At 62.6% G+C, this 45,955-nt stretch carries 42 protein-coding genes; 32 read left to right on the top strand and 10 right to left on the bottom strand.

What is annotated here, in order from left to right:
* Window positions 1–94 precede the first annotated feature (94 nt).
* The 4 genes from AC3WJW_RS28555 to AC3WJW_RS28540 all read right to left on the bottom strand — a co-directional run bounded on the left by AC3WJW_RS28555 (window position 95) and on the right by AC3WJW_RS28540 (window position 3,174).
* Entirely contained in the window at window positions 95–856 is a 762-nt protein-coding gene (locus AC3WJW_RS28555) for a bestrophin-like domain (RefSeq protein ID WP_493728335.1), read from the bottom strand.
* A 317-nt stretch (window positions 857–1,173) separates the two neighbouring features.
* Window positions 1,174–1,587: a VOC family protein gene (locus AC3WJW_RS28550; RefSeq protein ID WP_493728334.1), complete on the bottom strand. Its 414-nt coding sequence runs from the start codon at window positions 1,585–1,587 to the stop codon at window positions 1,174–1,176.
* 89 nt (window positions 1,588–1,676) lie between these two features.
* Complete coding sequence (locus AC3WJW_RS28545; RefSeq protein WP_493728333.1) at window positions 1,677–2,336, bottom strand: TetR/AcrR family transcriptional regulator; 660 nt, start codon at window positions 2,334–2,336, stop codon at window positions 1,677–1,679.
* Window positions 2,323–3,174, bottom strand: a complete 852-nt coding sequence (locus AC3WJW_RS28540; RefSeq protein ID WP_493728332.1) for a 3-hydroxybutyryl-CoA dehydrogenase — start codon at window positions 3,172–3,174, stop codon at window positions 2,323–2,325. Before AC3WJW_RS28540 ends, AC3WJW_RS28545 begins: the two co-directional genes overlap by 14 nt.
* Window positions 3,175–3,336: 162 nt before the next feature.
* Between AC3WJW_RS28540 and AC3WJW_RS28535 the strand changes: the two genes are divergently transcribed.
* Window positions 3,337–4,401 carry an AraC family transcriptional regulator gene (locus AC3WJW_RS28535; RefSeq protein WP_429390046.1) on the top strand — a complete coding sequence of 355 codons (1,065 nt, stop codon included), beginning with the start codon at window positions 3,337–3,339 and terminating at the stop codon, window positions 4,399–4,401.
* Between the two features lie 41 nt (window positions 4,402–4,442).
* Here AC3WJW_RS28535 and AC3WJW_RS28530 read toward each other — a convergent pair whose 3' ends face one another.
* Window positions 4,443–5,165, bottom strand: a complete 723-nt coding sequence (locus AC3WJW_RS28530) for a pirin family protein (RefSeq protein ID WP_493728331.1) — start codon at window positions 5,163–5,165, stop codon at window positions 4,443–4,445.
* Between the two features lie 345 nt (window positions 5,166–5,510).
* On the opposite strand from AC3WJW_RS28530, the gene AC3WJW_RS28525 reads away from it, so the two are divergent.
* Together AC3WJW_RS28525 and AC3WJW_RS28520 are read left to right on the top strand one after the other, a co-directional pair.
* Window positions 5,511–6,461 carry a GlxA family transcriptional regulator gene (locus AC3WJW_RS28525; RefSeq protein WP_493728330.1) on the top strand — a complete coding sequence of 317 codons (951 nt, stop codon included), beginning with the start codon at window positions 5,511–5,513 and terminating at the stop codon, window positions 6,459–6,461.
* 161 nt (window positions 6,462–6,622) lie between these two features.
* A complete protein-coding gene (locus AC3WJW_RS28520) occupies window positions 6,623–8,107 on the top strand; it encodes an ATP-binding protein (RefSeq protein ID WP_493728329.1) in 1,485 nt (494 codons plus the stop codon).
* Here AC3WJW_RS28520 and AC3WJW_RS28515 read toward each other — a convergent pair.
* The gene (locus tag AC3WJW_RS28515; RefSeq protein WP_493728328.1) at window positions 8,072–10,876 is read right to left on the bottom strand and encodes an ATP-binding protein; all 2,805 of its coding nucleotides are present in this window, start codon (window positions 10,874–10,876) and stop codon (window positions 8,072–8,074) included. The genes AC3WJW_RS28520 and AC3WJW_RS28515 overlap by 36 nt on opposite strands.
* A gap of 408 nt (window positions 10,877–11,284) precedes the next feature.
* Here AC3WJW_RS28515 and AC3WJW_RS28510 point away from each other — a divergent pair, with 408 nt between their 5' ends.
* A complete protein-coding gene (locus AC3WJW_RS28510) occupies window positions 11,285–11,860 on the top strand; it encodes a flavodoxin family protein (RefSeq protein WP_493728327.1) in 576 nt (191 codons plus the stop codon).
* A 36-nt stretch (window positions 11,861–11,896) separates the two neighbouring features.
* Window positions 11,897–12,721: an alpha/beta fold hydrolase gene (locus AC3WJW_RS28505; RefSeq protein WP_493728326.1), complete on the top strand. Its 825-nt coding sequence runs from the start codon at window positions 11,897–11,899 to the stop codon at window positions 12,719–12,721.
* A 36-nt stretch (window positions 12,722–12,757) separates the two neighbouring features.
* On the opposite strand, the gene AC3WJW_RS28500 is transcribed toward AC3WJW_RS28505, so the two are convergent.
* The gene (locus tag AC3WJW_RS28500; protein WP_493728325.1) at window positions 12,758–13,201 is read right to left on the bottom strand and encodes a helix-turn-helix domain-containing protein; all 444 of its coding nucleotides are present in this window, start codon (window positions 13,199–13,201) and stop codon (window positions 12,758–12,760) included.
* A 158-nt stretch (window positions 13,202–13,359) separates the two neighbouring features.
* On the opposite strand from AC3WJW_RS28500, the gene AC3WJW_RS28495 reads away from it, so the two are divergent.
* From AC3WJW_RS28495 to AC3WJW_RS28465, 7 genes are all read left to right on the top strand, one after another.
* Window positions 13,360–14,277 (top strand): LysR family transcriptional regulator, encoded by a 918-nt coding sequence (locus tag AC3WJW_RS28495; protein ID WP_493728324.1) that lies wholly within the window; start codon window positions 13,360–13,362, stop codon window positions 14,275–14,277.
* A 919-nt stretch (window positions 14,278–15,196) separates the two neighbouring features.
* The gene (locus AC3WJW_RS28490) at window positions 15,197–15,463 is read left to right on the top strand and encodes a DUF6124 family protein (protein WP_493728323.1); all 267 of its coding nucleotides are present in this window, start codon (window positions 15,197–15,199) and stop codon (window positions 15,461–15,463) included.
* A gap of 258 nt (window positions 15,464–15,721) precedes the next feature.
* On the top strand, window positions 15,722–16,138 hold the full coding sequence (locus tag AC3WJW_RS28485) for a DoxX family protein (RefSeq protein WP_493728322.1): 417 nt from the start codon (window positions 15,722–15,724) through the stop codon (window positions 16,136–16,138).
* Entirely contained in the window at window positions 16,131–16,739 is a 609-nt protein-coding gene (locus AC3WJW_RS28480) for an antibiotic biosynthesis monooxygenase (protein WP_102674535.1), read from the top strand. Before AC3WJW_RS28485 ends, AC3WJW_RS28480 begins: the two co-directional genes overlap by 8 nt.
* Entirely contained in the window at window positions 16,739–18,577 is a 1,839-nt protein-coding gene (locus AC3WJW_RS28475) for an amidohydrolase (RefSeq protein ID WP_493728321.1), read from the top strand. The genes AC3WJW_RS28480 and AC3WJW_RS28475 overlap by 1 nt, the downstream gene beginning before the upstream one ends.
* Before the next feature lie 69 nt (window positions 18,578–18,646).
* Complete coding sequence (gene ycaC, locus AC3WJW_RS28470; RefSeq protein WP_493728320.1) at window positions 18,647–19,273, top strand: isochorismate family cysteine hydrolase YcaC; 627 nt, start codon at window positions 18,647–18,649, stop codon at window positions 19,271–19,273.
* A gap of 182 nt (window positions 19,274–19,455) precedes the next feature.
* The gene (locus tag AC3WJW_RS28465) at window positions 19,456–20,352 is read left to right on the top strand and encodes a LysR family transcriptional regulator (protein ID WP_493728319.1); all 897 of its coding nucleotides are present in this window, start codon (window positions 19,456–19,458) and stop codon (window positions 20,350–20,352) included.
* 151 nt (window positions 20,353–20,503) lie between these two features.
* Here AC3WJW_RS28465 and AC3WJW_RS28460 read toward each other — a convergent pair whose 3' ends face one another.
* The 3 genes from AC3WJW_RS28460 to gspG form a co-directional block, all read right to left on the bottom strand.
* Window positions 20,504–21,148 (bottom strand): hypothetical protein, encoded by a 645-nt coding sequence (locus AC3WJW_RS28460; RefSeq protein ID WP_493728318.1) that lies wholly within the window; start codon window positions 21,146–21,148, stop codon window positions 20,504–20,506.
* Between the two features lie 156 nt (window positions 21,149–21,304).
* On the bottom strand, window positions 21,305–22,492 hold the full coding sequence (locus tag AC3WJW_RS28455) for a type II secretion system F family protein (RefSeq protein ID WP_493728338.1): 1,188 nt from the start codon (window positions 22,490–22,492) through the stop codon (window positions 21,305–21,307).
* 14 nt (window positions 22,493–22,506) lie between these two features.
* Complete coding sequence (gene gspG, locus AC3WJW_RS28450; RefSeq protein ID WP_493728317.1) at window positions 22,507–22,941, bottom strand: type II secretion system major pseudopilin GspG; 435 nt, start codon at window positions 22,939–22,941, stop codon at window positions 22,507–22,509.
* 195 nt (window positions 22,942–23,136) lie between these two features.
* On the opposite strand from gspG, the gene AC3WJW_RS28445 reads away from it, so the two are divergent.
* The 20 genes from AC3WJW_RS28445 (at window position 23,137) to AC3WJW_RS28350 (ending at window position 45,692) form a co-directional block, all read left to right on the top strand.
* Window positions 23,137–23,745 carry a lytic transglycosylase domain-containing protein gene (locus tag AC3WJW_RS28445; RefSeq protein ID WP_493728316.1) on the top strand — a complete coding sequence of 203 codons (609 nt, stop codon included), beginning with the start codon at window positions 23,137–23,139 and terminating at the stop codon, window positions 23,743–23,745.
* A gap of 206 nt (window positions 23,746–23,951) precedes the next feature.
* Window positions 23,952–29,765 (top strand): manganese-oxidizing multicopper oxidase MnxG, encoded by a 5,814-nt coding sequence (gene mnxG, locus AC3WJW_RS28440; RefSeq protein ID WP_493728315.1) that lies wholly within the window; start codon window positions 23,952–23,954, stop codon window positions 29,763–29,765.
* 342 nt (window positions 29,766–30,107) lie between these two features.
* On the top strand, window positions 30,108–32,060 hold the full coding sequence (locus AC3WJW_RS28435) for a YncE family protein (protein WP_493728314.1): 1,953 nt from the start codon (window positions 30,108–30,110) through the stop codon (window positions 32,058–32,060).
* A 12-nt stretch (window positions 32,061–32,072) separates the two neighbouring features.
* The gene (locus AC3WJW_RS28430; protein WP_493728313.1) at window positions 32,073–32,729 is read left to right on the top strand and encodes an SCO family protein; all 657 of its coding nucleotides are present in this window, start codon (window positions 32,073–32,075) and stop codon (window positions 32,727–32,729) included.
* The gene (locus AC3WJW_RS28425) at window positions 32,726–33,346 is read left to right on the top strand and encodes an SCO family protein (RefSeq protein ID WP_493728312.1); all 621 of its coding nucleotides are present in this window, start codon (window positions 32,726–32,728) and stop codon (window positions 33,344–33,346) included. Before AC3WJW_RS28430 ends, AC3WJW_RS28425 begins: the two co-directional genes overlap by 4 nt.
* 8 nt (window positions 33,347–33,354) lie before the next feature.
* Entirely contained in the window at window positions 33,355–34,905 is a 1,551-nt protein-coding gene (locus AC3WJW_RS28420; protein ID WP_493728337.1) for a cytochrome c/ABC transporter substrate-binding protein, read from the top strand.
* 13 nt (window positions 34,906–34,918) lie between these two features.
* Complete coding sequence (locus tag AC3WJW_RS28415; RefSeq protein ID WP_493728311.1) at window positions 34,919–35,872, top strand: peptidylprolyl isomerase; 954 nt, start codon at window positions 34,919–34,921, stop codon at window positions 35,870–35,872.
* Between the two features lie 222 nt (window positions 35,873–36,094).
* Complete coding sequence (locus AC3WJW_RS28410) at window positions 36,095–36,628, top strand: response regulator (protein WP_493728310.1); 534 nt, start codon at window positions 36,095–36,097, stop codon at window positions 36,626–36,628.
* 84 nt (window positions 36,629–36,712) lie between these two features.
* Window positions 36,713–38,419, top strand: coding sequence for a GspE/PulE family protein (locus AC3WJW_RS28405; protein WP_493728309.1), 1,707 nt, complete (start codon window positions 36,713–36,715; stop codon window positions 38,417–38,419).
* Entirely contained in the window at window positions 38,400–39,203 is an 804-nt protein-coding gene (locus tag AC3WJW_RS28400) for a hypothetical protein (RefSeq protein ID WP_493728308.1), read from the top strand. Before AC3WJW_RS28405 ends, AC3WJW_RS28400 begins: the two co-directional genes overlap by 20 nt.
* Window position 39,204: 1 nt before the next feature.
* Window positions 39,205–39,750 (top strand): PilN domain-containing protein, encoded by a 546-nt coding sequence (locus AC3WJW_RS28395; RefSeq protein WP_493728307.1) that lies wholly within the window; start codon window positions 39,205–39,207, stop codon window positions 39,748–39,750.
* Window positions 39,737–40,285 carry a pilus assembly protein PilO gene (locus AC3WJW_RS28390; RefSeq protein WP_493728306.1) on the top strand — a complete coding sequence of 183 codons (549 nt, stop codon included), beginning with the start codon at window positions 39,737–39,739 and terminating at the stop codon, window positions 40,283–40,285. The genes AC3WJW_RS28395 and AC3WJW_RS28390 overlap by 14 nt, the downstream gene beginning before the upstream one ends.
* Entirely contained in the window at window positions 40,285–40,803 is a 519-nt protein-coding gene (locus tag AC3WJW_RS28385; protein WP_493728305.1) for a hypothetical protein, read from the top strand. The genes AC3WJW_RS28390 and AC3WJW_RS28385 overlap by 1 nt, the downstream gene beginning before the upstream one ends.
* Window positions 40,800–42,626 (top strand): secretin GspD/PilQ domain-containing protein, encoded by a 1,827-nt coding sequence (locus AC3WJW_RS28380; RefSeq protein WP_493728304.1) that lies wholly within the window; start codon window positions 40,800–40,802, stop codon window positions 42,624–42,626. The genes AC3WJW_RS28385 and AC3WJW_RS28380 overlap by 4 nt, the downstream gene beginning before the upstream one ends.
* 2 nt (window positions 42,627–42,628) lie before the next feature.
* A complete protein-coding gene (locus AC3WJW_RS28375; protein ID WP_493728303.1) occupies window positions 42,629–43,102 on the top strand; it encodes a type II secretion system protein in 474 nt (157 codons plus the stop codon).
* Between the two features lie 4 nt (window positions 43,103–43,106).
* Window positions 43,107–43,481 (top strand): type II secretion system protein, encoded by a 375-nt coding sequence (locus AC3WJW_RS28370; RefSeq protein WP_103397868.1) that lies wholly within the window; start codon window positions 43,107–43,109, stop codon window positions 43,479–43,481.
* On the top strand, window positions 43,456–43,995 hold the full coding sequence (locus AC3WJW_RS28365; RefSeq protein WP_493728302.1) for a type II secretion system protein: 540 nt from the start codon (window positions 43,456–43,458) through the stop codon (window positions 43,993–43,995). The genes AC3WJW_RS28370 and AC3WJW_RS28365 overlap by 26 nt, the downstream gene beginning before the upstream one ends.
* Entirely contained in the window at window positions 43,995–44,381 is a 387-nt protein-coding gene (gene csgE, locus AC3WJW_RS28360; RefSeq protein WP_493728336.1) for a curli production assembly/transport protein CsgE, read from the top strand. Before AC3WJW_RS28365 ends, csgE begins: the two co-directional genes overlap by 1 nt.
* Complete coding sequence (locus tag AC3WJW_RS28355) at window positions 44,378–44,818, top strand: curli assembly protein CsgF (protein WP_493728301.1); 441 nt, start codon at window positions 44,378–44,380, stop codon at window positions 44,816–44,818. The genes csgE and AC3WJW_RS28355 overlap by 4 nt, the downstream gene beginning before the upstream one ends.
* A 31-nt stretch (window positions 44,819–44,849) precedes the next feature.
* Entirely contained in the window at window positions 44,850–45,692 is an 843-nt protein-coding gene (locus AC3WJW_RS28350; protein ID WP_102702436.1) for a CsgG/HfaB family protein, read from the top strand.
* Window positions 45,693–45,955 lie beyond the last annotated feature (263 nt).

The raw sequence follows: 45,955 nt of genomic DNA, 5'->3' as shown, positions 1-45,955 counted from the left end.
CCCCATGTGAGAGTAGGTCATCGTCAAGATTAAATTCCGAAACCCCAATTGCGAAAGCAGTTGGGGTTTTGTTTTTGTCCGCAGGAAATTCAAACTACTGCCCCAACCGCTCCAATGTGTGCTCCAGCGGGTCCAGCGACACACAGATAAAACCATCAAGCGGTCGATTGAGTTCCTCCACCAGCAAGATGGTTGCCCCCGTCGACAGGGCACACATCAGCAATACGACGACAATGGTCCCGTTGCGTGGTGCAAACAGGCCGAACGAGCCAAAGATAATCCCCAGCCACGTCACCAGGATCACCAGCATCACCGGTGGAATCGATTGATTGGACTGCAGCAGGGTCAGCCAGCGGGCGGCAAACACGGCGTCCATGTCTTGCAATGCCTTGGCTTTGAACGAGCGCTGATCATCGTTGCCAGGCGTCAGTGACTCGACCTGGCGTTGCAGGCCTTCGGAGCGATGGATCACTTCGGGGCTGTCGAGTTTTGCAATCTGACGGCGATCGCGGGTCGCGAGCACTTGGGTGACTTCGGCGTAGTTGTGCTTGAGCTCGGTACGGATGCCTTGGGTATCGGGGCCATAGCGGGCCAGCAAGCGGTCGAATTGAATCACTTTCGCCGCCGCGCCCTCCAGCTCGGCATTGGCCGTATCGAAGGTGTTTTTGGCTGAGGAAACGAGCAGGCCGAGGACCAGCGCCGACATCGTTGCGATGAGGCCGGTGCCCAGCTTCAGCACCGCCACGGAGTCATCGCTCAGATGTTGGCTCGGTAACCGCTCCCTCACGTACGAACCCAGCAGCGCGCTGGCGGACAGGCAGGCGAAAACGATGAGGGCGATCACCAGGTCATTCAAATTCAACCTCCGTTGATGCTGCCATCCGGGGGGAGATATCTACCGGTACTTGATCACGATGCCTTTGAGCTTGCGTCCCTCGAGGGTCGTCACGTCGCGAGCCCACAGCGGTCCGTTGGCATAGGCTCCAGGAGCAAGCGTTTGAAACGGGTGGGCCAGGACAGGTCATGGGCTGGCATGGCGGGTTTGCTCCTCTGGTTCGCTGCTACCGATGTGGCAAGTTGACGGTAGCAGACAGGCCGGGAGTTGCCAGAAAGCCCAACCTTTTCAGGTTGGGCTTACTTGTGCCTTCGTTTCTGTCATTCGACAACGGCCCTTCACTGATCCTTTTCGCAATTGACCATCCACGACACACCAAAACGGTCGACGAGCATGCCGAAGCGCGCCGCCCAGAACGTGGTCTCCAGGGGCATCTGCACACTGCCACCGTCTGCCAGTGCATTGAACACCCGTTCGGCCTCGGCAATGCTGTCGACGTTGAGTGAAATCGAGCAGGCACTCATTTTATCGACGGGGCGATCCGGTGTGGTGTCCGACCCCATGATCGCCTGATCGCCCACGATCAGGCGGGTATGGATGATCAGGTTGTGCAGCCCCTTGGGGAAATGCTCACCCGCAGGGGTTTCACCAAAGGTCAGCATGGCTTCGATCTGGCCTTGCAGGCACTTCGCGTAGAACGTGAAGGCGGCTTTGCAGTCGCCGTTGAAGATAAGGTAGGGATTGATTTTCATGGTCGGCTCCAGGTGCTCATGTACATACATCGGTTTGGACGCCGGTTTTTTCGGCGAATTCCGATTGTGTCGAGCCGACAAGCAAAGCGCTAAATCTTTGTCGGAGCTTGTGTTTCTTTAGATGTTTTTTCCATAGGACGGGCGAGGCTTATCGCCTCGGGCACACGCCGCGGCGCCAGCACACGTTCGATGGCGCCGCTGACCATGCTTTCCAGCAGCTCCTCACGTTCCTGCTCGTCCAGCACATGGGGCGTCAGCCAGCTGGGGGCACTGTTGAGCAGTGCGCCAATGGCATGCCCGGCGGCCAGCAGGCCTTGCTCGCTGAAACGGGACTTCGCGCCCAGCATCTTCAGCAACGTGCGTTCGTATTGCTCGCGCAGTTGCCGGACCCGAGCCTGTTGCTCTTCGTTCAGGCAACCGCTATCGCGCTCCACCAGGCGGAAATGCCAAGGCATCTCCCGGTGCAGATTCAGATGGGCGCGGATCAGGCTGTTGAGTTTGTCGCGTTTGCCGGGCGCTTTTTGCTGGATGCGCCCCAGAGTGGCCAGCAGCTCCTCGTAGAACTCCTCGATCAGGTCCAGCAGCAGATGCTGTTTGCTGGGGTAATGGTGATACAGCGAGCCTGGGGAGAGCCCCAGGCTCGTCGCGAGCTCACGCATGCCGACCTGGCCGAACCCCTTGCAGGCAAACAGCTCCAGGACCTTGTCCCGGTACTCGGCAAAGCGCGAGCAACGCTCAGGCATAGGCATGGAAGCCGCGCCCCGTCTTGCGCCCCAGGTAACCGGCCGCGACCATCTCCTTGAGCAATGGCGCCGGGCGATATTTGCTGTCGTTGAATCCGTCATAGAAGGCTTCGAGGATCGACAGCAGGGTATCCAGGCCAATCAGGTCCGCCAGGGCCAATGGACCGATAGGCTGGTTGCAACCCAGGCGCATGCCGGCGTCGATGTCTTCGGCGCTGGCCAGGCCTTCCTGGAACACCAGGATCGCCTCGTTGATCATCGGCACCAGGATCCGGTTGACCACGAAGCCCGGACGGTTGCCGGCGGTGATCGCTGTTTTGCCGAGGGTGGTCGCCATGTCCAGCGCCAGTTGGTGGGTCGCGTCACTGGTTTGCAGGCCGCGGATGACTTCGATCAGGCCCATTACCGGCACCGGGTTGAAGAAATGCAGGCCGATGAAGCGCTCTGGCTGGCTGACACTGGCGGCCAGTTGGGTGATCGACAGCGACGAGGTATTGGAAGCAATGACGCATTCGCTGCTGACTTGCGCGGCGATCTGTTGCAGCACACGCAGTTTCAGGTCGAGATTCTCAGTGGCCGCTTCGATGACCAGTTGCGCGTCACGCAGGACGCTGTAATCGGTGCTGGTGCGGATTTTGTCGAGGGTGGCCTGTTTCTGCTCTGGCGTCAGGGTTTGCTTGGCGATCTGCCGGTCAAGATTTTTCCCGACCGTCGCGACGGCTTTTTGCAACGCGCTTTCAGAGATGTCGAGCAGGGTCACGTTGAAACCGGCCATGGCACAGACTTGTGCGATACCGTTGCCCATGGTGCCTGCGCCGATTACACCGATGTTTTGCAGATTCATTTTCCGTCCTTCGATCAAACCCTGCGATACCTTGGCCGCGAATGCGGCCGAAGGCGTACTATTGCCGCGAGTCTAGAGCCGGCAGGGCGGTTGTCCTATGCCAAAACTGTTCAACGGCACTGATGTTTTTTGCCATTCGGGTGATGAGAGAGAAGCGAACCAATGCGGGAAAAGGACTCGGTTGCCGCCTATTTCGTGCAGGCAATGATCCATGGGCTGAGGGACGATCCGCAGCGCGTGACGGCCGTGCTCGAACAGGCGGGCATTGATCCGGCGGTCATGCAACAACCCACGGCGCGGGTGCCGGCCAACGCGTTTGCGGCGTTGTGGCTGATTCAGATCCGCGAGCTCGACGACGAGTTTTTCGGGCTCGATTCCCATGGCATGCCGCCGGGCAGTTTCGCCCTGATTTGCCGCGCCCTGATTCAGGAACCCGATCTGCACAAGGCCATGCGACAGTGCCTGGCCAACTTCGGGCTGTTCCTGCGCGACTTTCGTGGCTCGCTGGCCGTGCGGGGCAAGCGTGCGGTCATCAGCCTGCAGACCCGTTCAAAGGACAACGATGCCAGCCGGTTTGGCGAAGAAACCTTCCTGGTGTTGATGATCAGTCTGCTGTGCTGGCTGGGCGGGCGGCGCATTCCCATTGACCGTGCGGACTTCCGCCATTCGCGCCTGTCGCTGAGTGACGACCGCCTGCTTTGGGGCCCCAACCTGACCTTCGGTGCCGAGCGCACTGAAATCGAATTTGCCAGCCATTACCTGCGCCTGCCGGTGGTTCAGGACCTGGCGTCGCTGAAAGTGTTTCTGCGCACCGCGCCGCAATGGCTGGTGATCCGCTTCCGTAACCAGCATGGCCTGGCCTCGCAGGTTCATCAGCGCTTGCGCGGCAGTCACTACAGTGAATGGCCGACGTTGCAGGCCTTTGCCCTGGAACAGCACCTGAGCCCCAGCACCTTCCGCCGCAAACTGGAGCGTGAAGGCTGTTCCTATCAGGAGATCAAGGACGAAGTACGCCGCGGCGTGGCCTTTGAGCAATTGCGTCAAAGCGCTGCGAGCATCAGCGATATCGCCGAGCAACTGGGCTTCCAGGAGCCCAGCGCCTTCCATCGGGCGTTCAAGAAGTGGACCGGCGAGAGTCCGGGGCGCTATCGGGCCCGTTATCAGGGGGACTGTGGGAGCGAGCCTGCTCGCGAAAGCGATAGGTCATTCAACAGTGATGTCGTCTGACACTCCGCCTTCGCGAGCAGGCTCGCTCCCACAGGGATCGGTCATGGCATTTCCGGCAGTTCCTGCGGGCGCAGGTCGAAGACCAATACTTCAGCGTCCACGCCGTTGCTCAAGGTCAGTGCCTGTTCATCACGGACCCGCACACCGTCGCCTTCCTGCAACAACACGCCGTTGAGTTCGACGCTGCCCCGGGCCACGTGCACGTAGGCATAACGGTTGGCGGCCAGTTCCAGGGTGGCGCTTTCCTGGCTGTCGATCAGGCCGGCATACACCCGTGCATCCTGACGCACCTTCAGCGAACCCTTGGCGCCGTCCGGCGAGATGATCAGTTGCAGGCGCCCGCGTTTTTTCCGGGTGCTGAAGTGCTCCTGCTGATAACGCGGTTTGGCGCCGCTGACGTCGGGCACGATCCAGATCTGCAGAAAGTGCACCGGCCGTGTGCTGGAGTGGTTGAACTCACTGTGGGCCACGCCGCTGCCAGCGCTCATCAGTTGCACATCGCCGGGGCGGATCACCGACCCCGTGCCCAGGGTGTCCTTGTGTTCCAGGGCACCCTCAAGCACATAGGAGAAGATCTCCATGTCGCGATGCGGGTGCTGGCCGAAGCCTTTGCCGGCGGCGACGCGGTCGTCGTTGATCACCAACAGGTCGGAAAAACCCTGCTCTTTCGGGTTGCGGTAGTTGGCGAAGGAAAAGGTGTGGAATGACTTCAACCAGCCGTGATTGGCCAGGCCACGATCCGAGGCTTTGCGAAGAGTCAGCATGATGAAATCTCCTGTGGGGACGTGAATTCGTCCGAGTGAGGAGAAGGTTAATGTTTACCTAACGGTTCAATAAGTAGATGAAAATTGAAATACTGTCTCCGAAGGGTTGACAGTTTCGGGGCGCGAATCAGTTATTCTTTTCCGACGTCTGGCTTGTGTTTGGCCATAATGCACAGCACTCCCTGATGCCGGGCGCAGGCCCTGTGGGAGCGAGCCTGCTCGCGAAGGCGTGGTGTCAGTCGCTAACAACGTTGGCTGATACACCGCTTTCGCGAGCAGGCTCGCTCCCACAAGGTCCCGGTGTTTGGCGGACCGACTCAATTTGATCCCAGTGAATTCCAATCCATGAAAACCGTGGCAATGGTGCTGTTTCCCGACTTTCTCCTGCTCGATATGGCCGGGCCCATGGAAGTGTTTTCCATCGCCAACCGTTATCTGAAACCCGACGATCACTATGTGCTGTCGACCATCGGCACCGAACCCGGCGCATTGCGGGCGTCCAATGGCGTGAGCGTGCAGGCCGACCGGCACATCGACCAGGCCTGCGAAGGTTTTGATTTGCTGCTGGTGCCCGGCGGTCCCGGTGCCTACAACGAAAAACATCCGCCGTTGCTCGACTGGCTCAGGCACAACGTGAGCCGGTCCGCCGCTTATGGCTCAATCTGCACCGGGGCGTTCGTGTTGGGGCATGCGGGCTTGCTCGACGGCTATCGCGTCACCACCCACTGGCACTACACCGAGCGGCTGATCAAGGGCTTTCCGAAGGCGACCGTCGAGACCGACCAGATCTTTGTCCAGGACCGCAACCTGATCACCTCCGGCGGCGTCACCGCCGGGATCGACCTGGCGTTGTCGGTGGTGGCGCAGGACCACGGCAAAAAAGTCGCCCAGGACGTGGCCAAGGTGTTGCTGGTCGTGATGAAGCGTCAGGGCGGGCAGGCACAGTTCAGCCCGTTGATGGCGGCGGTGGCGCCTCACGAAACGCCGATTACCCGCGTGCAGAACCACGTGCTCGAGCACCTCGACGAGTCCTTCAGCATCGAGCGCATGGCGAGCCTGGCCAACATGAGCCCGCGGCATTTCTCCAGGGTGTTCGCCCGGGAGGTGGACATGACGCCGATGGAGTTTCTGCAAAGCGCGCGCATCGATTGCGCCAGGAACCTGCTGGAAACCAGCGAGTTGCCGCTCAAGACCGTGGCCTTCAAAAGCGGTTTCGGCAGCGTGCGGCACATGCGTTTTCTGTTCAGTGAAAAGCTTGGCCTGACCCCGACCCAATACCGCGAGCAGTTCAGCTAGCGCGCGTGTCCGTTGCGCGCACCGCAATGGCCGTGACGCTCCCCCCATGGCGGTTGTACCGTCACAGAGGGCTGCCAAGATACGAGGTAACTCATTGCAAGGAAGGTGCGGAGCCTGGATGGACTCACGTGCCAGATCAGGTGTCCCGCGAGTGACTGCCCATGAACAGCCTCAGAGATGTCAGCAACGAAGCGGTGCTGCAATTCGGCCCCTACGCTTTCCACCTCAGTCAGCGCCTGGTGCTGGAGGGCGATCGACCGCTGCGCCTGGGTGGCCGCGCCCTTGACGTGTTGCAGGTGCTGGTCGAGCACGGGGGCTCGGTGGTTAGCAAGGACGAGTTGATTGCGCAGGTCTGGCCACGCTCCGTGGTCGAAGAGATCAACCTGCGGGTGCATATTGCCGCCCTGCGTCGGGCCTTGGGCGACGGGCAGAACGGTCAGTGCTACATCGTCAACATTCCCCAGCGCGGCTACAGTTTTGTCGCCCCGGTACAGCATTCGCCACAGCCCGTAGCGTTCCCCAGCGAGACCGTAAAAAAGCCCCTGCACAACTTGCCGGCGCGGCTCACATCGATCACCGGGCGTGATGCGGTTGTCGGCAGCCTGGTGCGGCAGTTGCCGGTGCGCCGATTCATGACCCTGGTCGGGCCTTGCGGGATCGGCAAGACCACCGTGGCCTTGCGCGTGGCCGAACTGTTGTTGCAGCACTATCGGCACGGCGTGTGGCTGGTGGACCTGGCGGCGATCGATGATCCGGCGCAAGTGACCGATCATCTCTCACGAACCCTTGGGCTGGAAGCCGGCACCACGCTGGAGGCGCTGGCGCAGCGACATGCCTTGTTGGTCCTGGACAACTGCGAGCATCTGCTCGAACGCTGCCAGACATTGATCGAGACACTGCTGCAATCGATGCCGCGACTGTCGATCCTTGCCACCAGCCGCGAGCCACTCAAGGCCGTGGGCGAAACCGTGTTGCGTCTGCCACCGCTAGCGGTGCCGCCGGCGTCAGCGCTGCGCAGCGTTGCCGAGGTCATGGGCTATTCGGCGGTGCAGTTGTTCGTCAGCCGTGCCCGGGCTCGTCAGCAAGGCTTCACCTTGCGCGAACAGGACCTCAGGGTCGTGCGCGAAATCTGCCGGCGCCTCGACGGCCTGCCGCTGGCGATTGAGTTGGCGGCAGCGCAAATCGATGCGCTGGCACTGGTGGGGTTGCAGGCGCAACTCGATAACTGTTTTCAGTTGCTGTCCCAAGGGCGCCGCACGGCCCTTCCCCGACACCAGACCCTCAAGGCTGCACTGGACTGGAGCTACGAACGGTTGACTGCGCTGGAACAATCCGTGTTGCAGCGTTTGGCGGTATTCAAGATGGCCTTCACCCAGGACGCCGCGATAGGCGCCCTCAGCGGCGACGCGTTACCGGTCGCCGAGCTGATCAAGGTGCTGGACAACCTCGCACTCAAATCATTGCTGTCCCTGGAGCAGGGCGGCGGGGTGATCCGTTACCGCTTCCTCAACACCACCCGCACCTACGCACTGGAAAAGCTCGAACTCAGTGGGCAGTTGCGCACCCTCGAAATGCGTTATGCCGGGTACGACAGTCAAACGCCCCGGCTTTCAGGCCTGCAAGTGACAATGCAACTCTCCGAGTAAATGACGGACTGCCTTCAGGTCCGGCGTGGCAAAACCTTCGGTGAAGCGCTGATAGACTGGCGCCAGCAATGCATGCGCCCGTTGGTGGCGGCCCTGGCGCTGCCACAATTGCGCCAGCGAGGTGGCGCTGCGCAGCTCCCAGGTCAGGGCACCCTGGGTTTTTGCCACGTCGAGAGCCTTGAGCAGCACGGTTTCAGCCATCGCGGCGTTGGCCGGAAAATCCGTTGCCAGCAGCGTCTCGGCCCTGGCCCGCAGAATCTCTGCCGTACTCCAGCCTGACGCGCCGTTTTGCGCACGTTCGAGCAAGTCGTCATCGACGCAGGTGGAGTCCAGCGTGACCATGATGTCCTTGATCAATCCGACACTTCGTAGCCTGGCGGGCGCGACATCGACGCCGCCGATCACCTGAGCGTAGTGTTGCGCCCAGGTATGGAACAGCAGGACCGAGTGTTTCTGCGCCTGTTGCAGCAGCAGGCGCAGGAGTTCGCGGGCGCTGCGGGTGTCACCGTTGTAGTGGGCGATCAGGCAGCCGGCGAGCGCGAGGGTGTAGCAGATCGAGGTGCCATGGTTGATCTGCAACGCGATGTCCAGCGCCTGCCGGGCTGCACGCCAGGCCTGTTCCGGTTGGCCCCGCAGCCAGAGGATGCGCGCCTGGATGGTCAGCGCCGCGACGCTCTGGTCGTATTGCACGCCGAAGCCATGGGTGAACCGGTTGAGATGGCCACTGTGGGCCATGCGTTGCAGTACCTGTTCGGCATGCTCCCCAGCCTGTTGCTGGTCGCCGGAAAAATGCAGGGCAAGCACCCGCAATCGATGGGTGCTCAGGGATAACAGGGCGTCGTCATGCAGCCCCAGTTGATCGAATTGCCGGCTCTGTTGCAGGGCCATCTGGTATTGGCCGCAACTGAGATTGACCGCCAGGTGACCGGAAATCGCCCGCAATTGACCGGCCACATCGTTCAGGCGACTGGCCAGGGTTCTGGCGCTGACAAAGGCGCCAACGGTTTCGGCGCTCGCGCCTTGAGCGTGGTAACAGGCACTGCCCAAAGCCAGCTTGAGGGCCATCTGCAAGCGCGGACAAGGCTCGGCAGACTGCTCGAGCAAGGCCAGGGCCTTGCGCACATAACCGCCGTGTTCCTTGAGCAGTGACAGCTCCTGCCACAGGGGCGTGGACGTCGCGGCCAGGCGTATCGCCAGGGCTTGCGGCCCCTGAGCGTGCAGACCCCAGTCGAGGGCCGCGCGGATGTCCTCCAGGGTCCGGCCATAGCGCTCGAGCCACAGGCCGGTCGAGGTGTTCTCCCATTCGTCCTGCGCCTGTTGCATCAGCGCCAGGCAACGCTCGGCATGGCGCTCCCGAGTGCCGGGCAGGTCGGGGCTTTGCGCGAGCTTTTCCAGAGCGTAGCTGCGGGTGGTATCGAGCAGACGGTAGTAAACATCCTCATCGCCCACCTCCACGTTCAACAGGGACTTGGCGACCAGTTGGGTGATCGAACCGAACACTTCGCGAGGTTCGATGTGTTCGCCGGCAATCACCGCCGCTGCGGACTCCAGGGTGAAGCCGCCGCGAAACACACTCAGTCGGCGCAGGCAGGTCTTCTCGCAGGCGTTGAGCAGCTCGAAGCTCCAGTCCAGTGTCGCGCGCAGGGTCCGATGGCGTGCCGGGGGCGTCTGGCAGGGCTGGGTCAACACCCGGAAATTGCTTTGCAACTGCGCCAGCAAGCCGGCTAATCCGAAGTTGCGCACTTGCGCCGCCGCCAGTTCGATGGCCAGTGGAATGCCGTCCAGTCGGTGGCAGATGTCGATCAATAGCGGCAGTTCATCGTCCGTCAGTTCAAAGCTGTCATGGCTGGCCATGGCCCGCTCGACAAACAGTTGCAAGGCGGAAAAGGTCAAGGCCTGGGCGCGGTCGAGGACGGCAATGGGCGGCGGGCAGTCGAGTGATTCCAGGCGCTGGACGAATTCGCCTTCGGCCCGCAGGCTCTCGCGGCTGGTGGCGAGAATGTGCACGTGCGGCGCACTGCGCAGAATGTTTTCGCAGAGCTGGGCAATGGCGTCGACCAGGTGTTCGCAGTTGTCGATGACCAACAGCATTTGCCTGTCACGCAGACAGTCGGCAAGGCCGCTCAGGGGGGCGTCATCGTGCAGGGCCAGTTCGAGCAACGTCGCCAGGTGGCCGTCGATCATCAGCGGGCAGTTGATCGGGGCCAGGTCCAGCAGGCGAATGCCGTCCCGGTAGCGACCGATCATTTGTTCGGCGACTCGCAAGGCCACGGTGGTCTTGCCGATGCCGCCGGGACCGACGAGTGTGATGAAGCGCTGGCGTGGCAGTTGCACCACCAGATTGTCGACCAGCGTCCGCCGGCCGATCATGCGGGTGCGGCGCACCGGCAGGTTATGCCGGCTTGGTGTGCAGGCCTCGGGTGCTGGTGGTTGTTCGACCTGCTCCCGTGAGTGCGGTGCGACGAAGCTGTACCCGCGCTGGGCCACGGTGACGATGTAGCGCTGGCCGGCCTGGCCGTCGCCGAGCGCCTTGCGCAACGCGGCCATGTGCACCCGCAGGTTGATGTCTTCGACCACGCTGTCGGGCCAGACCCGGGCGATCAATTGCTGTTTGCTGACCACGTTGCCGGCGTGTTCCAGCAGGATCAGCAGGATGTCCATGGCGCGCCGGCCCAGGCGCAAGGGCTGGTCGGCCTCCATCACCAGGCGTTGTCCGGGGTAGACCCGGTAGGGGCCGAAATGCACAGCCTGTTCGAGGGGAAGGGTCAACGAGTCGCTCCTGCTGCAGCCGTCTGGTTCGCGGTTTACGAGCATATTCTTCAGGTTTTTTACGCAGCGCAATGTGCCGCCCGGGTGACTGAAGGGGCAGGCAGTGACTCTAGCGTATCGGCCAGCGGCTGTCGGTCCCGCAAACATTGGGGGCGACAGATGGGCAGGACATGCCGGGGCTTTTTGCGTGCCAAGGAAAATTAACAACGATTAACTCGTCCTGCGTCCGGTCTGCACCCAAAACTCTCCTTCTTCAACTTCCACTGAAGGCAGGGATGAAATGTCAGTCAGCCGCGAGCAGCTCGATGTGGGAGCGAGCCTGCTCGCGAAGGCGGTGTCACATTCAGCATCTGTGGTGACTGACACAGCGCTTTCGCGAGCAGGCTCGCTCCCACAAAGGACAGAGCAATGAGCAACGTGGTGGTGGTCTATCACAGTGGCTTCGGGCACACCCGGGTCATGGCCGAAGCCGTGGCCGAGGGCGTGGAGCGGCACCTGGGCAGCACCTGCCAGTTGATCCCGGTCGAGGAAGTGGACGAGCACTGGGCGCGCCTGCACAACGCCGACGCCATCATCTTCGGCGCGCCGACCTACATGGGCAGCGCCTCGGCGGCCTTCAAGGCGTTCATGGAGGCCACGGCGGCGTTCTACCTGGCCCAGCCCTGGCGCGACAAGCTCGCGGCGGGCTTCACCAATTCCGGTTGCCTGTGCGGCGACAAACTCAACACCTTGCTGCAGATGGCGGTGTTCGCCGCGCAGCACTCGATGATCTGGGTCGGCCTCGACCTGCTGCCGGCCCGTTCCGGCACCGGCGTGTTCAACGGCCAACTCAATCGCCTGGGCAGCTCACTGGGCGCCATGGCCCAGTCGAATGTCGAGCAATCCCCCGACGATGCGCCGCCTCCCGAAGATTGCTGCACCGCCGCGCACCTGGGCGAACGGGTGGCGCGCCTGGCCGATCGCCTGAACCGACTTGCGGTTTGACTCACCCCCCCAACCCTCGTTAAGGAGGCATTACCCATGAGCACCTTCACTACCCGCGACGGCGTCGAGATTTACTACAAGGACTGGGGCACCGGTCAGCCGATTGTCTTCAGCCACGGCTGGCCGCTGAACGCCGACAGTTGGGAATCGCAGATGATTTTCCTGGCCTCCAACGGCTATCGGGTCATCGCCCACGACCGTCGCGGTCATGGGCGTTCCAGTCAGCCATGGTCGGGCAATGACATGGACCATTACGCCGACGATCTGGCGCAGTTGATCGAGCTGCTCGACCTGCAAGACGCCGTGCTGTTCGGCTTCTCCACTGGCGGTGGCGAGGTGGCGCGCTACATCGGTCGCCACGGCACCGGCCGCGTGGCCAAGGCCGGGCTGATTTCCGCGGTGCCGCCCCTGATGCTCAAGACCGAAGCCAACCCCGGTGGCCTGCCGCGGGACGTATTCGACGGCATCCGCCAGGCCTCGCTGGCCGACCGCTCGCAGCTCTACATCGACCTCGCCAGCGGGCCGTTTTTCGGCTTCAACAAGCCCGGCGCGAAACCGTCCCAGGGCATGATCGACTGGTTCTGGATGCAAGGCATGATGGCCGGCCACAAGAACGCCCATGACTGCATCAAGGCGTTCTCGGAAACCGACTTCACCGAAGACTTGAAGAAGTTCGACGTGCCGACGCTGGTGGTGCATGGTGACGCGGATCAGGTCGTGCCCTACGAGGCGGCGGGTGTCTCCTCGGCCAGACTGGTGAAAGGCTCGACCCTGAAGATTTACCCGGGCGCCCCTCACGGATTGACGGACACCCACAAGGATCAGCTCAACGCTGACCTGTTGGCGTTCTTGAAAGGTTAGAAAGCCAGATCAAAAGATCGCAGCCTTCGGCAGCTCCTACACAGTAGCGTGCATGCCCGAAGGCTGCGATCTTTTGCTTTCAAGGCCACGCATCATCTGACAGCGCCAGGCAAACGGATTGATGCCTTCGCTGCGGGTGAAGAGGTGGCAGAAGTGCGCCTGATCGCAGAAGCCGCATTCGAGGCTGATCTGCGTAAGGCTCATGTCGGTGTACTGGATCAATTGCTTGGCCAGGGTTATGCGTTGCCGGCGAATCCAGTCCTGCGGCGAAAGTCCGGTGCTGCACTTGAACGCGCGGGAGAAATGACTGCGCGAGAGGGCGCAGGCCTGTGCCAGTTCAGTGACTTCCAGGCTGTCGCCGAGGCGCTCGAGGATCAGTTGTTTAACCAGCCGTTCGCGCTGCGGGCTGAGGCCGCCGGTGCTTTTCTTTGGCACCGGCGTGAATGGCGCGGGCGCGGCATTTTGCTGAACGTGAGCCATGGTGAGTGTCCGTGTCGGTAGGCTTCATTCTTGGACCCGAAGGCTCTGGCTTGCGAGTTAATCGTTGTTAATTCCTCGTTAAGCGCGGGACGGCCTGGGTAAAGTCAGACACACTTCTCAACCTCGCGCCTGGCCGAACACACAAGGGAACCGTGCTTATGAACCGTAACGATCTGCGTCGCGTCGACATGAACCTGCTGGTGATTTTCGAGGCGCTGATGTTCGAAAAGAACCTGACCCGCGTCGCGGAAAAACTGTTCATGGGCCAACCGGCGGTGAGTGCCGCGCTGGGGCGCCTGCGTGATCTGTTCGACGACCCGTTGCTGCTGCGCAACGGTCGCGGCATGGAGCCGACGGCGCGGGCGCTGGCGATTCTCAAGGAGCTGCAGCCGGCGATGGATACCATTTCCGGTGCGGTCAGCCGGGCCAGGGAATTCGATCCGGCGACCAGTTGCGATGTATTCCGTATCGGGCTGTCGGACGATGCCGAGTTCGGTTTGTTTCCGCCGTTGCTGCGTCAGTTGCAAGAGGAAGCACCGGGCATCGTCGTGGTCGTGCGGCGGGCCAATTACCTGTTGATGCCGGCATTGCTGGCGTCGGGGGAGATCTCGGTGGGCGTGAGCTACACCACGGACCTGCCGGCCAATGCCAAGCGCAAGAAGCTGCGCGATATTCCCTGCAAAGTGCTGCGCGGTGATACCCGGCCGGGGCCGCTGACCCTGGATGAGTACTGTGAACGACCCCATGCGATGGTGTCGTTTTCCGGTGACTTGAGCGGCAATATCGATCTGGATCTGGCGAAGGTCGGGCGCAGTCGTCGCGTGGTGCTTGGCGTGCCGCAGTTCAGTGGGTTACGGGCGTTGCTCGCGGGCACCGAGATGATCGCTACCGTGCCGGATTATGCGGCGTGTGCGTTGGTCGAGGGGTGTGGGTTGCGCGCCGAGGATCCGCCGTTCGAGATTGAGGCGGCGCAATTGTCGATGGCCTGGAGCGGGGTGCATGACAATGATCCGGCGGAGCGGTGGTTGCGGGCGCGGATTGGGCAGTTCATGTCTGTAGCTTTGGATGTTTCTTAGGGGTTGATCTTGGCGGCCTATGGGCCGACCAGGTTCTAGTTGTGTTGTGTACATATCCGTTGCTGCGGTAACGGCGGCTAATGGTTTCGCCCTTACGGCGAGTCCCTTTGGCAAACGCCCCAAAGGAACCAAAGGTCTCGCCCCTTGCGTACGGCCCCTCGCTGAGGCTCGGCGTTCCTTCGCTCCGGCATTCATCCGGGGGCATTGCCCTCCGGTCGGCTTCGCTTCGACCTACATGCAATGAGTTCGACTGCGTCGAACGGCGCTGCGCGCCCATCCCCGGATGAACACCTCCACTCAGCCTCCCGAGGGGGCGGGTGGATCAAGATCAAGAGCTGCAGGCGAGCTAACGCTCGACCTGTAGGAGCTGCCGAAGGCTGCGATCTTTTGATCTTGATCTTCCGCCCACTCGACATGGTCAAAAATCAATATCAAATGCAGGAGCGAGCCTGCTCGCGAAGGCGGTCTGCCAGCCGACCTGATTTTTGCAGATGTCCCCAATCCCTGTGGGAGCGGGCTTGCCCGCGATGGCGGACTGCCAGTCAACCAATCTCTCACAGGGATTATGCAGTGTTCTGACAGCACTGTTTAAAAGCCGTCAGCCTCTATTCCTGAAAGCCACACCGCCTTGCGTCGTTGCCTACAACTACGCCAGAATCCGCCGGCTTGTGCGTCTTGAACCTGATCTCTAACGTTCTCCGCATCGCTGGCCATTCAGCGATCGGGTTTAGCAGCTCGGTAAATTTCAAGGCTCGCCAGTGTCACCTCAAGATCATTTTGGTCTGCATGATGGTGGCTGTGCGTGGGGCACTTCGGTGCGCCGGGTTCCTTGATCCCTGGTCTGCTAACCCGCGTACAGCCGCCACCCAATTCGTTTAGCAGCGACCTGTGGCGGCTCCATTGATCAAGGAGTTCCACCATGTTCAAACCCACCCCGAATCCCCCGAAAGACCCCGCCTCACCGCGCAATCCCAGCACAATGTTTGTCATCACCCCCGACATCAATACCGAAACCCTGTTGGCCCACGCCTGCGAATCCCTGGCCTCGGCCAGCATCATGGCCAGTGGTCTTGCAGGCTTTCTGCAGAGCCCACATCGCAACGCGCTGCTTGGGATTGCGCAGATCATCATGTTGGGTGAGCTGGCGGTGAATCGGGCGCTGGATAATCTCGATCCGCAGGAATAACCCGGTAGTAGCAACAATAAATAAACCTGTGGGAGCGAGCCTGCTCGCGATTGCGGTGAGTCAGTCAGCACCAATGTTGGATGTAATGCCGCCTTCGCGAGCAGGCTCGCTCCCACAAGGATCTGTGTCGATGGACAGTTCTCGGTCCACACAGAAAACAGAGCACGTACATTCAATTTTTCCTCCCCCCGTCCCGGCACTATCGAACCCTGTCCCGGCGCATCGACGCCGGTGGTTTTTCATTGGTGCAGGTGGGCCATGGACACTTCGCGACGTGATGATCGGGCGCAAGACTGGGGGCTGCTGTTCCTGCGGGTCAGCGGCGGGTTGTTTCTGTTGTGGGTGCACGGTTTGCCCAAGCTGCTTTACTACAGTGCCGAGTTGCAGAATATCGAAGACCCTTTCCATCTGGGCGCGAATCTGACGCTGATGCTGGCGATCTTCGCCGAGGTGGTGTGCCCGCTGCTGATCGTCGGCGGGTTGCTGGTGCGTCTGGCGTGTTTGCCTGTCCTGTTTTTGCTGTGGGTGTCGATGTTGCTCGTGCATCCGCAGTGGACCCTCCTCGAAGGCCAGTTCGGCTGGCTGTTGCTGATCGTGTTCACCAGCATTCTCATCGCCGGGCCGGGACGGCTGGCGCTCAATGTCCGTTTCGCCGGAGCCTTGCATCATGTCTGATCTCAATCGCCGTGAGCCGGCAAGTCCCGGGCCTGATGAGGTGGTGACGCTGATCGTCAAGCACCGGGTCAAGGCCGGTTTCGAAGCGCCTTATGAAGCCTGGCTGCGCAACATCGTCAAGGTGGCCGCGCAGAATGTCGGGCACCTGGGCGTGGATGTGGTGCGCGGCAAGAATGCCGGCCTCGACACCTACACCTGCGTGCTGCGCTTTTGCTCGACCGAGGCGATGCAGAACTGGCTCGATTCGCCGCAGCGCCAGGCGTTGGTCGACGAAGCCGCGCCGATGCTGGCCGATGGCGACCAGACCGAAGTCAATCCGGTCAACGAGTTCTGGTTCTCGCCCCAGGCTGAAGCCGGTACGCCACCGCCGCGCTGGAAGCAGGCCGTGGTGACGCTGCTGGTGATTCTGCCGCACACCTTGCTGGTGCCGCTGCTGTGGGGGCCGCTGCTTCGCCTCAACGCCTTGCTCTCCAACTACGTGGTGGCCACGTTCCTGATCACCCTGACCATCGTGCTCTCGGTGGTTTACATCTTCATGCCCATGGCGACGCGTCTGTTCGCGCCCTGGCTGTCTCCCGCCACATTGCACGAGGAACCCTGATGAACGCCGATCTGATTCTGTTCAATGGCCAATTTCATACCGTTGACCGCGAAAAGCCGCTCGCCAGCGCGGTGGCGATCAGCGACGGTCGCTTTGTCGCGGTGGGCAGTGATGCCGAGGCCATGGCCCTGCGTGGCTCGAGCACCCAAGTGATCGACCTCAAGGGCCGCTGTGTGATTCCCGGGCTCAACGACTCGCACTTGCACCTGATCCGTGGTGGCTTGAACTACAACCTGGAACTGCGCTGGGAAGGGGTACCGTCCCTGGCCGATGCCTTGCGCATGCTCAAGGATCAGGCCGACCGCACGCCGACGCCGCAGTGGGTGCGGGTGGTCGGTGGCTGGAACGAATTCCAGTTCGCCGAGAAGCGCATGCCGACCCTGGCCGAGCTCAACCAGGCGGCACCGGAGACCCCGGTGTTTGTCCTGCACCTGTACGACCGCGCCTTGCTCAACCGCGCGGCGTTGCGCGTAGCCGGTTACACCCGCGACACGCCGAACCCGCCGGGTGGCGAGATCGTGCGCGACGCCAATGGCGAGCCGACCGGCATGCTGGTGGCGCGGCCCAACGCGATGATTCTGTACTCGACCCTGGCCAAGGGGCCGAAGCTGCCGCTGGAGTATCAGGTCAACTCGACCCGCCAGTTCATGCGCGAACTCAATCGCCTGGGCCTGACCAGCGCCATCGATGCCGGCGGTGGTTTCCAGAATTATCCGGACGATTACCAGGTGATCGAGCAGTTGGCGAAGGATGAGCAACTGACCGTGCGCATCGCCTACAACCTGTTCACCCAGAAACCCAAGGAAGAGCTGACCGATTTCAAGAACTGGACCGGTAGCGTGAAGCTGCACCAGGGTGACGATTACCTGCGGCACAACGGCGCCGGGGAAATGCTGGTGTTCTCGGCGGCGGACTTCGAAGACTTCCTCGAGCCGCGCCCGGACCTGCCGCAAACCATGGAAGCCGAACTGGAGCCGGTGGTGCGTCACCTCGTCGAGCAACGCTGGCCGTTCCGTTTGCATGCCACTTACAACGAGTCCATCAGCCGCATGCTCGACGTGTTCGAGAAGGTCAACCGCGACATTCCGTTCAACGGCTTGCCGTGGTTTTTCGACCACGCCGAAACCATCACCCCGCAGAACATCGAGCGGGTGAGGGCGCTGGGTGGCGGCATTGCGATTCAGGATCGCATGGCCTTCCAGGGCGAGTATTTCGTCGAGCGGTACGGCGCCAAAGCCGCCGAAGCCACGCCACCGATCAAGCGCATGCTGGCCGAGGGTGTACCGGTCGGTGCCGGTACCGACGCCACGCGGGTATCGAGTTACAACCCGTGGACTTCGCTGTACTGGATGGTCAGCGGCCGCACCGTCGGCGGCCTGGAGCTGCACGCCGAAGGCCTGTCGCGCCTCACGGCGCTGGAACTGTTCACCCACGGCAGCGCCTGGTTCTCGTCCGAGCAAGGCAAGAAAGGCCAGATCAAGGTCGGGCAATTGGCCGACGTCGCCGCCCTCAGTGCGGACTTCTTCAGCGTCGATGAAGAGGCGATCAAGTGGATCGAGTCGGTGCTGACGGTGGTCGGCGGCAAAGTGGTGTACGGCGCCGGTGACTTCGAGAAGCTCGGGCCGGCCAGCGTGCCGGTGCTGCCGGATTGGTCGCCGGTGGTGAAAGTGCCGGGCCACTGGCGCCCGACGTCGCCGATGCAGGCCCGGGTTCACCACTGCAGCGGGCCGTGTGCGGTGCATTCCCACAGCCATGAACGGGCGCGCCTGTCGAATGCGCCGGTCAGCGATTTCGCCGGTTTCTGGGGCGCCTTTGGCTGCTCGTGTTTTGCCTTCTGACGCATTCAAGAAAGCGCCGACCCAACAGGGCGGCGCGGTATGCAACAACCATCCATCAAGGAGCTTCCAATGAGCAACGTTCCGTACAAACGCCTGAACAAAGACGATGCCGTGGTCTTGCTGGTCGACCACCAGACCGGTCTGATCTCGCTGGTGCAGGATTTCTCGCCCAACGAGTTCAAGAACAACGTGCTGGCGCTGGGCGACATCGCCAAGTTCTTCAACCTGCCGACCATCCTCACCACCAGTTTCGACAGCGGTCCGAACGGACCGATCGTGCCGGAGCTCAAGGCGCAGTTCCCGGACGCGCCGTTCATTGCCCGCCCGGGCCAGATCAACGCCTGGGACAACGAAGACTTCGTCAAGGCGATCAAGGCCACCGGTCGCAAGCAACTGATCATCGCCGGTGTGGTGACCGACGTGTGCGTGGCGTTCCCGACCCTGTCGGCCATTGCCGAAGGCTTTGAGGTGTTTGTAGTGACCGACGCTTCCGGCACCTTCAACACCACCGTGCAACAAGCGGCCTGGGCACGCATGTCGGCCGCCGGTGCACACCTGATGAACTGGTTCGCCGTGGCCTGCGAGCTGCAAGGCGACTGGCGCAATGACATGGAAGGCCTGGCCAACCTGCTGTCCGAGCGCCTGCCGAACTATCGCAACCTGATCAACAGCTACATGAAATTTACCGCGAAGTAAGATCTGCCCCTTGTAGGAGCGAGCTTGCTCGCGATGGACTGCAAAACACCGCGTTTTTTCAGCATGAACGCGTCATCGTTGGCGACCATCGCGAGCAAGCTCGCTCCCACAGAAAAGCGTATGAGGGTGTTCGGGAGGGAAAAGCGGTTATAAGGTGTTTGACTGTCCACCGGGAAGTGACAATGAACCCCTTCGAAGATATGCGTATTTTTTGCCAGGTGATGGAGTCTGGAAGCTTCACGGCGGCCGCCGATCAATTGGGGCTGTCCAAGCAGTTTGTCAGCCGTCGCTTGATGCAACTCGAAGAGCGCCTGGGCGTGCGCCTGCTCAATCGCTCGACCCGGCGACTGGATGTCACGCCGCTGGGGCAAAGCTATTACGAGTCGGCCTTGCGCCTGCTCAGCGAAGTCGAACAAGTGGAGCAGGGCATCGCCGGCCAGACCACCGAGCCACGCGGGACCATTCGCGTGAGCGCTCCGCTGTCGTTCGCACTGGCGCATCTGGGCTGCCTGTTGCCGGTGTTTTTGCAGCGCTATCGCGACGTGACGGTGGAGATGGATTTGAGCGATCGGCCTGTGGATTTGCTGGGTGAGGGATACGACCTGGCGTTGCGCATCGGCACGCTCGAGGATTCGACCTTGATTGCCCGGCGGATCGCGTCGATCCAGCGGGTGTACTGCGCAAGCCCCGCGTACCTGGCCGAGCGCGGCACGCCGCGCAAACCTGAGGAATTGCACGGTCATGACTGTCTGCCGTACGGCCATGGTCGACAAGTGCAATGGCGTTTTGCGGGGCAGGGCAAGCCGCTGACGGTCAACGTCACCGGGCGGATGCGGGTCAACAACGGCGAGGTGCTCAGGGATGCGGCTATCGCCGGCCTGGGGATCACGTATTTGCCGGCGTTCATCGTCGGCTCGGCGTTGAAGGATGGACGGCTGGTGGAGGTGCTGGAGGATTTGCGGCCGGAGCCGCTGACGTTATCGGCGGTGTATCCGCAACACCGGCAGAGCTCGCGGCCGGTGCAGGTGCTGATTGAGTTCTTGCGCGAGGCGCTGGATCGGGTTGAGGGTGGCGTGTAGGAATGCGCAGTCCCTGACTCAAACGAACCTGTGGGAGCGAGCCTGCTCGCGATGGGGGAGTGTCATCCAACATTGAAGTCGTCTGACACTCCGCCTTCGCGAGCAGGCTCGCTCCCACAGGGGTTTTGTGTTGTTTGGGGATCAGTAGGAATCAGGTCCTTTTGTCATCGCCGGGTTGGGCATGGACACCACGGTCATCGCCGGGTTCGCCATTGGCATGAACGCCACGGTCATCGCCGGGTTCGCCATTGGCATGAACGCCACGGTCATCGCCGGGTTCGCCATTGGCATGGACGCCACGGTCATCGCCGGGTTCGCCATTGGCATGGACGCCACGGTCATCGCCGGGCTCGCCATTGGCATGAACGCCATGGTCATCGCCGGGTTCATCATGGGTGCCGCTGCGTCCTGAAGACGAGGCCGTTCCGGAGTGGCTCGAACCGCTGTTGGCACTGCCATGGCCGCTGTTGCTGCCATGGTCGCCGCTATGGCCGCTGCCGCTGTTGCCACCACTGCCGCTTCCGCCGTGACTGCCGCCACCGCTGCCACCGCTGCCACCGCTGCCTCCATTGCCGCCGCCGCCGTGACTGCCGCCACCACCACCTCCATTGCCGCCACCACCACCTCCATTACCGCCACCACCGCCTCCATTGCCACCACCCCCACCGCCACCGCCACCGCCCCCATCCTTGGCCTGAGCACTGGATACCCCGGACAGGTTGTCCGGAATCAGTACGGTAGACGCCGACAGAACCGCGCCAATAGCTACTGCCAGTAAAAGCTTATTGATGTGCATGTCGTTCTCCGTCTTCTTGTTTGAGCCTGGAACGTTGATGAAGCTTGCAACGTGCTGCTTTTTTCCCATGGGAACCTGTTGAACACCTCGGCGGGCTGATTTATTCAGTTGGGTGGTTGAAGAAATGCAACGGACAGCGCGGCCCTTTTCCAAAGGTCAGTGAATACTCGAGGCCAGTTCGAAGATCGGGATGTACATCAGGATCACGATCACCCCGATCAACAGGCCGATGAAGGTCATGAGCAAGGGTTCGAACAGCCGTACGAACCATTCGATCCAGCGGCTGATTTCTTCGTCGTAGAAATCGGCGCTGCGCTCCATCATCTGCCCGAGGTTGCCGGACTGTTCACCGGCGCGCAGCAAGCGCAGGGACACGGGGGTCACCAGTTGGTTGAGCTCCAGCGCGGTGGACAACGATTGCCCTTCGCGCACCCGTTCGCAGGCCTGGTCCAGCCGGCTGCGGGAGGCGACGGTGAGCAGGTTGCGGACCATGCCCATGGCGGTGACGAGGGGAATGCCGCCTTGCAGCAGAATGCCCAGGGAGCGGTAGAAGCGTGCCAGCTCATACATGAAGATGCGTTGGTGCACCGCGGGGAGTTTTTCGATCACGCGGTCCAGCCCCCGTCGAAACGCCGGTTGGCGCTGCAGCAGGACGAGGGCGACGATGATGGCCAGCAAGCCACCGAAGAATTCGCCCTGGTGGGCGTGAAGGAACATGCCGCTGCTCATCAGGATCTGCGACAACCACGGCAGGTTCGACCCCAGCCCTTCGAACACCAGGCTGAAGCGCGGCACGACGTAGCCCATCAGGAACAACACCACGCCGCCGCCCACGACCAGCAACAGCATGGGGTAGATCGACGCGCTGATGATCTTCTGGCGAACCTCGTCCATGCGCTGTCGATAGCTGACATATCGGCCCAGGGCATCGCCGACGGCGCCGGTCTTCTCGCTGGACTGCACCAGCGCCACGTACAAAGGCGGGAAAACGGCCGCCAACTGGCCCAGGGCCTGGGAAAACGATTTACCCTCGTACAGCAGGCGCACCAGCTCGCTCAGGGTTTTGCGGGCTTGTGGCGCGTTTTCCTTTTCCGCCAGGCTTTCCAGCGCATCGATCAACGGCAGGCCGGCGTTGAGCAAGGTGGTCAGCTCCTGGCTGAACAACACCAGGTTGAACGTCTCGCGCCGGTGCAGGCGCAACGCGCGCCAATGCCGCTCGGCGTGCAGGCTGACCACCCGCAGGCCCTGGTCTTCGGCGATGCGCCTGGCTTCGCTTTGCCCCGGCGCATCGACGGTCATTGAGACGACACCGGCCTTGCCGACGGCCTTGAGGTGAAAGCGCATGGTCGCCATGTCCGTCAGTTCCAGTTGGTGACTTCGGCGTTCTCGCCTTCGCCGCCGGGTTGCCCGTCCTTGCCCATGGACAACAGGTCGTACTCGCTGTTTTCACCGGGATAGCGATAGCTGTAGCTGCGGCCCCAAGGGTCTTGGGGGAGTTTTTTCTGCAGGTAGGGGCCGGTCCAGCGCGGTTCGTCGCTGGGCGCGGTGACCAGCGCCTGCAATCCCTGTTCGGTCGAGGGGTAATGGCCGACCTCCAGGCGGTAAAGGTCCAGGGCTTTGCTCAAGCCTTCTATTTGTGCCTTGGCCACTTTCACTTCGGAACGGCCCAGCTGGGCGAAATACTTCGGCGCCACGATGCCGGCCAACAGCCCCAGCACCACCAGCACCACCAACAGTTCGAGCAGGGTGAACCCGTTTTGGGTTCGCCGGGCATAACGCAGATGCTGATTCATGATGACCTCGCACGGTAGGCAGCAGTGTTGCTCTCTAGTTGCATGCAATTGCCATGCTCATGCAGGGTGATCCTTCTGCACCCCCCGTACTACGGGCCTTCTCACTTACGGCACAGTGCTTGCGTATGGCTGTTGCACGACTGGCCATTGGGGCATTACCCCCATTTTTCGGGGCCGGGAAGGGGAGGACTGACAATGAAATCACTCACCACCGGGTTGCTGGGTCTGCTGGTATTGGCCGGCGCCGCACAGGCCGATGTGTTTGTTTCCGTGGACGCCAAAGGCAGCTACGTCCTGTCCAATGTCCACCGCCCCGGACGCCACTATGAACGGGTGATCCGTGAACCCGATGCGCCGGTCGTCAGCCTCGACCAGCAACCGCAGATGATCGCCGCGCAACCCTACGCCGAACTGGTGGCGGCGGCGGCCACGGCCAACGAACTGCCGGCGGCCCTGCTGCACGCAGTGATCAAGACCGAGTCGAGCTACAACGCCCGCGCTACCTCACCCAAGGGCGCTCGCGGACTGATGCAGTTGATGCCCGACACCGCCCGCGAAATGGGCGTGACCAACGTCTACGACCCCAAGGCCAACATCCAGGGCGGCGCCCGCTATCTCAAGCGCCTGATGACGATGTTCGACAACGATATCCGCCTCGCCGTGGCGGCCTACAACGCCGGCCCGCAAGCGGTGCTCAGCCGCGGCAACGTGGTCCCGCCGTTCGCCGAAACCCAGCGATATGTGCCCAACGTGCTGAACCAGTATCGGCGTTTGCAGGGGTTGTCCGCGGATGCGCCGCTGTGATCGAAACCCCGGGGGCGATTTCCCCAATAGTGGGGAATGGTGGCCCCAGTCGGAAAGTGGGGGATTGGGTGGGGAATATCCCCCCCGGATTATCAAGTAGTAGTTATAACTCGCTGAATAATAACGTTATTTTTTGTGGCATGCGGATTGCTCTCGTCGATTTGTCGTGAAGTTTTCCCTGCAAACCCGTAACGAGGCCCGAGACCATGGTCGGTATATCCCCCGCCCCGTCCCTGATTCATTTGCTGTTGTTGGTGACTTCGATGTTCGGCATCGAGATTGCCAGCGCAGCTGCACGTTGCGAGCGCAACCTGGTGGCCAACGTCGTGGCGTTCGATCAGCCGCTGATGTTCAACCGCCTGGGGGCGCAAAACGTCAACGGCATGATGTTCGCCCTGCGTCGCGATGTGGTCGATGACCATGACATTTCCCTCGCCCAAGGGGGCGCCGCAGTGCCGGGCAAGGTCTCCCTGCGGCCCGACAAGCGTCCGCGTCCGCTGGTGTTGCGCGTGGCTGCCGGCGATTGCCTGACCATCAATCTGCAGAACCTGCTGGCCTATCAAGCCAATCCGGGCAGTCATGATGCGTTTGAGCAGGAGGGCGAGGAAGAGGAGGAGGGCGGCCAGACCGGCAACGCCGAAGATTTCAAGGCCGATGAGCAGGTGGCCGACCGTCATGTCGGTTTCCAGGTCAACGGCCTGCAGGCCGTCAACAGCATCGATGACATCGCCTCCTATACCGGGCGCAACGCCAACAGCCTCGTCACCCCCGGCAGCAGCCGTTCCTACACCTTGTACGCCGAACGCGAAGGCGCGTTCGATGTCAGCAGCCGTGGCGCGACCTTCGGTGGTGAGGGCGCTGCGGGCAACAACGCCAACGGGCTGTTCGCCCAGGTCGTGGTCGTGCCCAAGGGTGGTCGCACTTACCGCAACACCCTGACCGAAGAAGAAATGCGCCTGGCCAGCACCGGACGTACGCCGGCCGGCCAGCCAATCGTCGATTACCAGGCGCGCTACCCGCAGCGCGAGCCGTGGATTCGCGAAGGCAAGGCCGGTGCGCCGATCATCAATATGGTGGACGGCAGTGAGATCATTTCCGGCGAAAGCGACGCGATCGTGATGGGCAGCAACGCCGACGGCAGCTTCCCGCCCTCGACCTATCCGCTGGAAGCCATGGGCAAGCGCAATCCGGCGCTGCCGAACCGGCTGGAGCCGTTCCGCGATTTCGCTTCGCAGTTCCAGGATGAAACCGCCGTCACCCAAGCTTTCCCGGCGTACTTTGCAGACCCGGTGATGGGCCATGTGCTGGAGCCGACCCGCGACTCGTTCATGATCAACTACGGCTCCGGCGGCATGGGCGCCGAAGTGGTCGCCAACCGCCTGGGCGTGGGGCCGATGCACGATTGCCTGTCCTGCGCCTATGAAGAGTTTTTCCTCAGCTCCCACACCGTGGGCGACGTGGCGATGCTGGTGGACGTACCGGCCAACGCCGGCCTGGAAAACATTCGCCCGGGCGAGGTGCCGCGTGCCGATCAGGTCGGGGTCAAGGCGACCATGGCGCTCTATCCGTCGGAGCCGTCCAACGTCAATCACAGCTACATCGGTGACTTCGTCAAGTTCCGCAACACCCACAACGGCTACGAACACCACATCTTCCACCTGCACGGGCATCAATGGCTGTACAACCCGAACGATGACAACACCGATTACCTGGACGCCCAGGGCATCGGCCCGGGCTCCGGCTACACCTATGAAATCGCCAACGGTGGTTCGGGTAACCGTAACCGCGTAGCGGGCGATGCCATCTACCACTGCCACTTCTACCCGCACTTCGCCCAGGGCATGTGGGCCATGTGGCGGGTGCACGATGTGTTCGAAGAAGGCACCCGGCTCGAAGTGTCCCAGCAGGGTGCAGACGGCTTCCACAAACAACCCTATGCGCTGCGCAACGGCAAGCCGGCGGCCGGTGCGCGGGCCTTGCCCGATGGCGAAATCATCGCCGGTACGCCGATCCCGGCGGTGGTGCCGCTGCCCGGCAAAGCCATGGCTCCGATGCCGGGCAAGGTTGTCGTGGTGCCGAAAATCGGCCAGACCCTGATAGCCGCGGGCGACGACGATGATGACGGCGGCAATGGCGGTGTCAGAGCCATCGGTTCGCTGGCGCTGGTCGATCGCAGCGAAGCCAACCGCAATGCCGACGGCAGCCTGAAAAATCCCGGTTTCCCCTTCTGGATCGGCGGCATGGAAAGTTCGGTCGGCCAACGCCCGCCAACCCCGCCGCTGGACATGCTCGACGCGGCCAAGGCCCAGGCCCTGAAAACCAGCGGCAACGGCCTGTGGGCCAACCTCGACCCGAACCAGTCCGGTGGCTGGGACGGTGGCCTGGGGCGGCATGCGCTGGACGGCGTGTCTGCCGGTGGCGAGGCGCACACGGTGACCACCTCGCTGGATTTCTCCAAGGAAGTGAAGCGGGCCAAACCGATCTATCTGCCGGAAGAAGGGACCGAAGTCGAACAGGCGGCCATGGCCTTCCACGCCAAAAAGGACCACCCCAGCTTTGCCGTGCTGCCGGGCAATCAGGTGGTTGCGCGCAACTTCCGTACCAATGGCGCCTTGCCGATTGCCGGTGCGCCGTTCTACGAGCCCTGCATGGATGATCGGGCCAAACGCCTGACCAGCAGTGCCGGCAGCGGTGAATACCATAGCGGCGAGCGCATCGACGGCATGTCCTTCACCGGCTCCTCGACCTTCACCGCCGACCGCCCGCGCATCTACAAGGCAGCCAACATCCAGTTCGACGCGGTGTACAACAAGGTCGGCTACCACTTCCCGCAGGCGCGCATCCTGGCGCTGTGGGAAGACGCCTGGCCGGTGATCACCAAGCAGCGTCCGCCGGAACCGCTGGTGATGCGCATGAACACCTTCGACTGCGTGCAGTACCAGCAAACCAACCTGGTGCCGGCCACCTATGAGATGGACGACTATCAGGTGCGCACCCCGACCGATGTGATCGGCCAGCACATTCACTTGCCGAAGTGGGACCTGACGTCCGCCGATGGTTCATCCAACGGCTGGAACTACGAGGACGGCGTGCTTTCCCCGGGTGCCGTGGTGGAGCGCATCCAAGCCATCCGCGCGTTCAACCAGTGCCAGGGCACCGACCCCCGTGATGGCACGCCGGCCTGCCCGGTGGCCAAGGCGCATCCGTTCTTTGGTCAATATGGCCGGGCGGACTGGATGGGCGCGCGCACGGCGATGCAGCGCTGGTTCATCGATCCGGTGATCAACACCAAGGGGGTCGACCGTGGCCTGGGGACCATTTTCACCCACGACCACCTCGGCCCGTCGACTCACCAGCAGATCGGCCTGTACGCCACCGTGCTGGCCGAACCCGCCGGTTCCACCTGGTTCCACGCCGAAACGGGCGAGCCGTTGTACAGCGGCGCGCGCTCGGACGGCGGGCCGACTTCATGGCAGGCGGTGATATCGACCGGTGACCTGGACAACGACGGCAAGAACGACAGCTTCCGTGAGTTCTTCCTGGAGTACAGCGACTTCCAGCACGCCTACGAAGCCGGTGTGTACGTCGGCGCCGGCCCCAATGGCGTGCCCAATCCCCAGGCGTTCCCGGCGACGGCCGACAGCTTCCGCTATGCGATCAACCCGCCCGTGCGCAACAACGCCGGCAACCTGCTCGAGTCGGTGGTCGAGGCCCGCGGCGGCATCAAGCCTGGCTGCCCGAGCCGGCCATGTCCGCAAGCGATCTCGGTGGATGACCCCGGCATGTTCGTGGTCAATTACCGCAACGAACCCTTGGGCCTGCGGGTGTTCGACCCGAACAAGGTCGGCCCGGACGGCAAGCGCGGCATGCAGGCCGACGGCCTCGGCGGCGACCTGTCGTTTGCCATGCAAAGCCGTACCGACCGTGCGATCCCTGCAATGAACCTGGCGCCGAACCTGGTGACTTCGGCCACCGGTCCGACCGGCGGCACTACGCTGTTCCCGCCGCACATCAACCGTGGCGGTGCGGAACCGGGCGACCCGTTCACACCGATGCTGCGCACCTACACCGGCGACAACGTGCGGTTGCGGGTGCATGCCGGCGGCCATGAAGAAGAGCACAACGTCACCCTGCACGGTGTGAAGTGGCTGCAAAGCGGCACCGGCTATGGCAACAGCTCCAACTCGGGCTGGCGCGCTTCGCAAATGGTCGGGATTTCCGAGCAGATGGGTTTCATTGCGCCGCTGTCGATGCTCTCCAGTTCTTCGGCGACCACGGGTGATTACCTGTACTCGATGGACGCCTCGATCGAAGGCTACTGGAACGGCATCTGGGGCGTGATGCGCAACTACACCGCGCAACGCAACGATCTGTTCGCGCTGCCGAACAACCCGAAACCGGCGGGCATGCGCAACACCGTGGCGTTTGACGGCACCTGTCCACGGATCAGCGCCAACCCGAACGGCATCGGTACCAGGCCAACCGTGCAGCGCAACTACGAGGTCGTGGCGGCGCTGGCCAACGACATCCTGAGCAATCCGCTGGGGTTGTCGATCGGCGACCCCGAGGGGCTCGGCCAGCATGTCGGCGGGCCGCTGAACCCGGCGGGCGGCACCCTGGTGTTCAACTCGCGGACCGTGAGCATTCCCCGGGTGACGGTGACCGATCCCGAGGACGGCGAAACCATCACCATCGGTGGCCAGAGCGGGCCGATCCATGACCCGACCGCGGTCCTGTACGTGCGCAAGGCCGACCTCGACCCGAGCACCGGCAAGCTCAAGCCGGGCGTGCCTGTCGAACCGCTGGTGCTGCGCGCAGCGGCCGGGGATTGCATCAATATCACCCTGGAGAACCGTCTGCCGAGCGTAATGCCTGACCTGGCCCAGACCGCCATCCTGCAGGGGCTGGTCAAGCGTGACCGCAATGACGGCGACGGCTCGACCACCTTCAACACCAACCTGCTGCGGCCCTCCAGCCATGTCGGCCTGCATGCGCAGTTGCTGGCCTACGACATCACCAAATCCGACGGTGCCAACGTTGGCGCCAACCCGATCCAGACCGTGCCACCGCGGGTCGGCAACAGCGGTGCCTACCCGACCCGTACCTACCAGTACTACGCCGGGCACCTGGAGCGTGAAGGCAAACCGGTGACCCAACTGGGCCGCAACGTCGACAACATCAACGCCACGGCGGTGGAGTTCGGCGGCCTGAATTTCACCCCGGCGGATGTGATCAAGCAGCCGCAAAAAGGCCTTGGCGGTGCGATGAGTGTGCTGCCGGCCGGCGCCACCTGGGTTGAGGACGCCAAGCGGGCATCGGCCACGGTCACGGCGACGGGGCAGGCGGTCTACCGTGACTTCGCGATGGTCTGGCAGCGTGCCTTGAACCTGCGCTGGGCGAGTGGACGGCCGGTGGAAGGCATCGCCTCGGAAGGCATGGGCGTGCCGAACGATCCGAAGGACAACGCCGGCATGGCCATCAACTACAAGACCGAGCCCCTGTGGTATCGCTTCGGCCTCGCTCCGGATGCACCGTTCGGCCGCGCGGACGGCTCTGGCTACGGTGACGTGCCCAATGCCCACATGGCCTACAGCAACGCGTTGGTGGGCGGCGATCCACAGACGCCGGTGTTCTACGTGAAACCCGGGCAGCCGTTCCGCACCCATGTGCTGATGCCGACCGGCGGCAGTCGCGGCTCGACCTTCCAGCTCGACGGTCACCTCTGGTCGGTCAACCCGTACCTGTCGGAGAAGAGCGATGTCGACGGCTATCCGATGTGGACCCCCGGCGTCGGTTCGGTGCGGTTCGGCCTGAACCCGATGTCGATGTACATCGGCGCCCGCGAAAGCGTGCTGCCGGCCGCCCACTTCAGCGCCATGCACCCGAGCGCCGGTGGCAGCAATGCGATTGCCGGGGATTACCTGTTCCGTGACAACGCGTCCTTCGGCAACACCGCCGGTCTGTGGGGCTTGCTGCGGGTCACGAATGAGCCGGCGCCGACAACGGCACCGACACCGTAGGAAAGGGGTTGTAAAGCACCCCCCTGTGGGAGCGAGCCTGCTCGCGAAGGCATCACCTCGGTTTTGTGTGGTGCGGCGAATGACGCCATCGCGAGCAGGCTCGCTCCCACCAGGGGGCATGCAAGGCAGACACAGATCTGTGTATGCGGGTTACGAATGAACCGGCGCCGGCAACGGCACCGTAGGAAAGGGGTTGTAAAGCACCACCCCTGTGGGAGCGAGCCTGCTCGCGAAGGCATCACCTCGGTTGTGTGTGGTGCGGCGAATGACGCCATCGCGAGCAGGCTCGTTCCCACAGGGGGCATGCAAGGCAGACACAGATCTGTATAGAGGAATAGTGCTATGGACAGGACCATCAAAATCGTTGGCAGTGCGCTGATCGTCGGCATGGCGCTGATCGGGATCGGCGTGTGGCGAACCGCGCCTGCGAACATGCTCAGCGAGGTCGCCTTGCCCGACACCTGGAGCGACTGGACGCTGGAGCGTGACGGGATTTCGGTGGTCCTTGATGTCAAGCCGCTAGCCGAGGACGGCGTATTGCGTGAAGGCGGTTTCGCCGACGTGCAATTTCGCGTGACGGACAAAGCCTCGGGTCAACCCTTGTCCGGCGTCGCGCCGGGCGCCTGGCTCGACCCGCAAGCGGTCGCCGCCGACCAGGCCCAGGGCCGCGACAGGAGCTGCAAGTCGCGGGTCGGCACCTTCCTCAAGTCGAACATCGGCGCACGCCCCTTGCTCGATCTCAACAGCTACTTCCTGTTGGTGATGAACCGCGACGCCAGCGTCTCGGTGATCGATCCGTCGGTGTCTGTCGGCGGCATCACCAGCACCCTGGCGCGGATTGAACTGAAACAGCCACCGATGGACTGGGTGACGCCCAAAGACAACAAACGGGTGTTTGTCTCGATGCCCGCCGCCGGCGAGGTGGCGGTGATCGACAGTCAAGAGTTCAAACTGATCGACTCGGTGGCTGCCGGCAGCCATCCGGTGCGCGTGGCGCTGCAACCGGACGAACGCCTGCTGTGGGTCGGCAACAACGCCAAGGCCGACGGGCAATCCGGGGTCACGGTGATTGACGCCGCCAGCCTCAAACCCCTCAAGCACCTGGCCACCGGGGCCGGGCACCACGAAATCGCTTTCAGCAAGGACAGCCGTTTTGCCTTTGTCACCAACCGCGACGACGGCACGGTGAGCATCGTCGACATCGCCAGCCTGAGCATCAGCAAACAACTCAAGACCGGTTCGCACCCGTTGTCGGTGATGTATTCGCCGTTGTCCGGTGCCGCCTATGTGGCCGATGGCAAGGATGGCACGGTGACCGTCGTCGACGGCAACAGCCAATCGGTGCGCCGGGTGATCAGGCTCAAGCAGGGCCTGGGGCCGATGGGCTTCAGCGCCGACGGTCGTTTTGGCATCGTGCTCAACACCCTGGAGAACCAGGCCGCGGTGATCGACACCGCCAACGACGCGTTGATCCATGAACTGAACGTCTCCGCCGAGCCCTGGCAAGTGGTGTTCACCAAGGCCTATGCCTACGTGCGCGGGCTGGCTACGCCGAAGGTCACGATGATCAACCTGGCCTCCCTCGGCGAGGGCCGCACGCCGATCACCCAGGGGTTCGAGGCCGGACCCCAGGCACCGCGGATGGCCGGTGACCTGCCACTGGCGTCAAGCCTGGCGGTATCGCGGGACGACAACGCGGTGTTCGTGGTCAACCCGGTGGACAACACCACCTACTTCTACGCCGAAGGCATGAACGCGCCGATGTCCGGCTACCCCAATCGCGGACAAGTGGCGCGGGCAGCACTGGTCATTGACCGCAGCCTGCGGGAAATCGCGCCGGGACTGTACAGCTCGCGGGTCAAGCTACCGGCGGCGGGGCGTTTCGACGTGGCGTTCCTGCTCAACCAGCCGAACATCATCCACTGCTTCAGCACCCTGGTGGAGGAGGACAAGCGGCTCGACCCGCACCGCGGGGTGCCGAAAGTGGAGTTCATGCTCGACAAGTCCACCGCTGACCTGGGCAGCCCGTACCGGGTGCGCTTTCGCATCGTCGAGGGCAAGCAGAAGACGCAGCGCAGCGGGGTCCGGGATGTCCAGGTGCGCTACTTCCGCGCCCCGACCTCGCGACCACAGGAGGTCGCCGCGCTGGAAGTCGCCGACGGTGTCTATGAAGCCCCGGTGACCCTCGACCAGGACGGAGCCTGGTACCTGCACGTGCGGGCGGCGTCCCTGGGCTCGAGTTTCGATGACAAGACCTTCGCCAGCGTCCGGGTCATACCCGGCGATACCCACTAAGAGGAACCTGACATGAACCGATTCGCACATCGCGGCTTGCTGACGTTCTGCCTGTTGGTCACCGGTATCGGCCAGGCGCTGGCTCATTCGACGGACGAGCACGCCGGGCACGACATGGCCGCCAGGAAGGCCGGCCAGGAGACCGCCCGGATCAGGATTGCCGACGTGGCCTTGCTGGACCAGAACGGCAAGGTCGTCAGCCTGGAAAAAGACCTGGTGAGCGACAAGATCGTGGTCATGGGTTTCATCTACACCAGCTGCACCACGGTCTGCCCGGTGGTGTCCTCGATCATGGGCAAGGTGCAGAAACGGCTGGGTGCGCGGGTCGGCACCGAGGTGCAACTGGTGTCGATCAGCATCGACCCGCAGCGTGACGATCCCCAACGCCTGAACGACTATGCCCGCACCTTCCAGCAGGGGCCGGGCTGGAGCTGGCTGACCGGTTCGCCGCAGTCGGTCGACGCCACCCTCAAGGGCCTGGGTGCCTACAGCGGTGACTTCAAGAACCACTCACCGCTGATTCTGGTGGGCGACGGCAACAACCGCTTCTGGACCCGCTATTACGGTTTCACCGACCCGACGGAACTGGCCCGGGCCGTCGAGAAGCTCAGTGGTGAACGCAACACCCACGCCAAGCACACTGCCATTGCCATGGAGCAACAGCCATGAGAGCCATCGACTGGTTCGCCCTGGGCATCTGCTACTGCATTTTCAGTTCAGTGGCGCTTGCCCACGAAGGGCATGAGCAGCCCGCGCCTGCGGTGGCCACCGCGCAACCGTCCAGCGGCACCCACGACGCGAAGACCTGGTTCACCGACACGCCGTTGCAGGACCAGAACGGCAACACGCTGCGCTTCTACAGCGACACATTGAAGGACCGTGTGGTGCTGCTCAATGTGATTTTCACCAGTTGCGACGATGCTTGCCCGTTGATCACCCGCAAGCTCAAGGAAGTGCGTGAAGTGCTCGGCGACAAGGCCGACGGCATCACCTTTATCTCCCTTACCAGTGATCCGCTGCGGGACACCCCGGCGGTACTCAAGGCTTACACCTTGAAACAGGGCGTCGATGGGCCCCACTGGTTTTTTCTTACCGGCGACAAGGCGCAAATGGACCTTGTATTGGGGCGCATCGGTCAGATCGTGCCGACCCCCGAGCAGCACTCCACCCAGTTGATCGTCGGTGACGTGGCGAACAAGCGCTGGAGCAAAATCCGTCCCGATGCCCCGGCGGCCGCCATTGCCCAGCGCCTGCAGCTGCTGGCAATGCCCGTGGCCGGACGCTAGCCATGGCCATCAATACTGCCCTCGTCCTTGGCCTGTTGCTCTTCGGCGGTCTTACGCTCAGCGTCCAGGCGCTGCCGCTGAGCCTCAGTGAAAGTGCCGGCAAGCGCCTGTACCGCGAAGGTGTATCGGCCAGCGGCGAGCCGATCATGGCCCGGGTCGGTGCATCGAACATGGTGCTGCCGGCCACCAGCCTGCCGTGCGCCAACTGTCATGGCGAAGACGGCCTCGGGCGCCCGGAAGGCGGGGTGCGTCCCCCGGACCTGAGTTGGTCGCGGCTGGCCAGCAGCCATGGCCAGCAGCACATCAACGGCCGCAGTTACCCGGCCTACAGCGACAGCGCCCTGGCGCGGGCGGTGCAGGAGGGGCGCGACCCCGGCAACAACCGGCTCGATCCGTCGATGCCACGGTTCGTGTTGTCGATGAACGATCAACGCAACCTCACGGCGTACCTCAAGCGCCTGGCCGAAGACCGGGATCCGGGCCTGACCCCCGACAGTCTGCACCTGGGCACGTTGCTGCCGGGCACCGGGCCATTGAGCGAGGAGAGCGTCACGGTGGCGGCGGTGCTCAGGGGCTGCGTGACGCGTATCAACGAGGCCGGGGGCATTCACGGCCGGCAGTTGCGCCTGACCATCCTCGACCCCGGTACCGATCGCACCAGTGCCGAAAAGGCGCTGGACCGGCTGATCGATGAAGAGCAGGTGTTCGCCCTGATCGCCCCGCTGGCGCCGGCCTTGGACGTGGACCTCGCCATGCGCCTGGAACGGGCCGGCATTCCCCTGATCGGACCGCTGTCCTTGCAGGGTACGCCCCACGCCAGCCCGCAGATATTCGAACCATTGCCGGGGCTTCGCGAGCAATTGATCGCCCTGGCCGATTACGCCAGTGCCAGCCTGCGGGTGCTGCAGGGGCCGACGCTGATCGCCTATCCGGACGAATCCGGCCAACGGCGGGCGGCGCAGGAGCTCAGCCAGTACTTGCAGGGGCACGCCTGGCAAAAGGTGCGCCTGCAAGCCTACGACCCGAGTGGGGAAGACTTGCCCCTGGGCTCGCGCTCGGTGTTTTACCTGGGCACCAGCAGCGGCTTCAGCCGACTGGCCGAGCGCCTGCAAACGGCGGGGCAGGTGCCTTACCTGTTCGCCACCTCGAACCAGGTGGCGGGCAATCTGACGCAGGTGCCCAGCGGATTTTCCCGACGGGTGTTCCTGGCCTATCCGTTCGTGCCCAGCGACTGGACCCTGGCCGGGCGCCTGGCCCTGACTCAGTTGCGCGAACACCAGGGCCTCGGTGGCCAGCACGCGATACTGCAAGTGGGCGCGTTCAGTTCGATGATGCTGCTCAGCGAAGGCATGAAGCAGGCCGGGCGGGATGCCAGTCGCGAAAAGCTGGTCAGTGCCCTGGAAGGCCTGCATGACTTCGATACCGGGCTGACGCCCCTGATGAGCTTTGGTCCTGGCCGACGCCTGGGCTTGAGCGGTGCCCATATCGTCACGGTGGATCTGCCGGACCAGCGATTCTATCTGGTCGCCCCCTATAAACCTGTCGCTGCCACGCCCTGACCGGAGGCTGATCATGAAACTCAACGCTTTGCTGGTCCTGCTGACGTTATGGGTGCCCGTGGCGTGGTGCAGCAATGGTCCGGCCGCGGCGCGGGTCAACGGCGAGGAGATTTCCCAACTGCGCCTGGAGCGCTACTTCGCCGAATACCTGGAAGACCAGGGCCGGGCGGTAGGCAACATCCGCAATCCGAAAGCCTACAAGCAACTGCGCAAGGCCGCGCTGGATGCCTTGATCGACCGCGAATTGCTGTGGCAGGAAGCCGTCAAGCGCGGCGTGGTGATCAGTGATGCCGTGGTCAAGGACCAGATCGATCAGACCCGTCAGGCCATGGGCGGAGCCGAGGTGTTTGCCAGGCGTCTGGAAGATGCCGGTTTCGACGAGGCGGGTTACACCGAATACACCCGCCGTGAACTGGCGGCCCGGCAAGTGTTCAATGACCTCATCCAGGCCGCCGGGCCGGACGAAAAACAGGTCCGGGCGTTCTACGAAGAACACCGTGGCGAGCTGAGCCGGCCCGAAGAAGTGCGGGCCCGGCATATCCTGGTCAAGGTAGCGCCCGGTGCGGATGCTTCCACTGTCGAGGCCGCGCGACTACGCTTGATGGCGATAAGAGCGTCCATCGTTGCCGGGGCCGATTTCGCCAGCGTTGCCCGCACCGGGTCCGAAGACGCGTCGGCCAGCGAAGGGGGCGACCTGGGCTACTTTCCCCGTGGACGGATGCTGCCGGAGTTCGAGGCTGCCGCGTTTGCCCTGGCACCGGGGGCCCTCAGCGAACCCGTGCGCACGTCGGTGGGCTGGCATCTGATTTATTCAGAGAACCACATGGAGGCGATCCATGTCCCAGAAGAACAAGGACTTGAGATGGTTCGGGCTTACCTTGCCCGGCAGCAACAGGTTCAGGCGCGCTTGCAGGCGTTGGCGCAATTGCGTTCGCGCAATCGGATCGAGCGGATTGATGATGACTAGGGTGTTCCCCAACAGTGGGGGAAAAACGTCAATGCCCATCCGATCGCTTTCCCCGTTTTTGGGGGATGGGATTGCTGTACGAAAAGGCATTGTTTTTAAATTCAAGGACATGAAGGCCTAAATTTACCGGCGCTCAGTCTGGCATGAAGTGTGCGTTAGTCCTCTCAGGGCACGCGCTCCGCCAGGTTCAAAACCCGGACCTGCGGTTTCAAGGAGTCGACCTTGTTGAACAAAGTACTGGTTGTTGATGACGAACAGCTGCTGGCGGAAAACCTCCAGGGTTACCTGCAGGCGCAAGCGCTGGAAGTCCGGATTGCTCACGACGGGGCACATGGAATCGCCGAAGCAGGCGATTTCGAGCCCGATGTGATGGTGTTCGATTACCGCTTGCCCGATATGGAAGGCTTTCAGGTGCTCGATGCCGTCCGCCAGAACAGGAAGTGCCATTTTGTGCTGATCACAGGGCATCCAACCGCAGAAGTTTGCGAGCGGGCCCGGCTACTGGGAGTCAGCCATATCCTGTTCAAACCCTTTCCGTTGGCGGAATTGGCCCGTGCAGTGAATGATCTTCTGGACAGGCGGCGCGAGCCCAGGCCGGGTGTGAGCACTTCCGAAGGATTCGTCGAACGACGCCAGAGCAGGACCGAGAGTTTCCCGCTGCAGTTGTACGACGGTAGTTGGGTGCTTGCAGATCGCCGAAAAAATACATCGGCCTCCAAGGCGCCAGACGACGAACAATTGCTCACCGGGGAGTAGTGGCGCGACAAGACGTTCCGGCCTGTGCCGAAATGACTCGCCGCGCCGACAGGGCTCAAAGCCCCGGGCGTTGGAGAGCATGCCATGGACCGTCTATCCCTTGCCGTAGAACCGGCGCAAGTGGAAGGTGTACCGACTCGTTTCACCAGTGAACAACTGGCCCAGGCCCGCGCCCTGGCCACCAGTTCCGGCGAACGGATGCTTGATACCCTAGGGGAGTTGAGTGAACTGGCTCCCATGCCTTTCATCCAGTGCCTGGGTGCAACCCTGCACTATCCGGTGCTCGACACCGACAGCCTGTTCAGTGCCACCCCGGTGTTCGACCGGGTGACCCTGGCCCAATGCCTCAAGCGTGAATTCATCCTGCTGCGTCACGACGACGCGGTCATCGGCGTGTTCGCCGACCCCTTCGACAGTGCACGCCTGGCCTGGATCGATGAATGCCTGCACGGCGCGCCGCTGTACCTGGTGCATGCCGACGACCTGAAGGCCTACCTGGCGCGTCACGAAGAAAGTTTCCACGCGGTGGAATCGCTCAACGCCCATGCCGAGGGCGGAGCCGAGATCGACACCCTGCAAAGCCTGTCCCTGACCAGCATCAGCGAAGACGCCAGCGTGGTGGTCAAGCTGGTCAACTCGACGCTGTACGACGCGCTGAAAATGCACGCCAGCGACATCCACCTCGGCACCACCGGCAGCGGCCTGGTGATCAAGTACCGGATCGACGGTGTGCTCAACAACATCAGCAAGATCCAGGGCAGCGAGTTCGCCGAGCAAGTGATTTCCCGGGTCAAGGTCATGGCTGAACTGGACATCGGCGAAAAACGCGTGCCCCAGGACGGTCGTTTCAAGATCGGCATCAGCGGCCGGCAGATCGACTTCCGGGTGTCGATCATGCCGAGCATCTTCGGCGAAGACGCGGTGCTGCGGGTGCTCGACAAGCAGGACCTCGCCGATAAAGTCTGTGGCGTGCAACTGCAGGCCCTGGGCTTTGAAGAAGATACCCTGCGCCAGTTGCGCCGGCTGGCCGCCGAACCCTACGGCATGGTGCTGGTGACCGGGCCTACCGGTAGCGGCAAGACCACCACCCTGTACGCGATGATCACCGAGATCAACCACGGCGTGGACAAGATCATCACCATTGAAGACCCGGTGGAATATCAACTGCCGGGCGTACTGCAAATCCCCGTCAACGAGAAAAAGGGCCTGACCTTCGCCCGGGGCCTGCGCTCGATCCTGCGTCATGACCCGGACAAGATCATGGTCGGTGAAATCCGCGACCCGGACACCGCACAGATCGCCGTGCAATCGGCGCTCACCGGTCACCTGGTGTTCACCACCATCCACGCCAACAACGTGTTCGACGTGATCGGCCGGTTTACCCAGATGGAAATCGATCCCTACAGCCTGGTCTCGGCACTCAATGCCGTCCTGGCCCAGCGATTGATCCGCCTGGTCTGCACCAGTTGCAGCACCCCTTACAGCCCGACGGAAGAAGAGCTGGAGGTCTCGGGACTCGATCCGCAAAAAGTCGCTCACTACACGTTCGTCCACGGCAAGGGTTGCGGGCATTGCCGGGGCACCGGGTATCGCGGGCGCAGTGCGATTGCCGAGCTGCTGCACCTGGATGACGAACTGCGGCAAATGATCGTCGAGCGCCAGCCCATCTCGAAAATCAAGGCCCATGCCTGCAAACGTGGCTTGCGCCTGTTGCGCGAGTCGGCGCTGGAGATGGTGGAACAAGGCCGGACCACTCTCGAGGAGATCAATCGTGTCACTTTTATCTCGTGAGCAATTTGTCGCCGTGCTCGGCGCCAGCGGTGTAGGCCTGGGGCATCGGCAAGGCAGTGCAACCCACTGGCTGGGCAGCGTCGGCTACATCGACGAAGGTTTCCAGGCCTGGGCGGTGGCCCTCGACACCCTCGACCGTTTGCTGGCCGAGCACGCGGTTGCCAGGGCGGAACTGACGGTGGTGATCTCCGGACACTTCAGCCGCTATTGCCTGGTGCCCTGGAGTGATCAGATCAGCAGCCCGGCCGAATTGCTCGGCTTCGCCCAACTGTGTTTCGAAGACCTCTACGGTGCACCGACGCAACCCTGGAGCCTGGTGCTGTCGGCCGAGCCTGCCGGTTATGACCGCATCGCTACCGCGCTGCCCCAGGACTTGCTCGAGCGCCTGCGCACCCTGGTCAGCGCACGTGGCTTGCGCCTGCGTTCGGTGCAGCCGTACCTGATGGCGGCGTTCAACCATTTCGATAAAAGCCTTGATGCCGAGGACTTCCTGTTCGTGGTCGCCGAACCGGTACGCAGCGTGTTGCTGTTGGCCCGGGAAGGGCGCTGGACTTCGGTGCGTTCGGTGGGCAGCAGCGACAGTGATGCGGCCCTGACGGCGCTGATCGGCCGTGAGAACCAGTTGCAGGCATCCACCAGTGAACGGCCGTTGACGGTCTACCTGCATGCGCCGGCGCGCATCGACTCGCACCCTGATGTGCCCGGTGTGCATCTGCGCACCCTCGAAGAAGACCGGACAGCCGTACGCGATTGCCTGTACGTCATGTCTCGGGCGGTGGCCTGACATGCGCCCCCTGATGCTCGACTTCCAGCCGCGCCGCCGTGCAGGTCCTCTGGGCTGGAGCCTGCTGGCCGGTGGCGTGGTGCTGACACTGACTTGCGCGCTGGTGCAGCAGCACCTGAGCAACGCGGCCGAACAACAGCAGGGCCACCTGCAAACCACCCAGCGGGTGCTCACCGGCGACAACGGCAGCAAGCCCGGCCTGACCCCGGCGGAAACTCGCGAGCAGGCGCAGAACCTGGCCGAAATGCGCAAGGTCTCCCAGCAGTTGCGCCGCCCTTGGGAGCGTCTGTTCGCCACGCTGGAAGCCATGCCGCGGGACAACATTGCCCTGCTGACCCTGACCCCGGACGCCCGCAAAGGCCAGGTCCGGATCAGCGCCGAGGCGATGGACCTGGACGCCATGCTCGATTTCCACCGCCGCCTCGAAGCCAGCGACGAGCTGTCCGACGTGTCGCTGTTGAGCCACGAAATTGTCGCCAACGTGCCGGAACACCCGGTGCAGTTCAACCTGTCGGCTACCTGGGAGATCGGCGATGCAAATCCATAAATTGATCGTCCACGAATACCTGCAAGGCCTGGGGGTTCCGGGGCTGGCAGGGTTGGCCATGCTGGTGCTGGCGCTGAGCTATGGCCTGGTCGGATTGCTGCCGGACTGGCAGTCGCTGCAAAACCTCAGCCAGCAGACCCGCGAAGCCACCGAGTACCTGGCCAAGGTCGAAGACGGTACCGTGGCTGCACCGGTGGTGCCGCAGCGCCAGCTCGACGACTTCCGCAGCAAGTTGCCGTCCCAGCCCCAGGCCACCGTGGCCATCGACAAGATCTACGCCCTGGCCGCCCAGGAGCGCATCACCTTGTCCCGGGGTGAATACTCCCTGGGCGTGGACCCCAAGACGCACCTGGCCCGTTATCAGATTCTGCTGCCGGTACGTGGCAGCTATCCGCAACTGCGGCGTTTCCTGCATGCCTTGCTCGGCCAGTTGCCGGCGGTGGTGCTGGAAGATGTGGAGCTTCAGCGCAAGAAGATCGCCGATACCGACCTGACCGGGCGGATCCGCATGACCCTTTACCTGTCGAGGTCATGATGAATACCAAACGAGTGGTGGGTTGGGTGGCGTTCTTCGGTGTAGCGGCCGCGCTCGCCTGGTTCCCCGAATACTTCAAGCAGGCTGACGACAGCGACCCTGCGGTGGCCGCCGTGGCCACGTCAGCCAAAGGCAAGGCCCCGGGCGCAGCGGCGGCTGCATCGAGCGCCGCGGCGGTCGTGCCGATCAAGGACCTGAGCCCTGCAGGCGACCTGTTCGCCGCCCGTAGCTGGAAACCGGCGCCGGTCCTCGGCACCGTCATTGAACAACCGGTAGTCGTGACACCAGAGGTGCAGGTCCCCACTGCACCGCCGTTGCCTTTCCAGTTTGTCGGCAGGCTGGATGACCGTTCCGATCTGCAGGTGTTCTTGCAGAGCGGCGAAAAAATATACGTCGTACGCAAAGGGGATGTCATCGACGAAACCTGGCGGATCGAGCGCATTTCCAAAGAGGAGCTGAGCCTGGTCTACCTGCCTCTGCATTTAGCTCAGACTCTGTCTGTGGGGAGTACGGAATGAACAAATCCCGTTTGCTGATGAGCCTTTGTCTCTGCGCAGGGCTGGCTGCATGCAGTTCGGCGCAGGTCGCCAAGGAAGAAGCTTCCGCCCTGATGGAATCCGGCCAGTACGAAGCCGGCCTGGCTCGCATCGAACAGGGGTTGCGCGAGAACCCTCGCGATACCGATCTGCACATAGCACTCAACAGCGGTCGGGCCCGCGCCGTGACGGCACTGCTGACCCAGGCCGATATGGACCGCGCCCAGCGTAATTTCGCCGGGGCCCGCATGGGCTACAGCCGGGTCCTGGGCATCGAGCCGAACAACCGTCGTGCCCAGGACTCCCTGCGTCAACTCGACTACCTGCGCAGCATGGACGAGAAACTCGAAATGGCCCGTGGCGACCTGCGTCGCGGTGACATCTACGGTGCCGACCGCCAGGTCAAGCAGATTCTCGAACTGGACCCGCAGAACGAGGGAGCCCGGGAACTGCAAGACAGCATCCGCCTGGTGCAGAGCCGCAACGTGGTGCAGTACCCGCAGCTGCGTACACGCCTGGACCGGCCGGTGACCCTGGAGTTTCGCGACGCCAACCTGAAGACCATTTTCGAAGTGCTGTCCCAGGTCGCGGGCCTGAACTTCATCTTCGACAAGGACCTGCGCCCGGACATGAAAGCCACGATCTTCGTACGTGATGTGCGCATCGAAGACGCCGTGGAGCTGCTGCTGCAACAGAACCAGTTGCACCAGAAAGTGGTGAATGAAAACACCTTGCTGATTTACCCGGACTCGCCGCAGAAGCTCAAGGATTACCAGGAACTGGTGATGCGCACCTTCTACCTGACCAGCATCGATGCCAACACCGCGCTGAACATGATCAAGACCATGCTCAAGACCCGCGACGTGTTCGTCGATGAACGCCTCAATACCCTGACCATGCGCGACACCGGCGACGCCATCCGCATGGCGGAAAAACTCCTGCAATCGCAGGACCAGTCCAACCCCGAAGTGGTGCTGGAAGTGGAAGTGATGGAAGTGGCCCGCCAGCGCATTCTCGACCTCGGCCTGCAATGGCCCAACACCTTCGGTGTGATCAACAGCGACGGCTCGCCAGTGTCCATCCTTGACCAGCTCAAAGGCATCGACTCCAGCCGAATCTCCATCAACCCGGCGCCCCAGGCCAAGATCAACGCCCAGGACAAGGACATCAACACCCTGGCCAGCCCGGTGATCCGGGTGAGCAACCGCGAACAGGCACGCATCCACATCGGTCAGCGCGTGCCGATCATCAGCGCCACCTCGGTGCCTTCGACCCAGGGCCCGGTGATCACCGAAAGCGTGACCTACCTCGACGTCGGTCTTAAGCTTGAAGTGCAGCCCATCGTGCACCTGAACAACGAAGTGGCGATCAAGATCGCGCTGGAAGTCAGTAACGCCACGCCGCTGTCGCCGACCGCCCAGGGCACCATTCCCGTCCAGGTCGATACCCGCAACGCCCAGACCACCTTGCGTCTGCATGATGGCGAAACCCAGATCCTCGCCGGTCTGGTGCGCAACGACCATGGCAGCAGCGGTAACAAGATCCCTGGCCTTGGCGACATTCCTGGCCTGGGCCGCCTGTTCGGCAGTAACAAGGACGATGTCAGCAAGTCCGAACTGGTGCTGTCGATCACCCCGCGGATCGTGCGCAACCTGCCGTACCAGAGCCCGTCGGACATGGAATTCCCGACCGGCACCGAAACCAGCATGCACATCCAGGCGCCTGACCGTTCGATGAACACGACGGTCCAGACCGGCCCCATGAGCGCACCGATCGCCACCACCGTTACCGTCGGGAAGCCTTGATCATGAACGCCTCGCAACGCGGTTTTACCCTGATCGAAGTCGTGGTGACGCTGGCCTTGGTCGGCCTGTTGGCCGGCATGGCCGCACCGCTGACCGAGACGGTGGTGCGCCGGGGCAAAGAGCAGGAACTGCGGACCGCGCTGTACCAGATCCGCGATGGCATCGACGCCTACAAGCGTGCCTTCGACGCCGGTTACATCGAGAAGTCGCTCGACAGCAACGGCTACCCGCCGAACCTGAAAGTGCTGGTCGACGGTGTACGTGACGTGCGCAGCGCCAAGGGGGCCAAGTTCTACTTCCTGCGGCGCATCCCCCGTGATCCGCTGGCCACCGTCAAGCGTGACGACGAGGGCGGCTGGGGGCTGCGTGCCTATGACAGTTCGGCTGAGAACCCGCGGCAGGGCCAGGACGTCTTTGACGTTTACTCCAAGGCCCGGGGCAAGGGTCTCAACGGCATCGCCTATCGGGAGTGGTGAGCATATGCGTCGGCAAAAGGGGTTTACCTTGTTGGAACTGATGGTGGTCATGGCAATCATCGCGACCCTGATGACGATCGCCTTGCCACGTTATTTCACCAGTCTGGAGGCCTCGAAAGAGACCACCCTGCGTCAGAGCCTGTCGTCCATGCGCGAGGCGCTGGATCATTACTACGGCGACACCGGGCGTTATCCCGACTCCATCGAACAGCTGGTCGAACTGCGCTACCTGCGTAACCAGCCGCTGGACCCGATTGCCGAGCGCAAGGACACCTGGGTCATGGTCGCGCCACCGGATGGCGTGGCGGGCGGGGTGGCCGATATCAAGAGTGGCGCCAGCGGGAGGGCTCGTGATGGCAGCCTTTACTCCGAGTGGTAAGCCTTCGGGCCAGGACGGCTTCACCTACCTGGGTGTGCTGTTTCTGATCGTCGTGATGGGCATGGGCCTGGCCAGTGCCGGTGAGTTGTGGGCCACCGCTTCACGCCGGGACCGGGAAAACCAGTTGCTCTGGGTCGGTACGCAGTATGCCCAGGCGCTGCGCAGCTATTACCGCAGTTCACCCGGCGTCGCCATGTACCCGAAAGAACTCGCGGACCTGTTGCAGGACGAGCGCTTCCCGTCGGCCAGGCACCATATCCGCCAGTTGTACCCGGAGCCGATGACGGGGGGCGAATGGGAGCTGATACGCGGTATCGACGGACGGATCAGCGGTGTGTACTGCCCTTCCACGGAGAAGCCACTCAAGCAGGTGAACTTTCCCAGCCAGTGGTCGGACTTCAACGGCATGGCCAGCTACAAGGACTGGCAGTTCGTGGCCGAGAAAGCCTTCCTCGATGACACCAGCGGGCAGCCGAAAGCACAGTCCACCGCACCTGAGGCATTGCAGCCTTGATCCGGCACGGGCTCGCGGCAGTGGTCCTGACGCTGGTGGCGAGCTTCGCCTCGGCGCAAGACGACGAGATGCTGGGATTCATCGTCGACGACACGATTTCGCACATCGGCCATGACTTTTATTACTCGTTCAGTGAACGCCTGCGTGCCACCAGCCCGATGGATTTCAACCTGGTGGTGCGCGAAAGACCTTCGGCGCGCTGGGGCAGCCTGGTGACCGTGGAGTTTCAGCAGCGACTGGTTTATCGGCGCTTCCTGCCGCCGAACACAGTGGAGTTGAAAGACGAGGCCTATGAGGCTGCCGACCAGGTTCGCATGGAGATCGTGCGGCGCAAGCTGGAAGCCTTGTTGCAGGACACCACCGACCTTGAGAGGGACGAACTATGAAGGAAACAGATTTCGGCAAGCGTACGGGACTGTGGTTGCTCGGCCTCTGGTTTGCCGGGGCGGGAAGTGCAGGCCTGGTCCATGCCACAGAGCTGGTCTACACACCCATCAACCCGGCGTTCGGCGGCAACCCGTTGAACGGCACCTGGCTGCTCAACAACGCCCAGGCGCAGAACGACTACGACGATCCCGATCTGAACAACCGTACCGCTGTAGCCGGCACTTCGGCGCTGGAACGGTTTACCAGTCAGTTGCAATCGCGGTTGCTGGGGCAACTGCTGGACAACATCTCGACGGGCAACACCGGGAGCCTGTCGACTGACGCCTTTATCGTCGACGTCATCGACGACTCGGGGGCATTGACGATCAACGTGACCGACCGGGCAACCGGTGAAGTGTCGGAAATCCAGGTAAACGGCATCACCACCACCCCTTGATGGGGATATGGGCCGATGGGGAGTTACGGATATGAAAAGAATAATGGTGCTAGGGATGCTGTTGGCGGTGCTTTCCGGCTGCGGTCTGCGTGAACCGATGTCCGCTGAACAGGACACGGAAACGCCGACCCTGACCCCCAGGGCCTCGACCTATTACGACTTGTTGAACTTGCCACGCCCCAAGGGCAAGTTGATGGCCGTGGTGTACGGTTTCCGCGACCAGACCGGGCAATACAAGCCAACCCCGGCCAGCTCGTTTTCCACCAGCGTGACCCAGGGCGCGGCGAGCATGCTGATGGACGCGTTGCAGGCCAGTGGCTGGTTCGTGGTACTGGAGCGTGAAGGGCTGCAAAACCTGTTGACCGAGCGCAAGATCATCCGCGCCTCGCAAAAGAAACCCAATACACCGGTGAACATCCTGGGTGAGCTGCCGCCGCTGCAGGCGGCAAACATGATGCTCGAAGGCGGGATCATCGCCTACGACACCAACGTGCGCAGTGGCGGGGAAGGGGCACGCTACCTGGGTATCGACATTTCCCGTGAGTACCGCGTGGATCAGGTCACGGTGAACCTGCGGGCGGTGGACGTGCGCAGCGGGCAGGTGCTGGCCAACGTGATGACCAGCAAGACCATCTATTCGGTTGGTCGCAGTGCCGGGGTGTTCAAGTTCATCGAGTTCAAGAAGCTGCTTGAGGCCGAGGTCGGCTATACCACCAACGAGCCGGCGCAGTTGTGTGTGTTGTCGGCGATCGAGTCGGCGGTGGGGCATTTGCTGGCCCAGGGGATCGAGCGACGGTTGTGGCAGGTGGCGGGGGACAATTCCCAGCCTGCGCAGAATGAGACGCTGGAGCGGTATCTGACGCAGAACAAGTAGGAGCTGCCGAAGGCTGCGATCTTTTGACCTTGGCGGCCTTTGAGCCGACCAGGTTCTTGGGTGATTGAGTACATATCCGTTTTTTAGGTAACGGCGGCTTATGGTTTCGCCCTTACGGCGAGTCACTTTTAACAAGCGCCTTAAAAGTAACCAAAAGCGCTCGCCCCTTACGTACGGCCCCTCGCCTAGGCTCGGGGTTCCTTCGCTCCGGCATTCATCCGGGGGCATTGCCCTCCGGTCGGCTTCGCTTCGACCTACATGCA

It is taken from the genome of Pseudomonas sp. GW821-FHT07G06, assembly GCF_058986625.1.
The sequence above is the reverse complement of the archived record's forward strand: the minus strand, read 5'-3'. Positions and strand labels throughout refer to the sequence as shown.

Bases quoted from the DNA above. Each gene is read 5' to 3' on its own strand.
- AC3WJW_RS28550 (WP_493728334.1), bottom strand. From the start codon at position 1,587: ATGAAAATCAATCCCTACCTTATCTTCAACGGCGACTGCAAAGCCGCC.
- AC3WJW_RS28545 (WP_493728333.1), bottom strand. From the start codon at position 2,336: ATGCCTATGCCTGAGCGTTGCTCGCGCTTTGCCGAGTACCGGGACAAG.
- AC3WJW_RS28540 (WP_493728332.1), bottom strand. From the start codon at position 3,174: ATGAATCTGCAAAACATCGGTGTAATCGGCGCAGGCACCATGGGCAAC.
- AC3WJW_RS28535 (WP_429390046.1), top strand. From the start codon at position 3,337: ATGCGGGAAAAGGACTCGGTTGCCGCCTATTTCGTGCAGGCAATGATC.
- AC3WJW_RS28530 (WP_493728331.1), bottom strand. From the start codon at position 5,165: ATGCTGACTCTTCGCAAAGCCTCGGATCGTGGCCTGGCCAATCACGGC.
- AC3WJW_RS28525 (WP_493728330.1), top strand. From the start codon at position 5,511: ATGAAAACCGTGGCAATGGTGCTGTTTCCCGACTTTCTCCTGCTCGAT.
- AC3WJW_RS28520 (WP_493728329.1), top strand. From the start codon at position 6,623: ATGAACAGCCTCAGAGATGTCAGCAACGAAGCGGTGCTGCAATTCGGC.
- AC3WJW_RS28510 (WP_493728327.1), top strand. From the start codon at position 11,285: ATGAGCAACGTGGTGGTGGTCTATCACAGTGGCTTCGGGCACACCCGG.
- AC3WJW_RS28505 (WP_493728326.1), top strand. From the start codon at position 11,897: ATGAGCACCTTCACTACCCGCGACGGCGTCGAGATTTACTACAAGGAC.
- AC3WJW_RS28500 (WP_493728325.1), bottom strand. From the start codon at position 13,201: ATGGCTCACGTTCAGCAAAATGCCGCGCCCGCGCCATTCACGCCGGTG.
- AC3WJW_RS28495 (WP_493728324.1), top strand. From the start codon at position 13,360: ATGAACCGTAACGATCTGCGTCGCGTCGACATGAACCTGCTGGTGATT.
- AC3WJW_RS28490 (WP_493728323.1), top strand. From the start codon at position 15,197: ATGTTCAAACCCACCCCGAATCCCCCGAAAGACCCCGCCTCACCGCGC.
- AC3WJW_RS28485 (WP_493728322.1), top strand. From the start codon at position 15,722: ATGGACACTTCGCGACGTGATGATCGGGCGCAAGACTGGGGGCTGCTG.
- AC3WJW_RS28480 (WP_102674535.1), top strand. From the start codon at position 16,131: ATGTCTGATCTCAATCGCCGTGAGCCGGCAAGTCCCGGGCCTGATGAG.
- AC3WJW_RS28475 (WP_493728321.1), top strand. From the start codon at position 16,739: ATGAACGCCGATCTGATTCTGTTCAATGGCCAATTTCATACCGTTGAC.
- ycaC (WP_493728320.1), top strand. From the start codon at position 18,647: ATGAGCAACGTTCCGTACAAACGCCTGAACAAAGACGATGCCGTGGTC.
- AC3WJW_RS28465 (WP_493728319.1), top strand. From the start codon at position 19,456: ATGAACCCCTTCGAAGATATGCGTATTTTTTGCCAGGTGATGGAGTCT.
- AC3WJW_RS28460 (WP_493728318.1), bottom strand. From the start codon at position 21,148: ATGCACATCAATAAGCTTTTACTGGCAGTAGCTATTGGCGCGGTTCTG.
- AC3WJW_RS28455 (WP_493728338.1), bottom strand. From the start codon at position 22,492: ATGCGCTTTCACCTCAAGGCCGTCGGCAAGGCCGGTGTCGTCTCAATG.
- gspG (WP_493728317.1), bottom strand. From the start codon at position 22,941: ATGAATCAGCATCTGCGTTATGCCCGGCGAACCCAAAACGGGTTCACC.
- AC3WJW_RS28445 (WP_493728316.1), top strand. From the start codon at position 23,137: ATGAAATCACTCACCACCGGGTTGCTGGGTCTGCTGGTATTGGCCGGC.
- mnxG (WP_493728315.1), top strand. From the start codon at position 23,952: ATGGTCGGTATATCCCCCGCCCCGTCCCTGATTCATTTGCTGTTGTTG.
- AC3WJW_RS28435 (WP_493728314.1), top strand. From the start codon at position 30,108: ATGGACAGGACCATCAAAATCGTTGGCAGTGCGCTGATCGTCGGCATG.
- AC3WJW_RS28430 (WP_493728313.1), top strand. From the start codon at position 32,073: ATGAACCGATTCGCACATCGCGGCTTGCTGACGTTCTGCCTGTTGGTC.
- AC3WJW_RS28425 (WP_493728312.1), top strand. From the start codon at position 32,726: ATGAGAGCCATCGACTGGTTCGCCCTGGGCATCTGCTACTGCATTTTC.
- AC3WJW_RS28415 (WP_493728311.1), top strand. From the start codon at position 34,919: ATGAAACTCAACGCTTTGCTGGTCCTGCTGACGTTATGGGTGCCCGTG.
- AC3WJW_RS28405 (WP_493728309.1), top strand. From the start codon at position 36,713: ATGGACCGTCTATCCCTTGCCGTAGAACCGGCGCAAGTGGAAGGTGTA.
- AC3WJW_RS28395 (WP_493728307.1), top strand. From the start codon at position 39,205: ATGCGCCCCCTGATGCTCGACTTCCAGCCGCGCCGCCGTGCAGGTCCT.
- AC3WJW_RS28390 (WP_493728306.1), top strand. From the start codon at position 39,737: ATGCAAATCCATAAATTGATCGTCCACGAATACCTGCAAGGCCTGGGG.
- AC3WJW_RS28385 (WP_493728305.1), top strand. From the start codon at position 40,285: ATGAATACCAAACGAGTGGTGGGTTGGGTGGCGTTCTTCGGTGTAGCG.
- AC3WJW_RS28380 (WP_493728304.1), top strand. From the start codon at position 40,800: ATGAACAAATCCCGTTTGCTGATGAGCCTTTGTCTCTGCGCAGGGCTG.
- AC3WJW_RS28375 (WP_493728303.1), top strand. From the start codon at position 42,629: ATGAACGCCTCGCAACGCGGTTTTACCCTGATCGAAGTCGTGGTGACG.
- AC3WJW_RS28370 (WP_103397868.1), top strand. From the start codon at position 43,107: ATGCGTCGGCAAAAGGGGTTTACCTTGTTGGAACTGATGGTGGTCATG.
- AC3WJW_RS28365 (WP_493728302.1), top strand. From the start codon at position 43,456: ATGGCAGCCTTTACTCCGAGTGGTAAGCCTTCGGGCCAGGACGGCTTC.
- AC3WJW_RS28355 (WP_493728301.1), top strand. From the start codon at position 44,378: ATGAAGGAAACAGATTTCGGCAAGCGTACGGGACTGTGGTTGCTCGGC.
- AC3WJW_RS28350 (WP_102702436.1), top strand. From the start codon at position 44,850: ATGAAAAGAATAATGGTGCTAGGGATGCTGTTGGCGGTGCTTTCCGGC.